A 55,051-nucleotide genomic window follows, 5' to 3' on the forward strand; every position below is an offset into this window, starting at 1 on the left:
ACGCCCCAGAGCACACAACAACACCCCCCCCCCCCCCCCCCCCCCCCCCCCTCTCCCCCCCCCCCCCCCCCCTCCCCCCCCCCCCCCCCCCCCCCCCCACCAGGCTAGGGGGTGCTCAGGTCCTCCGAGGCCTCACGCCACCGAGGGCAGCGGCGGCTCGACCGCCAGCGGCTCGGTGGAGCGGGCCCGGTGCTGGGCCGCCCAGGCGACCAGGGCCACCGTGCAGGCGTGGTCCAGATGGCGCAGCCCGGACCAGTCGAGTTCCACCGGCCGGTCCCCCGGCAGCCGTTCAAGGGTGTCCAGCAGCCGGGGAAGCCGCAGGAAGGTGGCGTTGCCGCTCAGCCGGACCCGGTGCAGCGGCTGCCCGGTCGGCCGCACCTGCTCCTCCACCGTGATCTGGAGCTGCGAGGTCTGCCAGGCCGACTTGGCCACCGCCAGGCCGACGCCGATCAGCACCCCGTCGAACAGGTCGGTGGCGATGACCGCGCCCGCCGTCACCACCAGCACCACCGCCTCGCCCAGGTGCCCGCGGCAGAGCGCGACGACCCGGCGCAGCGGCACCAGCTTGGCCCCGGCGTGCACCAGCACCGCGGCCAGCGCGGTGAGCGGGACGAGCCCGAGCGCGCCGGGCAGCAGCGCGGTGAACAGCAGCAGCCAGCCGCCGTGCAGGACGCGTGAGGCCCTGGTGCGCGCCCCGGCCTGGACGTTGGTGGCGCTGCGCACGATCACGGCGGTCATCGGCAGCGCGCCGAGCAGTCCGCAGACGGCGTTGCCGATGCCCTGGGCGGTGAGCTCGCGGTCGTAGTCGGTGCGCGGGCCGTGGTGCATCCGGTCGACGGCGGCGGCGCTGAACAGCGTCTCGGCGGAGGCGATCAGGGTGAAGGCGACGAGCGTGCCGAGGCCGGCGGTGCCGACCAGCTCGGCCAGAGCGTCCCGCTCGGGCAGCCGCACCACGTCGAGCAGTCCGGCCACGTGGATCCGGGCCACCGGCAGGTCGGCGGCGGCGGTGACGGCGGCGGCCACGCCGACGGCGGCCAGCGGGGCGGGCAGGGCGCGGGCGACGCGGTCCGGCAGGTGTTTCCAGGCGATCAGGATCAGCAGGGTGCCGAGGCCGAGGGCGACGGCGCTCGGGTTCGCCGCGGCGGTCAGCACGTCCCGCAGCAGGGCGGGCAGGCCGGCGATCTTCTCCGGTCCGGTGGCGGGGGCGCGGCGGTCGGCGAGGGTGTAGAGCTGGCCGAACACCAGGGTCAGTCCGATGCCGGCCAGCATGCCGTGCACCACCGAGGCGGACATGGCCCGGAACCAGCGACCGAGCCGCAGGGCGCCCATCGCCAGCTGGAGCAGGCCGGTGCCGAGCACCAGCAGGCCGAGCGCGCCGACGCCGAAGCGCTGGACGGCGTCGGCGACCAGGACGGTCAGCCCGGCGGCGGGCCCGCTGACCTGGAGGCTGCTGCCGGGCAGCAGTCCGGTCACCAGGCCGCCGACGATGCCGGTGACCAGACCGAGTTCGGCCGGGACGCCGGAGGCGACGGCCACTCCGACGCACAGGGGGAGGGCGACCAGGAACACCACCAGCGAGGCCGGCAGGTCGTGGCGCCAGGGGACGGCGCGCAGCGCGGCGGCCGGGGTGCGCGGCCGGCCCGGCGGGCCGGGTTCGCGCAGGCGGCCCGGCGGGCTGTCGCTCCGGTGCGGTGGCGGGTTCACCCGGTCACCGCCAGGGACCGGGTAGAGCGGGAGCAGCGCATGGGGACGTTCCTTCCGCGCGCCGGCCGCAGCGGGCGCGCCGTTGCACGGGTGGGGAGCGGAGAAGGGGGGCGGGACCGCCGGAGCGCGGCGGCCTCGGTACGGCCGCGGGTCCGGTCGGACCTGAGCGCGGCGGCGGGTGTCGGGTCGGTGCGGCCGGGGGGTGCGTCCCTCGCTCGGAAACGGCGGACCGGGCGCGCCGGCCCTGGGCGGGCCGGCTCCGGTGCTCCCCCGGGCCCCGGACGGCCCCGAACCCCCTGCCGCGGCCTCAGTCGGACGTCACGGGCCCGGCGTGCCACCGACGGTACCCAGGGCCGCGGGGCAGCCCCACCCGGGGCACCGTCCCTTCACCGGCACTGCACACCGGCTGCGCTTTCCGGCCCGGAGCGTCCGCTTCCCCTGGCACACCAGCGCGAGCATCGTCCTGGCGTGCGACTCGGAGCCCTCCGGCACCCCGCCGGAGCTTCCACATCCTGTTGAAGTCCCCTTGACGCCCCACCGAACCCCGCCCTACTTTGTTTCCGCATACAGAAACCGCTCTTCCGTATGGTGGAATTCGGGAGATGAGCCCTCCGAGCCACTGCGGGCCGACGCAGGAGAGATCCGATGCCCCGTATGACAGCCGCCCGCGCGGCCGTGGAGATCCTCAAGCTCGAAGGCGTCGACGTCGCGTTCGGCGTGCCGGGCGCGGCCATCAACCCCTTCTACGCCGCGCTCAAGGCCTCCGGGGGGATCAGCCACACCCTGGCCCGGCACGTCGAGGGCGCCTCCCACATGGCCGAGGGCTACACCCGCGCCGCGGCCGGCAACATCGGGGTCTGCATCGGCACCTCCGGCCCGGCCGGCACCGACATGATCACCGGCCTGTACTCGGCGATCGCCGACTCCGTCCCGATCCTCTGCATCACCGGGCAGGCCCCCGTCGCCCGGCTGCACAAGGAGGACTTCCAGGCCGTCGACATCGCCTCGATCGCCCGGCCCGTCACCAAGGCCGCCACCACCGTGCTGGAGGCCGCGCAGGTGCCCGGGGTGTTCCAGCAGGCCTTCCACCTGATGCGCTCCGGCCGCCCCGGCCCCGTCCTGATCGACCTGCCGATCGACGTCCAGCTGACCGAGATCGACTTCGACCCGGAGGCCTACCAGCCGCTCCCGGTCTACAAGCCGGCCGCCAACCGCACCCAGATCGAGAAGGCCCTCGCCCTGCTCCAGGCCTCCGAGCGCCCGCTGATCGTCGCGGGCGGCGGCGTGATCAACGCCGACGCCTCCGACCTGCTGCTGGAGTTCGCCGAGCTCACCGGCGTCCCGGTGGTCCCGACCCTGATGGGCTGGGGCACCGTCCCGGACGACCACCCGCTGAACACCGGCCTGGTCGGCCTCCAGACCTCCCACCGCTACGGCAACGAGACCTTCCTCGCCTCCGACTTCGTCCTCGGCATCGGCAACCGCTGGGCCAACCGCCACACCGGCGGCCTGGACGTCTACACCGCGGGCCGCACCTTCGTCCACGTCGACGTCGAACCCACCCAGCTCGGCCGGATCTTCGCCCCGGACCTCGGCATCGCCTCCGACGCCCGGGCCGCGCTGGAGCTGTTCGTCGAGGTGGCGCGCGAGCTGCGGGAGGCCGGCACGCTCAAGGACCGCACCGCCTGGGCCGCCACCGCCCAGGAGCGCAGGGCCCGGCTCCAGCGCCGCACCCACTTCGACGACGTGCCGCTCAAACCGCAGCGGGTGTACGAGGAGATGAACCGGGCCTTCGGTCCGGAGACCCGCTACGTCACCACCATCGGCCTGTCCCAGATCGCCGGCGCCCAGCTGCTGCACGTCTACCGGCCCCGGCACTGGATCAACTGCGGCCAGGCCGGCCCGCTCGGCTGGACCGTCCCGGCCGCGCTGGGCGTCGCCACCGCCGACCCCGGGGGCCAGGTCGTCGCCCTGTCCGGCGACTACGACTTCCAGTTCATGATCGAGGAGCTGGCCGTCGGCGCCCAGCACCGCATCCCGTACGTCCACGTGCTGGTGAACAACTCCTACCTAGGGCTGATCCGCCAGGCGCAGCGCAACTTCGACATCGACTTCCAGGTCAAGCTGGAGTTCGAGAACATCAACGCGCCGGAGCTGGGCGTCTACGGCGTGGACCACGTCAAGGTCGTCGAGGGCCTGGGCTGCAAGGCGATCCGGGTCACCGAGCCGGAGGGCCTGCTGCCCGCCTTCGAGGAGGCCAAGAAGCTGGCCGCCGAGTTCCGCGTCCCGGTGGTGGTCGAGGCGATCCTGGAGCGGGTCACCAACATCTCGATGAGCGGCAGCGACATCGACAAGGTCAACGAGTTCGAGGAGTTGGCCACCCTGCCCGAGCACGCCCCGACGGCGATCAGGCCGCTGACCGCCTGACCGGTCGCACGCTCCGGGCGTGCGGGGGCGGACGAGCCGCTCCGCGCGCCCCCGCACGCCCGGGACACCGGCACGCCGAGCCGGGGCGGCCGGCTCGCGGACGCTACCGTGGCCCCGGAAGAGGCCCGGCCCGACGACACTCCGAGAGGACCACCACCGTGAGCCTGTACGACATCCCGCTGCGCACCCTGGCCGGCGAGCCCGCCTCGCTGGCCGACCACAAGGGGAAGGCGCTGCTGATCGTCAACGTCGCCTCCCAGTGCGGCCTGACCCCGCAGTACGAGGGCCTGGAGCGGCTCCAGCAGCGGTACGCCGGGCGCGGGTTCACCGTGCTGGGCTTCCCCTGCAACCAGTTCGCCGGGCAGGAGCCGGGCACCGCGGAGGAGATCCGCGCCTTCTGCTCCACCACCTACGGCGTGACCTTCCCCCTGTTCGAGAAGATCGACGTCAACGGGGAGGACCGGCACCCGCTGTACGCCCGGCTGACCGAGGTCGCCGACGCGCAGGGCCAGGCCGGGGACGTCTCCTGGAACTTCGAGAAGTTCCTGATCTCCCCGGACGGCACCGTCGCCGCCCGTCTGCGCCCGCCGGTCGACCCGGAGTCGGCCGAGCTCGTGGCGGCGATCGAGGCCGTGCTGCCCGCCTGAGCACGGTCGTGGCGACGGCCCGGGGCCCCGGCTCCGGGCCGTCGCCGTGCACCGCCCCGGGCCCGCTCCGGCCCTCCCCGGGCTGTTGCGGACATGCCGAGCGCGCCCCTACCGTGTGTGCCCCGTCGATCCACTCCCCACGGAAGGCCCACCTCGATGTTCCGTCAAGTCCGAACAGCGGCACGAGCGCTGCTGGCGGCCGGCCTGCTCGTCACCGGCACGCTCGCCGGTGCCCCGCCGGCGGCGGCCGCGGCGGCGCCGACGGCGCTGCCCGCGTCCGACTACACCCTCACCGCGGACTACCACAAGTTCGACGCACTCGACTCGGCGCTCGTCGGCACGCTCGGGACCTCGGCCGTGCACACGGTGATGGAGAACGCGAACCACGACCGGCAGGCGCTCCCCTCGTCCTTCTCCGTCGCCGGGCTGTCCACCGGCTTCCGGTTCGACGACGGCGACAACTCCGACTGCCGCAACGTCCCCCAGGGCATCACGACGACCCGTGACGCCGTGGGCACGGCGAACAGCGGCAACTACGACGGCCACCAGCTCGTGCTGGTGAGCTGGTACACCACGGACGCCTGCGGCGGCGCCCACCAGCGCAGCCGGATCACCCTGGTCGACTGGGACGCCACGTACCCCAACACCTACCGCAAGGTCCTCCTGGTGGAGCCGACCGGCACCCCGGACGCGCCGGACTTCAAGGACATCCCGATCCACGCCGGCGGCGTCTCCTGGTACGGCGACTACCTCTACGTGGCCGACACGGGGCGCGGCATGCGGGTCTTCGACATGCGCAAGATCCTCAACACCGACACCGGCGGCACCGCCGACCAGATCGGCCGCCAGTCCGGGTCCGTCTACTACGCCCACAACTACGCCTACGTGCTGCCCCAGGTGGGCACCATCACGGCGCAGACGACCTCCGCCGACAAACTGGTGTGGTCGTCGATCTCCCTCGACCGGGTCAGCAAGTCGATCGTGATGACGGAGTACACCTGCCAGTCGGGCTGCGCCGACTACCCCAACCGCCCGCCGAGGGCCGTCCGCTTCCCGTTCGCCTCCGGAGCGACGACGTTCGACGCGACGACGACCGCCAGCCAGGCCCTCCAACTGCCCTGGTACAACCTCAACGGCGTGGCCTCGCACAACGGCCGGTGGTGGTTCAACTCCTCGGCGCAGAAGAAGCTCTCCTACTGGACCCCGACCGCCGGCCCCGCCACCTTCGCCTGGGTGGGCGGCGGCGAGAGCCTCTCCTACTGGGAGGACGCCACCGGGCCCGACCTGCTGTGGTCGCTCCAGGAGACCACGGGCGCGCGCAACGTCTTCGCGGTCACCCAGGCCACCTACGGCGGCGGCTGAGCACCACCGCGGACGCCGGGCCCACAGCCCGGTGCCGCCGCGGTGAGCACGGTCACGGCGCCCCGGTCCCCGGCCGGGGCGCCGTCCTCGCCGAGTGCGCCGGTCACGACAGCAACAGCCGTGTCCCCGGCGGCAGTTCACCCGCCCGGGCGGCGTCGCGCAGATGCGCCAGCAGGGTGGTGCGCAGCGCCTCCGCCGCGCGGGTGAGCGGCACCTCGTGGCCGTGCGCGACGGCGATGGTGCGGCCCAGCCCCGGCCCGGCGAAGGCGGTCACCGCGAGGCCGGAGCGGGCGGCCACCATGCCGGGGACGATCGCGGGCCCGATCCCGGCCCGGACGAAGCCCAGCACCGCGTCCATCTCCCCGCCCTCCACCGCGAACTCCGGCTCGAACCCGGCCGCCCGGCAGGCCGCGAGCGCCGCCTCGCGCACGTCGTAGCCCTCGCGGAACATCACCAGCGGCCGGCCCTTCAGCTCCGCCACCCGGACCCTGCGCCGCGTCTGCCGCTCGGCCTCGACCAGCACCAGCTCCTCGTGCAGCAGCTCGGTGACCGCGAGCGCCGGCGACTGCTCGCCGCCCGGCCGGGTGATGATCAGCGCGAGGTCCAGCTCCCCCGCCGCCAGCCAGCCCACCAGGTCGCGCGAGCCGCCCTCGCGGACCGCCAGCGCCACCCCCGGGTAGCGGTCCCGGAACACCCGCAGCACGTCCGGCACCAGGCTGGTGCACAGGCTCGGCGGCGCGCCCAGCCGCACCCGGCCGCGGCGCAGCTGCACCGTCTCCTGCACCGCCAGCCGGGCGCTCTCGGTGTCCGCGAGGATGCGCCGGGCCAGCGGCAGCAGGGCGTCCCCGGCGTCGGTGAGCGCGATGTTCCCCCGGGTGCGGTGGAACAGCTCGGCCCCCAACTCCCGCTCCAGCGAACGGATCTGCTGCGAGAGTGACGGCTGGGCGACGTGTGCCGCCTCGGCCGCCCGGGTGAAGTGCCGGGTCTCGGCCACGGCCAGGAAGTAGCGGAGTTGCTGGAGCTGCACAGGGCCAGGATAGGCCCCGTCGATAGCCGACACCTATCGTGATGAGCCGCATCATGTCTTGGACGTACCCAAGGCGCCTTCCCTACCGTTGCAGCCATGACAACCGCGACACGGACGGGCCGGCATCCGTCCACCCTGGCGACCCTGTGGCGGTCGACCGTCGGCAAGAAGGCGGTCATGGCCGTCACCGGGCTGGCCATGCTGCTCTACCTGGTCGCGCACATGCTCGGGAACCTGAAGGTGTTCTTCGGCCCGGACGACATCAACGGCTACGCGGCCTGGCTGCGCACCATCGGCCGGCCCTTCCTGGGCCACGAGTGGTTCCTCTGGATCGCCCGGGTCGGCCTGCTGGCCGCCGTCGTGCTGCACGGCGTCTGCGCGTACCAGCTCAGCCGCCGCGACCTCGCGGCCCGCCCCAGCAAGTACGCGCACCGGCGCCGCCGGGCGAGCTACGCGACCAGGACCATGCGCTGGGGCGGGGTGATCCTGGCGCTGTTCGTCGTCTGGCACATCCTCGACCTCACCACGCTGACCGTGAACCCGGGCACCGATCACAGCCAGACGTACCAGAACATCGTGGCCTCCTTCGGCCGCTGGTACGTCGACGTGTTCTACGTCCTCGCGATGCTGGCCCTCGGCCTGCACATCCGGCACGGGTTCTGGAGCGCCGCGCAGACCCTCGGTGCCAACAACGCCCGCCGGGACCGGGCCCTCAAGCTGACCGCCAACGGCCTGGCGCTGGTGCTGACGGCCGGCTTCCTGTCCGTCCCCGTGGCCGTGATGACCGGAGTGGTGAAGTGAGCAGCACGTACCTCGACTACACCGTCGGCGCGCCCGTCGCCGACACCAAGGCCCCGGCCGGGCCGATCGAACAGCGCTGGGACCAGCGGCGGTTCGACGCCAAGCTGGTCAACCCGGCCAACCGGCGCAAGCACACCGTGATCGTGGTCGGCACCGGGCTGGCCGGCGGCGCGGCCGGCGCCACCCTGGCCGAACAGGGCTACCACGTCGTCCAGTTCTGCTTCCAGGACTCCCCCCGGCGGGCCCACTCGATCGCCGCCCAGGGCGGCATCAACGCGGCCAAGAACTACCGCAACGACGGCGACTCGATCCGCCGGCTGTTCTACGACACCGTCAAGGGCGGCGACTTCCGCGCCCGCGAGTCCAACGTGCACCGGCTGGCCCAGGTGTCGGTGGAGATCATCGACCAGTGCGTGGCCCAGGGCGTCCCGTTCGCCCGCGAGTACGGCGGCCTGCTGGACACCCGGTCCTTCGGCGGGGTGCAGGTCTCCCGGACGTTCTACGCCCGCGGCCAGACCGGCCAGCAGCTGCTGCTCGGCGCCTACCAGGCGCTGTCCCGGCAGATCGCGGCCGGGAACGTGGAGCTGCACCCGCGCACCGAGATGCTGGACCTGCTGGTGGTCGACGGCCGGGCCCGCGGCATCGTCGCCCGCGACCTGGTCACCGGCGAGATCCGCTCCTACACCGCGGACGCCGTGGTGCTCGCCAGCGGCGGCTACGGCAACGTGTTCTACCTCTCCACCAACGCCAAGAACTCCAACGCCACCGCGATCTGGCGGGCGCACCGGCGCGGCGCCTACTTCGCCAACCCGTGCTTCACCCAGATCCACCCGACCTGCATCCCGCGCTCGGGCGACCACCAGTCCAAGCTCACCCTGATGAGCGAGTCGCTGCGCAACGACGGCCGGATCTGGGTGCCCAAGGCGAAGGGCGACGACCGGCCGCCGGAGCGGATCCCGGAGGACGAGCGGGACTACTACCTGGAGCGGATCTACCCCTCCTTCGGCAACCTGGTGCCGCGCGACATCGCCTCCCGGGCCGCCAAGAACGTCTGCGACGAGGGCCGCGGCGTCGGCCCCGGCGGCCAGGGCGTCTACCTGGACTTCGCCGACGCCATCCGCCGGATGGGCCGCGAGGCCGTCGAGGCCAAGTACGGCAACCTCTTCGAGATGTACGAGCGGATCACCGCCGAGGACCCGTACCGGGTGCCGATGCGGATCTACCCGGCGATCCACTACACGATGGGCGGGCTGTGGGTCGACTACGACCTCCAGACCACCGTCCCGGGCCTGTTCGCGATCGGCGAGGCCAACTTCTCCGACCACGGCGCCAACCGGCTGGGCGCCAGCGCGCTGATGCAGGGCCTGGCCGACGGCTACTTCGTCCTGCCGCCCACCATCAACGACTACCTGGCCCGCCACCCGCTGCCCGCGGTGCCCGCCGACCACCCGGTGATCGCCGAGGTGGAGGCCGAGGTCGAGGACCGGCTCAACCTGATCCTCGCGGTGGACGGCGACCGCACCCCGGACTCCTTCCACCGCGAGCTCGGCGAACTGCTCTGGGACGAGTGCGGCATGGCCCGCGACGCGGCCGGTCTCAAGCGGGCGCTGGAGCGCATCCCGGCGCTGCGCGAGGAGTTCTGGCGCCGGATCAAGGTGCCCGGCACCGGCCAGGAGCTCAACCAGTCGCTGGAGAAGGCCAACCGGCTGGTCGACTACTTCGAGCTGGCCGAGCTGATGTGCCTGGACGCGCTGCACCGCGCCGAGTCCTGCGGCGGCCACTTCCGCACCGAGAGCCAGACCCCCGACGGCGAGGCCGCCCGCCGCGACGAGGAGTTCTCCTACGCCGCCGCCTGGGAGTTCACCGGCACCGGCGCGGCACCCGTCCTCCACCGCGAGGACCTCGCCTTCGAGTACGTCCACCCCACCCAGCGGAGCTACGCATGAACCTCACCCTGCGCATCTGGCGCCAGGCGGGCCCGGACGCACCCGGCTCGATGACCACCTACCAGGTCAGCGGCATCAGCCCGGACATGTCCTTCCTGGAGATGCTGGACACCCTCAACGAGGAGCTGATCACCCGCGGCGACCAGCCCGTCGCCTTCGACCACGACTGCCGCGAGGGTATCTGCGGCGCCTGCGGCATGGTCATCAACGGCCAGGCCCACGGCCCCGAGCGGACCACCACCTGCCAGCTCCACATGCGGCACTTCCAGGACGGCGACACCATCGACGTCGAGCCCTGGCGGGCGGCGGCGTTCCCGGTGGTCAAGGACCTGGTGGTGGACCGCTCGGCCTTCGACCGGATCATCGGCTCCGGCGGCTACATCACCGCCCCCACCGGCAGCGCCCCCGAGGCCCACGCCACGCCCGTCCCCAAGGAGGTGGCCGACACCGCGTTCGAGCACGCCGAGTGCATCGGCTGCGGCGCCTGCGTGGCGGCCTGCCCGAACGGCTCGGCGATGCTCTTCACCTCGGCCAAGGTGGTGCACCTCAACGTGCTGCCGCAGGGCGCGCCCGAACGCGCCGCCCGGGTGCGGAACATGGTCTCGGCGATGGACGCCGAGGGCTTCGGCGGCTGCACCAACACCGGCGAGTGCGCCACCGCCTGCCCCAAGGGCATCCCGCTGCCCAGCATCGCGGCGATGAACCGGGAGTTCCTGCGGGCCGCCCGCGGCTGACGGCTCCCGACGGACGGTCGGCCCCCTCGCTCCGGTGCTCGGGCGAGGGGGCCGACGCCGTCGGCTCCGCGCGGGGCGCACGGCGGCGCTTCGCACTACCCGTACGGGTGGTGGATCGCCGGCGGCGGTGCTCCCCGACGGGGATTCGCGCTACGGTGGTGCTCCGCTACGGAAGGACGGCATATGCCCCAGGTTCAGTCCTGTTCCGGGTGCGGCGGCTCCGGGGGGACGGAGAAGACCGAGGCCACGGTCGAACTCGACGAGGAAGGAAGCATGGTGCCCAGGGTCCACACCTACTGGTCGCCCTGCGGTCGGTGCCACGGATCGGGGACGGTGATCATCGGATGAGGTTCATCTTCGAGTGCGTCGAGTGCGGTGGGCACTACCTGCCGCCCGAGGAGATGACGTACCCGGACGGGCCGGCCTCCCCGGTCTGGTGCACGGCCTGCCAGCGCGCCATGCGCGCCGCCGGTGTGCAGGAGGACCCGCTGCTCGCCCGTGTCGCGCTGGCCGCGGCCCGGGCGGCGCTGGCCGGGCGCGCCGCCGAGGCGGCCGAGGCCTCCGAGCGGACGGCGCGCTCCGACGTCCGCCCGTCGCGGCCACCGCGCTCCCGCCGGGCCCGGTCCGGCCCCGGCGGGGTGCGCAGCAAGCTGGGCTGACCGCCGGAGTCCGGGCGTCCCGGCCTGCTGCCGGACGGACGGGAGCAGCGGGCCGAGCGTGCTCCTGGCCTTCGCGCCGCCGGGGCGATCGGTCGGCGCCCGGGTCAGCTCGTGCCGGATGCCCTGCTCGGCTTCACAACAGCCGCCTGGGGCCGGGCAGTTCGGCGGTGTGGAGGTGGCCACCCGGCGAACGGCCCGGGCCGAACCGGCCCGTACGCCGCGCGCGTGCGGGCCGGGGCCCGTCCGTGCGGCCGGAGGGCGGGCCGCCGTCAGAACAGCGCCTCCTGGGTGTCCGGCTCCGGCGGGCGCACGCGCTCCTGCAGGGTCAGGCCCTCACAGCCGCGGCCGGTGACCGGGCTGAGCGTCCAGCCGGTGAGCAGCCGGGTGTCCAGCAGCAGCGGGCCGGAGCCGTCCGCCTGGTCGAGGAAGAGGTGCCGGCCCACCGGCGGCCTCAGCCGCCCGGCGACCACCGCGCCGTCGGCCAGCCCGGTGATCTCCCGGTAGGCCTCCGGGGCGCCGCCGGCCAGGCCGTAGCGCTCGACGTGGTCGACCACCGGACGGTCGGAGAGCAGCTCCAGGGCGTGGCCGTCCAGCAGCCGGTGCGCCTGGGCGCGGGCCTCGGTGAGCACCGTACGGCGGTACGGGGCGTCTCCGTGCGACCACCACTGCTCCGTCTTGAGCCGGGACTTGTACCGTTCGCGGGCCAATCCCGAGGCGGCGACGGTGAGTTCGGCGCGGCGGACGGCCGGCAGGCCGCCGCGGGCGGTGAACGCGTAGGCCAGCGCTCCCTGTTCGAGCAGTCGGCTGTCACCGCGCTGCTCGGCTGTCAGGCCGACCTTGAGCAGGCCCTCGCCGAACCAGGCGAGGTAGAGCAGGTAGGTGCGGCCGTCGTCGAGGATCTGGTCCCGGGCGAGGGCCAGGCCCCGGTCCACGCTCTGGCACGCCGGGCACTGCGTCGCCCCGGCGGCCGGATCGATCACCGCCTGGTGCGGGCAGGGCGTGCGCTCCGTCGCCCCGGCCAGCCACGCCCCGACGCAGCGGCGCGGGCCGCCCAGCAGCCAGCCCACCTCCGTGCCCGGCGTGACGGCGCGCTCGTGCACCTGGGCGCCACGTGCGGCGCCGAGCACGGCTCTGCCGTCCTGCCAGCTCAGGCCGGTGGAGATCCAGCCGCCGGGCTGGGGGTGCTGCGGGGGGATCGTCACGTCGCTCCTTGCCGTCGGTGACCGTCGAGACTACCCGGCCCCGCCGACGGCGCGGGCCGCCCCGGCGAGATCTCCTGGGACCTGCGCTGTCGTGGTCCACCCGTCCGACCACCGTCGAGGGTCACCGCCGCCGCGGCCACCCCCGCCGGGCCCGCCGGGCCCGCCGCGAACGGTCCGGCCTCCAAGCCGCCCCCAGGGGGCGGGGTCATACCTGAGGAGGAGAAGGCCCCCCGCCACACCGCCGGGTCGGCGGGGGACGGCCGTCCGCGTGGCATACACGTCGCATTCGAACGTTTTGGAATGATGGATCGGAGTCAGACATTCCGTCCACCCGTTCGAGGAGTCCACGTGACGTTCCCCGCAACCGCCGTCCACACCGGTCGTGCGGCCGCCCGAGCCACCAGCCTGAACAAGGTCTACGGGGAGGGGGAGACCCGCGTCGTCGCCCTCGACAACGTCACCGTCACCTTCCCGCAGGGAGAGTTCACCGCGATCATGGGCCCCTCCGGCTCCGGCAAGTCGACCCTGATGCACTGCATGGCCGGCCTCGACACCGTCACCTCCGGCTCCTCCACCATCGGCGACACCGAACTCGTCGGCCTCAAGGACAAGCAGCTCACCCAGCTGCGCCGCGACCACATCGGCTTCATCTTCCAGGCCTTCAACCTGCTCCCCACGCTGACCGCCCTGGAGAACATCACCCTCCCGATGGACATAGCCGGCCGCAAGCCCGACAAGGCCTGGCTGGACCGCGTCGTCGACACCGTCGGCCTGTCCGGCCGCCTCAGCCACCGCCCCTCCCAGCTCTCCGGCGGCCAGCAGCAGCGCGTCGCCTGCGCCCGCGCCCTCGCGGCCAAGCCCGACATCATCTTCGCCGACGAGCCCACCGGGAACCTCGACTCCCGCTCCGGCGCCGAGATCCTCTCCTTCCTGCGCAACTCGGTGCGCGAGCTCGGCCAGACCGTCGTCATGGTCACCCACGACCCGGTCGCCGCCTCCTACGCCGACCGCGTCGTCTTCCTCGCCGACGGCCGCATCGTCGACGAGCTCCTCCAGCCCACCGCCGACACCGTCCTGGACCGCATGCGCCGCTTCGACGCCAAGGGCCGCACCAGCTGACCGCCCTGACGCCGAACCGCCACCCGTCCCCCGAGTACCCCCAGGACTGACACCCCCTCATGTTCCGCACCGCACTGCGCAATGTGCTCGCCCACAAGGGCCGGCTGCTGATGACGGTACTGGCCGTCATGCTCGGCACCGCCTTCGTGGCCGGCACCCTGGTCTTCTCCGACACCCTCGGCAACGCGCTCAGGACCCAGAACTCCAAGAGCTACACCGACATCGCCGTCACGGTCAGCGACAGCGAGGCCGCCAACCGCAGCTACGACCAGGGCGACCGGGCCGTCGACAGCCCGACGCTCACCGAGGAGACCCGCACGAAGGTCGCCGCGCTGCCCGGCGCCGCCGAGGTCCGCGGCGTGGTCAGCGGCTTCGCCGGCATCGCCGACAAGAAGGGCGCGCTGATCGGCAACGGCTTCTCCACCACCGGCACCAACTACGTGCCGGGCGCCGACGGCACCGACCCGCGCTACCCGCTGGTCGAGGGCCGCGGCCCGAAGGACGCCACCGAGGTCGTGCTGGACGCCAAGACCGCCGACAAGGGCGGCTTCAAGGTCGGCGACACCGTCCGGGTCGCCGTCAACGGCCCGGTGATGAACCTCAAGCTCACCGGCACCGTGCACACCAACGACCCCCGCGTGGTCGCCGGCGGCTCGCTGGCCGCCTTCGACACCGCCACCGCCCAGCGCCTCTACCTCACCCCGGGCCGCTTCGCCGAGCTGGACGTCAAGGCCAAGCCGGGCACCGACGACGCCGCGCTGCTCGCCGCCGTCAAGCAGGCCGCCCCGCAGGGCGACAACATCGAGGCCAAGACCGGCCGCGAGCTCGCCGACGAGCAGGACCGGATGATCAAGCAGGGCACCCGGGTGCTGAGCACCTTCCTGCTGGGCTTCGCGGGGATCGCGCTGTTCGTCGGCATCTTCATCATCGCCAACACCTTCACCATGCTGGTCGCCCAGCGCACCAAGGAGCTGGCCCTGCTGCGCGCCATCGGCGCCACCCGCCGCCAGATCACCCGCTCGGTGCAGATCGAGGCGCTGCTGGTCGGCCTGACCGCCTCGGTGACCGGCCTGCTGGCCGGCATCGGCATCGCCGCCGGGCTCAAGTCGCTGCTCAACGGCCCGATGGACGCCAACCTGCCGGACGGTCCGCTGATCGTCGGCCCGAGCACGGTGATCACCGCCCTGGCCGTCGGCGTGCTGGTGACGGTGCTCGCCGCCTGGCTGCCCGCCCGCCGGGCCTCCCGGATCGCCCCGGTGGCGGCGATGAGCGCGGTCGAGCAGCCCGCCACCCAGAAGAGCCTGCGGGTCCGCAACACCATCGGCCTGCTGTTCTCCGCCGCCGGTGCCGCCTCGCTGCTGGCCGGCGTGTCCGGCAAGGAGGTCAAGCTGGTCGGCCTCGGCTCCGGCGCGCTGCTGATCGGCGTGTTCGTCCTGACCCCGCTGCTCTCCCGCCCGCTGATCGCGCTGATCGCCCCGCTGCTGCGCACCGTGTACGGCGCCGCCGGCAAGCTGGCCCAGGAGAACGCGGTCCGCAACCCGCGCCGCACCGCCGCCACCGCCTCGGCGCTGACCATCGGCGTCACCCTGATCACCTCGCTGACCGTGATCGGCGCCTCGGTGAACCAGGCCGTGGACAAGCTCACCGCGACCGACCTCAAGGCCGACTACACGGTCACGATGCAGAACTTCTCGTCGCTCTCCCCCGAGGTCGCCACCCAGATCGCCAAGGCGCCCGGCGTCAGCGCGATCAGCGCCGAGCTCGGCGTCCCGGTGAAGGTCGGGGCGAACGGCGAGGACAGCGAGTGGCTGACCGCGATGGACGCCGCCACCATCGACCGGGTGGCCACCGTCAAGGTCACCGAGGGCTCGGCCGACGCCCTCAAGCAGGGCAAGCTGCTGGTGGGCTCGGGCCGCGCCGAGCACGGCGGCTACAAGCTCGGCGACACCCTCGCCGTGACCTACCCGGACGGTGCCAAGGGCACGCTGACCGTCGGCGGCATCCTGGACTCCAGCAGCCTGCTGCCCGCGATGGTCGCCCCCGAGTCCGTGGTCGGCCCGCACGCGCTGCCCGGCTCCGGCCCGGAGAAGGTCCTGGTCAAGGGCGTCGACGGCGCGACCCCGGAGCTGAAGCAGGCGCTGCGCGACGCGACCGGCGGCAACCCGCTGATCGCGGTCAAGGGCGCCAAGGAGATCAAGGCGGAGAACCGCTCGATGATCACCGGGATCCTGAACATGATGTACGGCCTGCTCGGCATGTCCGTGGTGATCGCCGTGCTCGGTGTGGTCAACACCATGGCGATGTCGGTGTTCGAGCGCCGCCGGGAGATCGGCATGCTGCGGGCGGTCGGCCTCGACCGGCTCGGCATCCGCCGGATGGTCCGGCTGGAGTCGCTGCTGATCGCCCTGTTCGGCGGGCTGGTGGGTGTCGGCCTCGGCATCCTGGCCGCCTGGGCGGCCGTGCGCACGATGGCGGACAACCTGAAGGGCATCACCACGGTGGTGCCGCCGGTGCAGACCGCCTGCTACCTGCTCGCGGCCGCCGTGATCGGCCTGCTGGCCGCGCTCTGGCCGGCCTACCGGGCGTCCAAGCTGGACATCCTCGGCGCGATCAAGAGCCAGTAGTCCGGCAGCGGGACACCAGGAGCCCCCGGGCGGTTCGAAGGAACCGGCCGGGGGCTCCGGCATGCCATCGGTGGACGTCGGCCGGCCGGCGCCCGACGGACGCACAGCGGGGCTCCGTGCCGGAGCCGCCCGTCGCCGGCCGACGCGGCGCGTCACTGCTTGGGGAACAACACGCCCTGGCTGATGGGCTGGAGGGTGCCCGTGGTCAGCCCCGCCGCGGAGACCGGCAGAGGAATGGTGAGGGGCTTGCCGTCCAGGCCGAGCACCGTGGTGTTCAGCGGCTTGGTCCCGTCCGGCGGGGTGAGCTGGAGCCCGAAGAGCACGTGGCAGGTCGGGTTGCCCTTGTCGCAGGAGGCCCACTTGAGGCCGGAGAAGGCGGTCGTGCCCTTCTTGAGGGTGACCAGGACGGGCGGTCCGGGGTGCGCCACGCGCTTGACGGCCACCTTCTCGGGGCTGCCGTCGGAGAGGAGGCCCACGAAGCCCGGGTAGCCCTCGACGGTGCAGGTGCGGCTGCCCTTGTTCGTCAGCATCACCATCGCGGAACCGGCGTCCTGGATCTGGACGGTGGCGGCGAGTTCGTCGGCCCGGCACCGCTCGTCGGCCTTCGGCGTGGCCGCGGGCGCGCTGCGCGCCGCTCCGGGGGCGGCGGCCGTCACGGACGTGGTCGGTTGTGCCCAGGCTCCCGTGCCGTTGCACACGGTGAGCAGAACGGCGGCGATCGTCGCGGGACCGGCGGTGAGCAGCCGGGTGGATCTGCGGCCCTTCATGTTCTCTCCATGGGTATGCGGAGGTAGCGAGACTGTGCAGCTCCCAGCATGGTGGCGGCCCGGACGGGCTGCCACCCGAACGGCCGCCGTCGACGGAGCGTGAGGAGCGCCCCCACACACGACGGCGCCCCGCCCGGTGCAGTGCCGGGCGGGGCGCCGTGGTGGAACGGCCGGTCAGGCGGCGGGCTTGGCGGCCACCGGCTTGGCGGGCTTGGTCCGGCCGCCGCCGAGGACGTTGAAGAACACCGCCAGCGTCGGGATCAGGTAGAGCAGCCAGACCACCAGCTGAAGCACCGTCGGGTCCGGCTGGAAGTTGAACACGCCCTTCAGCAGGGTGCCGTACCAGCTGTCCTTGGGGATGGTGCTGGAGATGTCGAAGGCCGTGCTGTGCAGGCCGGGCAGCCAGCCTGCCTCCTGGAGGTCGTGCACGCCGTAGGCGAGGACGCCGGCCGCGACCACGACCAGCATCGCGCCGGTCCAGGTGAAGAACTTGGCCAGGTTGATCTTCAGCGCGCCCCGGTAGAACAACCAGCCGAGCACCACGGAGGTGAGCAGGCCGAGCGCGGCGCCGATCAGCGGGTTCCAGCCGTCGTCGGTGGCCTGCACGGCCGACCAGATGAACAGCGCGGTCTCCAGGCCCTCGCGGCCGACGGCCAGGAAGGAGGTGACCACCAGCGCGGTGGTGCCCATCGCGATCGCCGCGTCCAGCTTGCCGTGCAGCTCGGTCTTCAGGTGCCGGGCGGTGCGCCGCATCCAGAAGACCATCCAGGTCACCAGGCCGACCGAGATGATCGACAGCGAGCCGCCGAGCGCCTCCTGGGCCTCGAAGGTGAGCTGCGAGGAGCCGAACTGGAGCACCGCGCCGAAGGCCATGGAGAGCGCCACGGCCGAGCCGACGCCGATCCACACCGGCGGCAGCTTGTCCGTGCGGCCGGTCTTGACCAGATAGGCGATCAGGATGCAGACGACCAGGCTGGCTTCGAGGCCTTCGCGCAGGCCGATCAGGTAGTTGCCGAACACGCGGGCTCCTGGGGGGTGTAGAGGTGGTACGAGGAGGCGGGCGGGAGGTCAGCCGAACAGGGCCTGGCCCCACCACTCCCCCGGCTTGCGCACGCCCGCCGGGCAGGCGAAGTGGGCGGAGCCGACGTGCTGGATGTACTCGTTGAGCTTGTCGCTCGCCGCGAGCTTCTGCTGGAGCGGGACGAAGGCCTTGCGGGTGTCGCGCTGGTAGGCGAGGAAGAACAGCCCCGCGTCCAGGCGGCCGAGGCCGTCGGTGCCGTCGGTGAAGGAGAAGCCGCGGCGCAGGATCATCAGGCCGTTGTTGGCGTCCGGGTGGGCGAGCGCGACGTGCGCGGTCGCGGGCATCGCCGCGAGGTCCGGCGCGTCGTGCTCCTTGGCCTTGCCGTACGGGGCGCCCTCGCCCTTGGTGCGGCCGAAGGTGTCCTCCTGGTCCTTGAGCGAGGCACGGTCCCAGGTCTCGATGTGCATCCGGATGCGCCGGGCGACGAGGTAGGAGCCACCGGTCATCCACTCCGGGCCGTCGCCGGGGGCGACCCAGACGTGGTCGGCCAGCTTGTCGGTGTCGGTGCCCGCGATGTTGTGGGTGCCGTCCTTGAAGCCCATCAGGTTGCGCGGGGTCTGCTCGTCCGGGGTGGTCGAGGAGGTCTTGCCGAAACCGAGCTGCGACCAGCGGATGTTGACGGTGCCCATGCCGATGCGGGCCAGGTTGCGGATCGCGTGCACGGCGACCTGCGGGTCGTCGGCGCAGGCCTGGACGCAGATGTCGCCGCCGCTGCGGGCCGGGTCGAGCTTGTCGCCCTTGAAGTTCGGCAGGTCGATCAGGGCCTCGGGGCGCTTGGCCAGGAGGCCGAAGCGGTCCACGCCATCCTTCTCGAACAGGCTCGGGCCGAAGCCGATGGTCAGGGTGAGCCGGGAGGCGGGCAGGCCCAGGGCCTCGCCGGTGTCGTCCGGCGGCGCCTCCGCCGAGCCGGGCACCGCGCCCGTGCCGACCTCACGGCCGCCGGTCATCGCGGCGGCCGCCTTGGTCCACTCCTTGAGCAGCTTGACCAGGGACTCCCTGGTGGCCTTCTCGGAGACGTCGAAGGCGGCGAAGTGCAGGCGGTCCTGGACCGGGGTGGAGATGCCCGCCTGGTGGTCGCCGTAGAACGGCACCTCGGCGCCGGCTCGGGTGGCGGTCACCGGTGCGGTGTCGTCCTGCCGGCTCGCCGCGGCGACCGAACCGACGGCGGCGGCGCCGAGCGCCACCCCCGCGCCGGCCCAGCCCATGACGGCGCGGCGGCTGACCGCGCCCTTGGTCGCGGTGGCGCCGGCGGTCGGCGTCCCGTTCTGCTGCTCGTTCTCCGCGTCCATCGGTGGGCGGGCCCTTCTCCTGTGCCGGACTTCTCTGCTGTGCCGGACGTCTGTGCGCTGACCCACGGAGGCCGTGGCGCCCGGATCACGGGCGGCCACGGCGTCGGTGGGGTACTTCGGGTGGCGGTGGGGCCGGTTACTTGACGACCACGGCGGCGGCCAGCTTCGACAGCGGCTCGCCCAGCGAGTTGACCGCGTCGGAGAAGGTCTTGCGCTCGGCCTCGGTGACCTTGTCGTAGGAGGTGAAGGTGCCGTCGGCCTGCTTGTACTTCGCCAGCAGGGCGTTGATCTCGGCGAACTCGGAGTCCAGCGTCCTGGCCAGCTCCGGGTCCTTCTCGGAGGCGACCGGCTTCAGCAGCTCGTAGGCCTTCTGCGCGCCCTCGACGTTGGCGTGGAAGTCGGCCAGGTCGGTGTGGCTGTAGCGGTCCTCCTCACCGGTGATCTTGTTGGTGGCGACCTCGTCCAGCAGTTCCTTGGCGCCGTTGGCCATGCCGGTCGCGGTGATCTCGGCCTCGGGGATCCTCTTCTGCCAGTCCTTGAGGTCGGCGACGAGCCGGTCGGCGAGCTTCTTCTCGTCGTCACCGATCTTGGCGTCGGCCCAGAGCGACTTCTCCAGCTTGTGCCAGCCGGTCCACTCCTGGCCGGGCTCCAGCTTGTCCTCGCGGGTGTCGGTCTTCGGGTCGACGTCGCCGAAGCTCTCGGCGACCGGCTCGGTGCGCTCCCAGCCGGTGCGCGAGGGCGCGAACAGCGACTTGGCCTTCTCCAGGTCGTCGGCCTTGATCGCGGCGGCGAAGGCCTCGACGGCCGGGACGGTCGCGTCGGCCTGCTCCTGGGCGTACGCGCGGTAGGCGTCGACGGCCGCGGCCAGGCGCGGGTCGGCGGCCGCGGCGCTGCCGCCCTCGCCGGTGACGGTGATCTTCTGGCGGATGCCGTTGCCGACCATGCCGGGCTTGCAGGCGATCTCGTACGAGCCGGCCTTGATCTCGGCGTTGATGCTGGCCTTGGTGCCGGGGCCGATGTTCTCGCGCTCGGTGACGATCTTGTCGCCGTCGCCGTAGACGTAGACCTCGGTGGTCTTGGAGCCCTTGTTGCTGATGTCCAGCACCACGTGCCCGGCCGGGAAGCTGGTCTTGGAGACCTCGCAGGCGGTGTCGGTCGCGTTGACCTTCACCGCGTCGGAGGCGGCCGCCTTGTCGTCCTTCTTGGACGCGCAGCCGGCCAGGGCTGCGGTCGCCACGGCGAGGGTGAGCAGCGCGGCTGTGGTGGAACGGCGACGGGCGGACATGCGGGCTCCAACGGAAAAGGGCATGGGTGTGCCAAGGCGGTGCGGCCGGCCGGGGACCAGCAGACCATCATTAGCTAAGGCATACCTTACGTAAAGACGGTTTTCCGTCTACACCCGCCCCCTCAACCGTTACCTCTCCGGCGTCCGGCGGGCCGCGGCCCGCGCCGTCCAGCGGCCCTCGTGGCGGCTGATCCGGATCGGGTGGCCGAAGGTCTCGCTGATCAGCGCGGTGGTCATCACCTCGTCCACCGGCCCGGCCGCGACGCACTCGCCGCCGCGCAGCAGCAGGGCGTGGGTGGTGCTCTCGGGCAGCTCCTCCAGGTGGTGGGTGACGAGCACGCTGGCCAGCTCCGGGTGCTGGTGGCGCAGCAGGTCGAGGCTGTCCAGCAGCAGCTCCCGGGCGGTCAGGTCCAGCCCGGTGGCGGGTTCGTCGAGCAGCAGCAGACGGGGGCTGGGCATCAGCGCGCGGGCGATCAGGGCCCGGCCGCGCTCGCCCTGGGAGAGGGTGGTCCAGGCGGCCTCGGCCATCGCGCGCATGCCGAGCGTGTCGATCAGCCGCTCGGCCCGCTCCAGCGCCTCCGGCGCGGGCTTGCGGTGGAACTCCGGCTCGATGGTGTTGGTGTGCCCGGTGAGCACCACCTCGCGCACGGTCAGCGGGGAGCGCAGCGGGTGGCGCGGGTTGACGTGTCCGAGGTGGGCGCGCAGCTCGCGGATGTCAACCCGGCCGAGCCGGCGGCCGAGCACGTCGACCTCGCCCCGGGTGGGGTGGGAGACCGCGCCGAGCAGCGACAGCAGGGTGGACTTGCCCGCGCCGTTGGGGCCGAGCAGCGCCCAGTGCTCGCCGGGCCGGATCTCCAGGGTGATTCCGCGCAGCAGGTGGCGGCCGTCGCGCACGACGTCCACGTCCCGGGTGCGCAGCAGCGGCCCGTCGAAGTCGGGGGCGGACGTGTTCATGGGACTCCGATCGCGGCTCCGGGCAGGGTGCGGGCGGGGCGCCGCACCGGACGGGCCGGCGCCGTCCGTCCGCGTGCAGAGTACAACCGTCGGCCGGGTCCGGGTCGGGCCGTCCGAGGGGTGGACTCAAGCAGCGGCCGGGCGCCCCAACGGAGTTGGCGGTCTCAGAGCGCCAGGAGGCCCGCGTCGGTGGGGCGCAGGCCGCAGGCGTCGAGGTAGAAGGGGCGCAGGTGGGGTTCGAAGTCCACGTGCAGCCAGGCGCAGCCGGCCGCGCGGGCGCCGTCGGCGGCCTCGGCGACCAGCCGGGTGGCGACGCCTCGGCGGCGGGAGTCCGGGGAGACCACGGTGTCGAGCAGGAACGCGTGGACGCCACCGTCCCAGGCCAGGTTGACGAAGCCGACCAGGGCGCCGTCGGCGGCTCGGCGGGCGGTGACCCAGCCGAGGCTGTGCCGCTCCAGGCGGGCGCGCCGGCCGCCGGGCCCGCCGGGGTGGCCGAAGCCCTCGGCGTGCAGGGCGTCGAGTTCGGGGTCGTCGAGCGGGCCGCGCCACAGGTAGTCGATCGTCACGACGGCACTGTAGAGGGCTTGTTAACTTCCGATCATTTTTTTATTGACCAAGGACACGACTTGGCAAAGTTATGACCTTTCCTCTGGCTCTGTCTGACTGAACTCCGTCAATCTCGGTCGCAGCTCCTTTCCCTGCACCGCTACCCCCACTGGAGTCAGCGTGACCCCCACCCCCTCCTCCCGCCGTGCCCGCACGGCCGGAGCCGTCGCCCTCGTCGCCGCCCTCGCCGGCGCCACCGTCCCGGCCGCCACGGCCTCCGCCGCCTCCGGCGCCCCGGGTGCTCGCGAGGGCGCGATAGCCCAGGCCCGCGCCAACGTCACCCGCAACGCGGGGGTGTTCGGCTTCGGCGCCGGCCAGGACCTCGTGCTCAAGGACGTCGTGCTGGACGCCGACGGTGCCTCGCACGTCCGCTTCGACCGCACCTTCCAGGGCCTGCCGGTGGTCGGCGGCGACCTGGTCGTCCACCAGGACGCCAGGGGCAGGCTCAAGGACTCCTCCCGCGCGGCCGCCCACGACGCCGCCGTGAAGTCCACCGTCCCGAAGGTGCCCGCGCAGTCCGGCGCGGCCGGCGCGCTGTCCGCCGCCCCGGGCGTCCAGGACGCCGTGAGCACCCCGGAGCTGGTCGTCTGGGCCGCCGACGGCACGCCCCGGCTGGCCTGGCGCACCACCGTCGAGGGCACCGGCCCACACGGCGAGCCGGCCGGCAGGGTGGTCGTCACCGACGCCACCACCGGCGCGCCGATCGAGTCCTACGACGCCGAGCACCAGGCGGCCGGCACCGGCAACTCCGAGTACACCGGCACGGTCACCCTCGACACCACCGCCAGGTCCGGCGGCGGCTACACCCTGACCGACCCGGTCCGCGGCCACGTCACCAAGGACGCCAACAACGCCTCCGCGAGCTCGCTCAAGGCCACCTCCGGCACCGCGTTCACCAGCACCACCAACGTCTGGGGCGACGGGAGGAAGTTCTCCTCCGACCGCTCCACCGCCGCCGTCGACGCCCACGCCAACACCGCCTGGACGTACGACTACTACAAGAACGTCCACGGCCGCAACGGCATCAAGAACGACGGCAAGGGCGCCACCGTCTTCGTGCACGTCGGCACCAGGTGGGACAACGCCCAGTGGTCCGACAGCTGCTTCTGCATGATGACCGGCGACGGTGACGGCACCACCGACCCGGAGCAGGTGGACCTCGACACCATGGGCCACGAGATGACCCACGGCGTCACCAGCGCCACCGCCAACCTGCGCTACAGCGGCGAGTCCGGCGGCCTCAACGAGTCCACCAGCGACATCTTCGGCACCATGGTCGAGTTCTACGCCGGCAACGGCATCGACCAGGGCGACTACCTGTTCAGCGACCAGTCCACCCCGCCGTGGCTGCGCCGCTTCGACAAGCCCTCGCTGGACGGACGCTCCGCCGACTGCTGGAGCAGTTCGGTCGGCGGCCTGGACGTGCACTACTCCTCGGGCGTCGGCAACCACTGGTTCTACCTGGCCAGTGAGGGCAGCGGCAGCAAGACGATCAACGGCGTCACCTACAACAGCCCGACCTGCAACGGCTCCGCGGTCGCCGGCATCGGCAACGACAAGGTCGCCAGGATCTGGTACCGCGCGCTGACCGTCTACATGACCTCCACCACCAACTACAAGGGCGCCCGCGCCGCCTCGCTCAACGCGGCCCGCGACCTGTACGGCGCCGGCAGCACCGAGTACAACGCGGTCGCGGCGGCCTGGAGCGCGGTCGGCGTCGGCTGACGCCCGCCGTCAGTGGTCGAACCCGACGTGGCAGTGGTCGTGGTGGGTGTCGTCGGTGAAGAACCGGTTGCCGACGCCCGGGATCGCCACCGGGCCGCCCACGTTGTAGGAACCGGCGGCGGCCGCGTCCCGCATGAAGGACTCGATCAGCTGCCGGGGCGTGGCCGGGTCGACCACCGGCAGGCCGTCGATCCGCCAGACGTCGAAGGCCCGGCCCAGCGGATGGTCGCTGGGCCGGGTCGTCCCGAAGACGTCCAGCGGGTGGCCGCTGCGCACCACGCTCACCGACAGCGCGTACGGGCCGGCCAGGCGCAGCATCGCCTCCACCGCGCTGTCGTGGACCGTACCGCTGCGCAGGTCGGCGGCGGCCTCCGGCGGCAGCTCGATCCTCGGCTCGGCCAGCGCCCGGGCGACGGCGGCCGACGGGGAGGCGGTGGCCGGGCCCGCGACACCCGGGTGCAGGTCGGTCACCGTCCAGCGCGGTTCGGCCCGGCTGAGCCGGACGTCCACCGTGGTGCCGCCCTCGGCCACCGAACCGTCCGCGCCCCGGGTCCACTGCCGGCAGACCACCAGCACGCTCGCGGAGTCGTCGAGGATGCCGCCGTACTGGGCGACGACCACCTCCAGACTCGCCTCGGCCGCCTCCGGGGACAGCGGACCGGCCGCGTCGGCCAGCGCGGGCGGCAGGCCCAGCGCCGCCACCCGGGCCCGGGCCGCCTCCACGCCCTCCCCACCGGGTGGCCAGGCGCCGAGCGCGGCGACCAGTTCGACGGCGCGGCGCTTGACGTCGGGCTGGATCTCTCCGGGGCCGGGCTGCCACAGGGGCGGGCGGGGCAGCGGGGTGGGCGTGGGGGTGGCGGCCGGGGTGCCGGTCGGGGTCGCTGGGCCGGTGGGGCCGGCCGCCGGGCCCGTTGCCGTCACGCGCGGCGCTCCCCCGCCGCCGCACCCCGCCGCGCCCAGCAGCAGCGCCGCCGTGCCCGCCCGGAGCAGCCCGCGCCGGTCCGGGCCGTGGCCACCGCGTCCGCCGTCCGCACTCGTCATGGCGTCAGTATGCGGCCGGTCGCCCGCGCCTACCGCCCGACCGGGCGAACGTCTTCCGGGCACACACCAGAACGGCGCGGGTGGGTCCCCGGCGCGGGTGGGTCCCCGGCGCGGGTGGGTCCCCGGCGCGGGTGGCGACGGGCGGCTACGCCGGCTCCGGGGGCCGCAGGGTGTAGCCCTCCTCGGACCGCTCGATCCACCACGGTTCACCGAGCTTGACGTTCAGGACGGTCATCGGGAACCGCAACTCCCCTGGGTGGAGGACGACCTGGTAGACCTTCCAGAGGATGTCCTCCGGATCGTGCACGCCCTCGCCCAGCTCGATCAGGCCGCGTAGCAGCCGGGTGTCGGCGTGGGTGAGCCGCACCTGCGGGCCGTCCACCGTGACGATCCGGGTGTCCGGGTCGAGGACGAGCCGGCCGTCGAAGACCGTCAGGACGCCGTTCTCCTTCTCCACACCGGGCAGCCTAACCGGCGGCGGCCGAAGCCGACCGGGGTCGGCGGCAACCGCTCCTCCGCCGGGAGCCCTGCGGCCTCCGGCGGCCCGGCGCCCCCGGCGTCCCCGGCGTCCGGCTCAGCCCTCTTCCAGCGGCGCCAGCAGGGCCTCCGCCGAGGCCGTCCGCGCGTACAGGACCGACCGTCCGGCCCGGTGGGCGCTGACCAGGCGCGCGTCCCGCATGGCCGTCAGGTACTGGGAGACCGCGGCGGCCGACAGCCCGGTGCGCCGGGCGAGTTCGGTGGTGGACGCCGGGGCCGCCAGTTCGGTCAGGAGCCGCGTGCGGGAACGGCCGAGGACCGCGGCCAGGGCCTCCGTACCGGCCGCGGGCGCGGACGCGGGCACCCACAGGGTGCCGGTGCCGCGCGCGGGATAGGCCAGTTGCGGCGGGTCCGGCGGGGAGAGGCGGGTGTAGAGCGCCGGACCGGTGAAGGCGGACGGGACCAGCAGCAGGCCCGCCCCGGCCGCCCGGCCCGGCAGCGGCCGGGTGCGGTGGCTCAGCCGCAGGGTGTCCTCCGACCAACGGAGCCCGGCGTGCAGGTCGTTCAGCACCCGCGCCGAGCCGTGCTCGGCGGCCTGCCGGGCCCGGTGCAGCACGTCGGCGTCCAGCACGGCGCGGATCCGCGCCCAGTACGGCGCCAGCGCCAGCTCCCAGTACGCCTCGATCGCCCCGGTCAGCCGGACCAGACCGGCCGCCGGGTCGGCGTACAGGGCGCGCAGCCGGGGGCCGAGCCCGCCCGCCTCGTGGCCGAGCCGGTCGAGGTCGCGGCGGACCCGCTCGGCGGGGGTGGCCCGGATCGCCGCCAGCTCCCGCGCCAGCGTGGGTGCCGGCCCGGCCGGCACCGGGTTGAGGAAGTCCGGCACGTACCCGGCGGGCGGGACGACCTCCGCGAGCAGCGCGTACCCCGGGCCGAGCGCCGCCAGCCGGGGCCGAACCTGCTCCGCCCAGGGCTGGTGGACGGCGTGTCGCAGGCCCGAGCGCAGCAGCCGCAGGCTCGGACCGACCTCCCACATCGGCGAGACCGCGAACCGCATCCGGGCCAGATCACCCGCGGTGAAGAGCAGTTCGGCGGCCAAGCAGCCTCCCCCGTGGATTCAGGCATGTTCGAATCATTGGCGGTCAGATTAGTGCAGTGGCGATCATGATCGGCATGACTTCCGACAGCACCGCCACCGACTCCGCCACCAGCTCCGACACCGACTCCGGCACCGGCTCTGGCGCCGTCACGGCCGCCGACTCCGGCACCTGGAGGCTCGGCGACCGCACCGTCCACCGGATCGGCTTCGGCACGATGCGCCTGCCGCAGACCGGCCCGGCACTCGTCCCCCACGCCGTCCCCCGCGACCGCGAACAGGCGCTGCGGGTGCTGCGCCGCGCCGTCGAGCTGGGCGTCAACCACATCGACACCGCCGCCTTCTACTTCTCCCCGCTGCGCTCCGCCAACGAGCTGATCAACCGGGCGCTCGCGCCGTACTCCGACGACCTGGTGATCGCCACCAAGGTCGGACCCGGGCGGGGTGTCGACGGCGCGTGGGTCGAGCACGCCCGCACCCCCGAGCGGCTGCGCGCCCAGGTCGAACAGAACCTGCGCCAGCTCGGCCGCGACCACCTCGACCTGGTGAACCTGCGCGTCCTCGGCGAGGACTCGATCGCCGAACGCTTCGGCGCACTGGCCGAGTTGCGCCAGTCCGGGCTGATCCGCCACCTGGGACTGTCCAACGTCCACCCGCACCAGCTCGCCGAGGCGCGGGCCATCGCCCCCGTGGTCTGCGTCCAGAACCCGTACGGCATCGGCGCCTCGCCGGCTCAGGACGAACTCCTGCGGCTCTGCGGTGAGTTGGGCATCGCCTTCGTCCCCTTCTATGCCATCGCCGGATCCGGGCGCCAGAACGGCACCGGCGCCGCCGAACCCGCCCGGGTACGCGCGGTGGCCGAGGCCCGCGGGGTGAGCACCGCCCGGGTCCGGCTGGCCTGGACCCTGCACCGCGGCCCGCACGTCCTGGCCATCCCGGGCACCGGCGACGTGGCGCACCTCCTGGACAACATCGCCGCCGGCGCGCTGCGGCTCTCGGCGGAGGAACTGGCCCTGCTCGACCAGGCCCACCAGGCCTGAGGACGCCGCGGGCGCTCGCGCAGCGGCGCCTCACCGGCGGGCCGGGGCCCGGTAGACGAGGTCCCCGCCGTGCCGCGCGGCGAGCTCCGTGATCAGGCCGTGGTCCGGTGACAGGGCGCAGGCCGGGTCGGTGCGCGCCGGATCTCCGGTGAGGGCGAAGGCCTGGCACCGGCAGCCGCCGAAGTCGGCTTCGCGCTGGGGGCAGGAGGCGCAGGGCTCGGGCATCCAGTCGGTGCCGCGGTAGGCCCGGAAGGCCGACGACTCGGACCAGATCCAGGCGAGGTCGTGGTCGCGGACGTTCGGCGGGTCCAGCGGGAGGTCGTAGGCGGCGGGGCAGGGCAGGACCCGGCCGTCGGGGGCGACGGTCAGGGAGACCGCGCCCCAGCCGCCCATGCAGGGCTTCGCGACGCCGTCGAAGTAGTCGGGGACGACCCAGACGAGTTCGGCGTCGGTCCACCGCCGCCGGCGCTCGACCGCCTCCCGGGCGCGGGCCAGCTGGTCGCGGGTGGGCATGAGGGCGGCCCGGTTGGCCAGCCCCCAGCCGTAGAACTGGGTGTTGGCGAGTTCGATGCGCACCGCGCCCCAGGCGAGGCCGAGGTCCACGATCGCGTCGATGTCGTCGAGGTTCAGGCGGTGCAGGACGACGTTGAGGCCGAGCGGCAGTCCGGCCTCCCGGATCAGGGCGGCGGCCCGTTCCTTCGCCGCGAACGACCGCCGCCCGGCGATCAGCTCGGAGGAGACGGCGTCGGCGCCCTGGACGGAGAGCTGCACGCTGGGCAGCCCGGCGGCCGTCAGGCCGGCCAGCCGCTCGCGGGTCAGACCGAGTCCGCTGGTGACGAGCTGGGCGTAGATCCCGGCGCGGGCGGCCCCCGCGACGATCTCGGTCAGGTCGCGCCGCAGCAACGGTTCACCTCCCGAGAGGTGGACGTGCGCGACTCCGAGCTCCCCGGCCTGCGCCAGCACGTCCAGCCACTGATCAGTCGTCAGTTCTTCCGTGCGGGAGGTGAGTTCCAGCGGGTTGGAGCAGTACGGGCAGCGCAGCGGGCAGCCGTGGGTGAGTTCGGCCAGCATCGCCCAGGGCGGGCTCACCTCAGCCATCCCCGCTCCTTCAGGTCGTCGAGGAAGACCACCACGTCGTCGGCCCCCTCGGCCGGGAACTCGGTGACGATCTGCGGGACGGTCCGGGTGCCGTCGCACAGGCCGACGATCGCGGCGGCCTCGGCGCTGAGGACCACGATGCGTTCCGGGACGACCAGCAGCAGGCTGTGGCGCACCGGGCAGTCGCGCAGGCGGGCGTACCGGCTCAGCGCCGGCCGCCAGGTCACGCCGGCGCCCGTTCGACGGCGTCCAGGAGGGTCCACAGCACCTCGCACTTGTAGGAGAGCGCGGCGATGGCGGACTCCTGCTCGGCACGGGTGCGCGCCCAGGAGAGCACGAGGGAGAGCGCCTCGTCGCTGTCCCGGCGGCCCTGGTGGACGCGGGTGTCGAAGTAGGCGAGGCCCTCGGGCTCGATCCACGTGTAGTGGCGCTGGAAGGCGGCGATCCGGGTGGCCATCAGGTCCGGCGCGAACAGTTCGGTCAGCGAGGCGGCCACGGCTTCGAGGGGCGTCCCGTTGCGGCAGAGGTTCACGTAGCCGTCGACGGCGAGCCGCACCCCGGGCAGCACGTCGCGGCCCGAGAGCAGGTCGGCGCGGTCGATTCCGGCCGCCTCGCCGAGACGCAGCCACCGTTCGATGCCGCCTTCGTCGCCGTCGCTGCCGTCGTGGTCGGTGATGCGGCGGATCCACAGCCGGCGCAGGGCCGGATCCGCCAGCTTGGCGAGGATCAGCGCGTCCTTGACCGGGATGTGCCGCTGGTAGTGGAAGCGGTTGACGATCCAGGTCCGCAGCTCCCGCGGCTTCAGCAGCCCCTGGTGCATCCTCAGGTTGAAGGGGTGCCGGTGGTGGTAGTGGCGCTCGGGCACGGCCCTGAGCTCGCTCTCGAAGGTCGTCACCATGTGAGGACCGCTCCTTCCGCGGCCACCCCGAGGCCCCGGTCCGCCAGCTCCGCGTGGAGGGGGGAGTCCGGGTCGACGAGCGGGTTGGTGTTGTTCAGGTGGGTGTAGAGGCACCGGGCCGGCAGGGCGGCGAGCCGGTCGCGGGTGGCGAGCACGGGCAGGTGGCCCATCCCGGTGGCGGACTTCGTGGAGAACCCGGCGGTGCGGGGTTCCTCGTCGTCCCAGAAGGTGCCGTCGACCAGGAGCAGGTCGGCGTCCTCGCCGAACCCCTCGGGCCAGACGCCGGTCGACGGCGCGTACAGCAGGCCGCCCACCCGCAGGGCGCTCACCCAGTCCCCGTCACCCGCGTCCCGGGCGTACCGGGGGCGCTTGCCGGAGAGCGGTTCGAGGTCGACGCCGTCGAAGTCCCGCCAGGTCAGCCGGATGTAGGGCGCGAGCACCTCGCCGAGGCCGAGCCCCTTGTGCACGGCCTCGCGCACCGCTTCGGTCGCCATGACCTCCAGCTCGTCGGCCTCGCGCAGCCGCGCCAGGCCGAGGGTGTGGTCGAGTTCGGCATCCGTGAGGATGACGCCGGACAGCCTGGTCCGCCGGCCGTCGGGGCGCAGCCAGGGGCAGCGCTCGATCTGTTCGGCGATGTCCGGCGTGGCGTTCACGAGGTACACCCGGCCGGGCTCGGTCTCCACGGCGATGGACGCGTGCAGCCGTCGGCGCGACGGAACCGCGCGTGCCCCGGCACAGCCGGGGCACGCACAGTTCCACTGCGGGACGCCGCCGCCGGCTGCCGTACCGAGTACGTGCAGTCGCACAGCGCTTCCTCCCTCTTCGAGTGGTGGTCCTACCGGTGCGGTCCGGTCCCGCGACCGCTACCGCTTGGCGAGGTAGTAGGCCGAGACCTCCAGGGACGCCTCCACCACCTGGTAGCTGGGCTTGCGCCAACCGGCGCCGCCCGTCGGGGTGTTCGGCCGTTCGGTGGTGCGCTCCCGGGGCTGCCGGGCACTCCGGGGCTGTTCGTCGTGACGGGTCATGACTGCCTCACCTCCGTGCTGGGACTTCACTGCTTCTTGTTCTGGTCGTAGGGGACGGCCAGGATCGAACCCGGATTGGTCAGGTGGGTGGTCGGGGTGCCGCCCTCACCGCGGACCATGTGCTGGCCTTCGCTGTCGGTGGCGATGTACAGCGTCTTGCCGTCCGGGCTGAGGGTGACGTCGCGGTAGCGGTTGATCGTCCGGTACAGCTCCTCATAGTGCTTGCCGTCCTTGGAGAGCCGGAAGACGGTGCCGTTCTTCAGCGACGTGACGAGGACGTCGTCGCCGAACACCTTGAGGCTGCCGGGGGCCATGGTCGGCCAGCACATGTAGGCGGACGCCGCGTCGGGACAGACCGGTGTCGTGCCGAAGTTGTGCCCGCTGTCGACGGTCGTCCCGTACGTGCTGAGCGGGGAGACCATCTCCTTGGTGAAGTCCGACTCCTTCGTCGTCGGCACCTCGGCCGGTGGCGAGCCCGGGTCGGGGTTGTAGGTGAGCTTCTCGCAACCGCCCTTGGCCTGCGACCAGTCGGAGTAGACGTACGCCTTGTCGTCCTTGAATCCCGCCACGTTGGGCCAGCCGTAGTTGCCGCCCTTCTGGATGTGGTTGAACTCGTCGTCGGTGAGCGGGCCGTTCTCGGCGGTGTAGAGCTCCTTGCCGCCGAAGTCCATCCCGTCCGGGTTGCGCATGCCGTAGGCGTAGATGTGGCTGCGGGCCCCGTTCAGCTCGGGGTTGTCGTCGGGGACGGAGCCGTCCAGGTTGATGCGGAGCACCTTGCCCTGGTAGAGCGACCAGTCCGACGCGGAGACCTGGGCGGCGGTCGGCAGGTCCTGGGCGTGGTTCGGCTGGCAGTAGTCGGCCAGGTAGTTGTGGCCCTGGTCGCCGATCGTGTAGTACAGCTTGCCGTCCGGCCCGTACCGGAGCCGGGCCGACTGGTGCTGGTTGTGCCCCGGCAGCCCCGTCAGGATCGGCTGCTCGTCGGAGAGTTGACCGTCCTTCGCGGTGTAGCGGACGATCTTCGTGGCCGAGTTGTCGCCGTTCTTGTAGGTGTAGGCGAGGTAGACGTAGTCGCTGCCCTTGTCCTTGCCGAAGTCGGGGTGCAGCGCGAAGCCCAGTACGCCGTCCTGCCCGTCCTGGCTGTGGTAGGCCTTCCCCGTGAGGTCGAGGGCGGTGCTCTTGGCGCCGCTCTGCGGATCGACCCGGGTGACCTTGAGCCCGGACTTCTCACTGACCCAGAGCTGGCCGTCGGGGCCGTAGGTGATCTCGAACGGGTCTGACAGCCCGTCCGCCACCACCTTCGCCTGCGTCTGTGCCTGTGGTGTCTGCGGGGCCTTGGACTGGGCGGGCTCGGCGGTGACGACACCGGCCTGCCCTCCGGCGGTGTTGCCGCCGGACGCCGTTCCCCCGCTGTCGGAGCACGACGCGATCAGCGCGGCGGCGGGGATCAGGGCCAGTGCGACCGGGAGCTTTCTCATGGGTGCCTCCCACTCGTCGCGGCGACGAGTGTCATGGTTGCCGAATGACCGGATTCGGCGATGCCCCACCGGGCCGGCCGCGCACGGGGCGGGTGCCGGTCGGGCGGGTCATCACCTTCGACGGAAGGAGAGCCATCGACGGCGGACGGCCGCCCGGCGCCCCGCCCTCACCGTAGGTCGGCTCCTCCGGGCCCGCACCCCTCGTTGGCCCGGTCGCGTGACGCGGGAAGCGGGGACCCAGGCGGGGAGCGGCCGGTAAGCGGCCGGGGGCGGCGCGAAAACCCGTTTGCCACCCGATGGAGAATCGAGGCGTGGCCGTCACCAGGGAGCAAGCCGTCCGGATCGTCGAATCACTGCTGGCCGAACGGCCCTCGGAGCCGCACCGCTTGGCGGTCCACTCGGTCCTGGACCACCCCCTCGGATGGGTCGTCCACTATGCCGCCGCCGAGTTCGTCCGCACCCGCGATCCGAGGTACATGCTCGGTGGCGGCGGGCCCTACCTGGTGGACCGGCACGACGAGAGCGTCCACCACATTCCCATCACCACCTGGGTGACCAAGGACTGGGAGGCGCTCTACCTCCGCCAGGTCAAGGGCATCCGCCCGCCGGATCCCTTGGCCGAGGAGGTCCGCGCGCTGGCACGGGCGGAAGGGGCCGTCGCGGCGATGGCCCGGCTGCGGCTTCGGGCGCCCCGACTCGGCCTCGCGCAGGCCGAGGCCTACCTGCTCGCCGTTCTGGACGGCGCCGAGCCGCCCGAGGAGTTGGCGGACCTCACCGAGGAGCCCGTGCGCTGCCCGCCGCTGCCGATCACGACCGTCCGTCCGGGCCGCGGCTGAGCGGCTACGCCTCCCGCTCGAAGAGCAGCGCCGTCCAGTGCACCCCGCCCCGGCCGTGCAGGTCCTGACGGGCCGCGCGGTGGCGCAGGCGCAGGCCGTGGGCGGCGGCGAGGTCGATGGTGGGCTCGGGCGGGAGGTCGAACATCCGGCGGCCGGGAGGGACGGGGCCGTGGCGGATGGTGAGGGCGAGGCGTCCGCCCGGGGCGAGGAGGCCGGCGAGGGCGGCCATCGCGGGTGGGCGCTCGTCGGGGGCCAGGTGCATCCAGACGGCGGTGAGCAGCACGAGGTCGTAGCGCTCGCCCTCGGAGACGAGCAGCGGCAGTCCGGGCAGTGCGTCGGCGACCCAGCGGATGCCCGATCCCGCGTGCAACCGCTCACCGGCGGCGCGGAGTTCGGGGGTCGGCTCGACCGCGACGACCCGGTGGCCGAGGGCCGCGAGCGCGGCGGCGTCGCGGCCGGTGCCCGCGCCGATGTCGAGGACGGCGGCAGGCGGCGCCGGGTACCGGTGGTGCAGGTCGCGGTGGACCTCGGTGAAGCTCACGCTCTCGTACTGGACGGCGAGTTGCTCGGCCGCCTCGCCGTAGCCCGCGGTCCCGGCCGGTCCGGCGGTGCCGCTCATCGCGCCTCCCGGACGGCCACCGCGTCCCCCGCCACCCCGCCGACGGCCACCGCGCCACCGGCCGCAGCGTGGCGCCCGCCGCCGTGGACGGGCAGCAGGGCGGCCGGCCCGTCGTACCGGACGCCGAGGTCGCGGGGCACCGGTTCGCCGCGTTCAACCGGCGGGCAGGTGTCCACGGACGGGCCGGGCGGCCGGTGCCGGAAATGATCCACACTCACCCGCTCAGCCTAACGAACCCGGCTCCCCCGCACCGGGCCACGCCCCCGTACGCGGCGGATTCAGGCCGCGCGGGGCTGGTTCAGGCCTCGCCGGGGTGCCAGGCGGGCCACTCCCAGGGGTGGTCGGCCCAGTGGACCCGCTGCGGGTCGTGCGGGTCGAGGTCGGGGAAGAGCTGGTGGACGCGCGGCTCGAACTCCTCGGGCGCGAGCGGCTCCCAGCCATGGCCCTCGAAGTGGACGAGCCGGTAGCGGCTGTCGGTCCCGAACTCGGCCACCTCGACGAGGGCTTTGGACGTCTTGTTGGTCTCCATGCCCCCAAGCATGTGGCGCGGCGGCAATCAACGCCCGTTCAAACCCCTCTTCCGGGTCATGTCCCGGCGTCGGCGCAGTCGTTGAGCACAAAAAGGTTCGAGGGGGGCCGCTGGAAGGACGAGCACATGACTGACCAGCCCACCGGAGGGCAGTGGCCGCGGAACGCTTGGCAGCCGCCGCCCGTCCCGGCGACCCCGCCCCTCGCGCCTTCTCCGCCGCCGAGGCGCCTGTCGCGCAAGGCCTGGACGGCGGCGATGGTGGGCACGGGCGCCGTGCTGGCCTCGGTCCTGGCGATGTGCGGTCCGGGCGAGGGGGACGAGACGCAGCTGACGGCGCTGCCGGACGCCTCGCCCTCCGCCTCGGACGCGGGGGCGCACCAGCTGTCGGCCTCCCCCTCGCCGCTCACGCCCGCGCCCTCCCCGCTGCCGCCGCCCGCCCCGGGGGCGACGACGAGCGGGCCCGGCACGGTGGGCGGGCCGGGCACGGCGGCGAGCTCCGGGGCCGCGCCGACCGGCGACGCCCAGCACGCCTCGGCGAGCGCCCACCCCAAGCCGGTCCACGGCCAGCACAGCGCCGCGCCCGCCCACGGCTCGTCGGGCGCCCCCGCCCCGACGGGTGCCGGGGCGGGGGCGGGCGGCGGCCGGAGCACCCTCTGCGACCAGGCCGAACGGGCCGGTCACTGGCCTGTCGGGTCGGACCAGGCCCGGCTCTGCCACAGCATCTACGGCTGAGCCGGCGGCGCCCCGGGGGCCCCGGACGCGACCGGAGCCCCGGAGATCGCCGGCACCCCGGACACCGCCGGAGGCACGGCCGCGCCGGGCGACGCGACCCCACCGGGAACGGCCGGAGGAACCGCCGGAGGAACCGCCGGAGGCACGGCCACGCCCGGACCGCCCGCGGCCCCCAGCAGCCCCTTGTCCAGCCGGGGCGCCAGCACCCTCGCCAGGGTGTCGGTGATGTGCCCGGTGTCCCGGTACAGCACCACGCCCTCCAGCACCGCCGGGCAGGAGGGCCCGGTGCCGGGGCAGAGCAGCGGACCGAGGTCCAGGGTCCGTACGCCGTACCGGGCCGCGAGCCCGCCGTCCAGCAGCGGGTCCGGCTCGAAGGCGGTGTCGCGCGGGAAGAGGCAGGCGTCCGAGCGCCCGTCGGAGGCGGCCAGGCAGGTCGGGATGTCCTTGCCGGGCATCGGGGTGTCGCCGAGGTAGGCGAGCGGGGCGCCGAGGACGGTGAGGCGGTCGAGGGTGCGTATCCAGCCCTCGGTGCGCTCCTGCGGGCTGCCGTAGCGGTTCAGGCCGGCCAGGAGCACGAGGCGCGGCGTGGGGCCGGAGGCCAGCCGGGTGAGGGTGTTCTCGCGCCAGCGGTCGCACTCCTCGAAGGTGCGGCCGAGCACGTCGTTGCGCACGGTGAGGGTGGCCAGCGGGCAGCCGGGTTTGACGAGGACCTCCAGGCCCCAGTGGCGCTGCTCGGCGAGGGCCAGGGCCGCGGAGATCCACTGCCCGGCGTGCGAGTCGCCGAGCAGCACGATCCGGTCGGGGCTGTCCTCGGCTCCGAACAGGCAGCGCGGGCTGCGGTCGGCGTTGAGCGGGATCTCGCAGCCCCGCCCGGGCGGGAAGTCCTCCCGGGCCCGGGCCAGCGGGGGCGTCAAGGTGAGCACCCGGCTCCCGGGAGCGAGCAGGCCCGGGCCGTCGACGGCTCCGGCGGGGACCGCGACCGGCGCGGCGGAGGGGTCGCCGAGGGCGCGCACGGTGCCGCCGCCGAGGGTGAGCGCGGCGATCAGCGGGATGACCAGGGCACTGGCGCCGACGGCGAGCCCGCGCCGGGGCGCGGGGCTGCTGCCGTACCGCAGCGGCTGCTCGACCAGCCGCAGGGTGAGCCAGGCGGGCAGGGCGCTGGCGGCGGTGAGCGCGACCAGGGCGGTCCAGGGCAGCGCGCCGTAGCGGGCCTGGGCGATGGTCAGCACCGGCCAGTGCCACAGGTACCAGGCGTACGAGAGCCGGCCGGCGGCGCGCAGCGGGCGGATGGCGAGCAGGCGGCCGGCGGAGAGGGAGCCTCGCCCGGCGGCGGCGTGCGGACCGGCGGCGGCGCCCGGACCGGCGTCAGCCTCCGGGCCGGCGGCGCCGAGCGGGCCGTGCCCGGCGAGCAGGACGGCGGCGGCGCCGAGGACGGGCAGCAGAGCGGCGGTGCCGGGGAACGGCGTGGTGCGGTCGTAGAGGACCACCGGCGCCAGCACGGCCGCGAGGCCGCCCCAGCCGAGCACCCGCAGCGCCCCGCGCACCGGGCGCAGCCCGGCCCGGGCGGCCAGGGCCGGGCCCGCGAGGGCCGCGCAGGCGCCGGCCGCGAACTCCCAGAGCCGGCTGCCGGTGGAGAAGTAGGCGAGCGGCGCCGAGGTGGCCGTCCAGCGCAGGCAGAGCGCCAGGGACAGGCCGCCGACGGCCACCGTGGCGAGGGTGATCGCCACGGTGCGGCGGCGTCCGCGCAGCCGGTGGGCGAGGCCGATCAGCAGGACGCCCCAGAGCAGGTAGAACTGGTTCTCCACGGCCAGCGACCAGAAGTGCTGCAAGGGGCTGGGGTCGCGCTCGGCGCCCAGGTAGTCGGTCCGCTCGCCGACGAAGCGCCAGTTGGTGAACTGTCCGGCGGCGGCGATCAGGTCGCGGGCGAGGTCGGTGCCGCGCAGCGGGTCGAGCAGCGCGCCGCCGGCGGCGGCGGTGGCGACCAGCACGGTGGCGGCGGCGGGCAGGATGCGCCGGGCCCGCCGGGCGGCGAAGTCCCCCAGGCCGAGCGGGCGGCCGATGAGCAGGCCGGTGATCAGGAAGCCGGAGATGACGAAGAAGACGTCGACGCCGACGTAGCCGCCGGTGAGGCCGGGCACGGCGGAGTGGAAGGCGAGTACGGAGAGCACGGCGAGGCCGCGCAGCCCCTCGATGTCGGGGCGGAAGGCGCTGCGCCGCCGGGGCTGCCCGCTCTCGGCGGCAGTGGCGCGCCGCCGCTCGGCGGGGCTCCGGTCCAGCCGGACGGCATCGGGCAGCAGGTCGGTGTGCGTCTCCGACCAGGACGAGGCGGAGGAGGACGAGGCGGAGGAGGAGGCGGAGGACGACGTCGGTGGTACGGCCGTTGGCACGGCGGTGCTCCTTGCTGGGCTGGCAGCGGTTGTCGGGTCCGCCGGGCCGATGGGGCGGCCGGGCGGCGTCCGCGCCGGTGGGGCGACGCGCAAGGAAACTCGGTTGCGGCGAACGATTTTGACGAGTCGTCAGAACACCAGCGGGTCGGCCCAGCCGGACGCCAGCAGCCCGCACAGCAGCAGTACGGCGGTGACGGCGACGGCCTCGGAGCGCCCGAAGCCGAGGTCGGAGCGGCCCGGCGCGGGCGCGGCGACCTCGCCGACGGCGGCGCCCTTGCCGCCGTTCGCCCCCTTCGCCAGCGGCCACAGCTCCCGGACCAGCGGGACCATGGTGTACGCGGTGAGCGCGAGCAGCCCGGCGAGCGCCCAGTACGGCCGCCAGCCGTACAGCAGCGCGGCCCGGACGAGCCCGGCGGCGCCCGCGAGGACGACGAACCCGAGCCAGCCGACCCCGATCCGGGCGACGGCGCGGGCGAGCGAACCGCCACCGGACACGGCGCCGGTGGGCACCCAGTCCGCGGAGCGGCGGCGCAGCGCGTGGGCGATGGCGACCACGTGGCAGAGTCCGCCGAGGAGTTGGACCCGGGTGACCTCGAAGCGCCAGCGGGTGCGGGACATCGCGGGCAGCAGCACCAGGGCGACCCAGATCGGCGGCAGGAACGGCAGCACCTGCCAGGGCCGGATCTCCTCGGGCCTGAAGTACAGCATGATCAGGGCCGGCAGCGGAACGGCGAAGACGTTCACCGCACTGGTGACGTAGCCGAGGATGCCGTTCCAGAAGCAGAGGCGGGCGGACTTCGGCAGCGGGCCGCGGCGGAAGTCCGGATCGCGGACCAGCGCCAGGGAGCCGAGGCACCAGCGGTACTGCTGGCTGATGAAGGCGGGCAGGCCGGTGGGCGACATGCCCTTGGCGACCAGCGCGGGGACGTAGCGGGTGGCCCATCCGGCGCGGGCGAGGGCGAGGCCGGTGTAGAGGTCCTCGCTGTGGTCGATCTCGGAGAAGCCGCCGATCCGCTCCAGCGCGGCGCGGCGGTAGAGCGCGTTGGTGCCGCAGCAGACGGTGCCGTCCTGGGCGTCCCGGGAGGGCTGGATCCAGCGGTAGAAGATCTCCTGGGTGGCTCCCGCGGCGCGTTCGAGCCAGGACATGTCGGCGTCCGTGTCGAAGCACTGCGGGCTCTGCACGATGCCGACCCCGGGGCTGTCGAGGTAGGGCACCAGGTGGTGCAGGAAGTCGGGGCGGGGGCAGAAGTCGGCGTCCAGGACGGCGACGATCTCACCGCCGCCCTCGGCCAGGCCGTGGTTGAGGTTGCCGGCCTTCTTGAACCGGCCCCGGTCGGGGCGGGCGCGGTACTGGAAGCCGTAGGACTCGGCGAGTTCGCGCACCTCGGGGCGTCCCGCGTCGTCGAGCACCAGGACGGTCAGCTCCCCGGGCCACCGGACGGCGGCGGTGTGCCGGTAGGCGTTGTCCAGGACGGCGAGCGGCTCGCCGGCGGTGGGCAGCAGCAGGTCCACGCTCGGGTGGCGGGCGGGGCTCCAGGCGCGCAGCAGCAGGTCGTGCGAGTCCCGGGTGAAGCGGCGGGCGCGCTGGCCGTCGGCGAGCGAGAGCAGCCAGGTGGCCGCGTTGAGCACGGTGAGCACCAGGAACGGCCAGAGCAGCGGCTTGCTGAGGGCGAACAGGCCGAGCGTGGCGGTGGCCCCCGCGTAGGAGAGGGTGGCGCAGAGCAGCACCCAGCGGCGCTGCGGGCCGAAGTACCAGTAGAGCTCCTGGTCGTCCGGCGGGCTGGGCAGCCGGTGGCCGCCGGGGTCCGCGGGTGTCCGGCGCGGACCGGTCTCGGGTGCGGGCATGGCGGTGCCATGGAGTACGGGCATGCGGAAATGGCCCCCCTGGGCGATGGACGGAACGTGGCCGTTCACGCCCAGCCTCTCACATTGGCCTAGACCAATAATGAACGAGGTATGACATCTCCGCATCGCCCCTGCTCATCGAGTTGACCCCTCGTCACCTGCGAAGATCCGGTCGAGCGAAGCTGAACCGGACCCCGAGGGCGAGCCGTTTCAGAGGGCCGTCAAGTCCTTGACGAGGTGCACGAACCGGAGGTCCGGCCGCCGCGGGACACCGAAGTTCTCGTCGCCGTACGGAAACGGGCTGAACTCGCCGCTGCGCCGGAAGCCGCGCCGCTCGTACCAGGCGATCAGCTCGGGGCGCTGCTCGATCACCGTCATCTCCATCGTGCCGACGCCCCACTCCTCGGCGGCCAGCCGCTCCGCCTCCGCCAGCACGGCCCGGCCGATGCCGCCGCCCTGGAGCCCGGGGCGCACCGAGAACATGCCGAAGTAGGCCAGCTCGCCGCGCCGCTCCAGCTGGCAGCAGGCGAGCAGGTCGCCGTCGCGCTCGGCCAGCAGCACCAGGCCCTCGGGGTGGCTGACGGCCGCGGTGACGGCCTCCGGGTTGGTGCGCCGGCCTCCCAGCAGGTCCGCCTCGGTGGTCCAACCGGCCCGGCTGGAGTCGCCGCGGTAGGCGGACTCGACCAGGTCGACCAGGGCCGGGACGTCGGCGGTCGTGGCGGGCCGGAACACGGGCTTCCCGCCGGGCCCGGCGGTGTCGGCGGCGGGGCCGGTGGCGGCGTCGGTCATGGTGTGCGCTCTCCTCACGTGCGGGGGGCCGCCCGTGGTGGCCGGCCCACGGGCATCGTGCCACAGCGTGCCGGAAGCGCCCGGCGCCCGTGCGAGCGCCCCACGCGCCGGAGGCCGCCCCCTGTCCTCACCCCCCGCGCCGCCCGCCGCTCCCCCGGGCCCGGTTCGCGCCCGACCCGCCCGGCGCACCCGACCCGCCCGACGGACCCGACGTGACCGCCGCGCCGGGCGCGACCGGCAAGACCGGCAACGCCGGTTGCCGGTCGTGGCGCTCCGGACCACCTGACGTGCGATCACTATGTGAAAAAAGATGCCTGGTAACGGTGGCGGGTACATGGCTACTCTGCGGTACGTCCGGTCAGACCCCGGACGTACCGCATCATTTCGACCCTCCCCACGCTCGGTTCCAGAGGAGTGCCCCATGCACCGCTCTTCCCGTTCCGCCCGTACCGTCCCCGCCGGCAGACGGGCCCGCCGCCTGCCCGCCGTGGCCGCCCTCGCCGCCGCGACCGCCCTGGCCGGCGGCGTGGCCGCCCCGGCGTACGCGGCCGAGCCCGCCCCTGTCGCCCCGGCCTCCCACTCCCGACCCGGCTTCCACCCCGACCAGGACTTCGCCGGCTCCACCGTCGCCGCCCACGAGGGCCGCGGCGGCGGCGCCGCCCCGTTCGCCTCCCTCGCCGCCACCCAGACCCCGGGACTGGACGTCTCCAGCTACCAGGGCAACGTCAACTGGTCCTCGGTGGCTGCCAACGGCGCCAAGTTCGCCTACGTCAAGGCGACCGAGGGCACCGGCTACACCAACCCGAGCTTCGCCCAGCAGTACAACGGCTCGTACAACTCCGGCCTGATCCGCGGCGCCTACCACTTCGCGCTGCCGGACGTCTCCTCCGGCGCCACCCAGGCCGCCTACTTCGTCAGCCACGGCGGCGGCTGGTCCGCCGACGGCAAGACCCTCCCGCCCGCGCTGGACATCGAGTACAACCCCTACGGCGCCACCTGCTACGGCCTCAGCCAGAGCGCCATGGTCAGCTGGATCCGCTCCTTCAGCGACACCGTCCACACCCGCACCGGCCGCTACCCCACCATCTACACCACCACCAACTGGTGGAGTCAGTGCACCGGCAACTACGGCGGCTTCGGCTCCACCAACCCGCTCTGGATAGCCCGCTACGCCTCCACCGTGGGCACGCTGCCCAACGGCTGGGCCTACCAGACCTTCTGGCAGTTCGCCGACTCCGGCACCTTCCCCGGTGACCAGAACTACTTCAACGGCGCGGCCGACCGCCTGCGCGCCCTCGCCCTGGGCTGATCCCGCCCTCGCCCCGGGGTTGGTCCCGCCCTCACCCTGGGCTGACCCCACCCTGCTCCCGGGCTGACCCCGCCCTGGTCCCCGCACCGGCCCCACCCGGTGCGGGGCACCGGCCAGCTCCTCAGCGCAGCACCGGGAGCACCGCCTCCGCCGTGCGGCCGGTCGCCGCCTCGATGAACGCCACCGGATCGGCGACCTCCGCCAGCAGCCGACGGGTGAAGCGCAGCGCCCCCTCGGCGGGCGGCGGGCCGCCGACGGCCGCGATCAGGTCCAGCAGGTGGACGGTCGCCTCCATCAGCGCCACCTCACCGAGCGCGCCGACCGTCACGCTGCCGAGCAGCGGGTGCGCCACGGTCGCGCCAGGCGACACGTCCGCGAGGCCGGCCAGCGCGGCCGGGCCCTCCGCCCCGAACCGGACGATCAGTACGGCGGGTTCCGCCACCTCGGCCGCCTGCTTCGCCGCCTCCGCGACCTGCCCGGCGGCGGTGTGCGCGATGCCCCCGGGCCGGTTGTAGGCGCGCAGGATGCCGGCGCCGTCGGTCACCTCGGCCGGGCCGTCGAGGAGGGCTTCGCGCAGGCCGGTGAACATCTCCGGCACCGGCGCCACGTGCGCGTACAGCTCCCGCACCGTCCAGGCGGGCAGCCGGGTGGGCCGGTCCCAGTCCTTGGCGTCCAGGGCCGCACCGCGCTCCGCCCAGGAGGCCCAGGCCTCCGCCAGCAGGGCACGCACCGGATCGTTCTGACCACTCATCGGCTCTCCTCGGGACGGCGGGACACCGGTCGCCCCCACGCTACCCGGCGCCCCGGCAACAACCGGTTGCCACCCCACGCCAGGGAGCCCCACCATCGCCGCATGACCGGCATCGCCGCCCGCCCGCTGCCCGTGACCTCCGCCGCCCGCCCGGCCGGGGTCCGGCAGCAGACCGGCCGGCCCCGGAGGCCCGAGCCCGCCCGCGCGTGAGCGCCGCGCTGGTCGCGGGGCTGCTCGCCGGATTCGGCGTGGCCGTCCCGGTGGGGGGCCGTCGGCGCGCCCACCGGGTCCCGCTCACCGCGCGGACCCCGCTGCGCACCGGAGCCTGCGCCGCCCTCGGCGTGGCCACCGCGGACGCGCTGTACGCACGGGCGGCGGCGATCGGCGGCACCGGCCTCGCGCCCCTGCTCGAACCGGCCGCCCGGCCCCTGCGGATCGCCTCCGCCGTGGTGCTGCTGTCCCCGGCCGCCCGGACGGCGGTCAGCGCTCCGCCCACCCCCGCCGGGGCCTTCCTACCCTGCTCGGCATCACCCTGCGGACCCGCTGACCGTCCTCCACTTCGCGGCCCTGGCTCTCGGAGGCGGCACTCAGGACGGCGTCCCGGCCCGGGCGGCGCACCCTCGGCGCGTTCGCCGCCTCGGCCACCTGGCAACTGCTCCTGGCCTCCGGCGGCGCCCCGCTCGGCCGCGCCCTCACCGGCCCCTGCGGCCGGCTGCCCACCGCCCTCGGCTCCGCCGCCCTGGTCGCCGCCCTCGCCGTCCGGCTGTTGCTGCTGCCCGGCTGAGCCCGCCCCCGGGAGGAACCGTCACCTCACACCCGGGCCCCCAGCATCCGCAGCACCAACTCCCCGTAGCGGCGGCCGAGTTCCTCCGGCGTCTCGGTGGAGTTGCCGGTGTACCAGCGGGAGACGTCGATGCCCAGCGAGGTGACCGCCCGGGCGGCCGTCCGCACCTCGGCCACCTGGAACTCGCCGGCCGCCGCGCCCTCCTCGATCAGCGCGCTGACCGCGCGCTCGATGTCCAGGCGCAGCGCCGCGACCACCGCGTAGGCGTCCTCGGGCAGCGCGTGCAGCTCGTAGTTGACCACCCGGCCGACGGTCCGCGCCCGGGCGTGCCAGGCGGTGAACTGCTCGACCAGCCGGCGCATCCGCTCGGCCGGGCCGCCCGGACCGGCCGCCGCCGCCCGCACCAGGGCCAGCGTGGCGGTGTGCCCGGCCTGGCTGATCTCCGCGAGCAGCGCGGCCTTCGACTGGTAGTGGATGTACAGGGCGGCCGGGCTCATCCCCGCCGCGGTGGCGATGTCCCGGGTCGTGGTGGCGTGGAAGCCGCGCTCCGCGAACGACTCGACGGCCGCCTGGAGCAGCCGGTACGCCGCTTCGGGGCGGGCGTCGGTGCCGGGCAGGGTCGGCCACAGGTCGGCGAGCGGGGTGCTGGTCATGGCGTCATCCTCCCAGAGAACTCGTACAGGCATTCCCGCCCGCCCGCCTCGCGGACCGGGCGGGCGCTCGACGGGGCCGGCGGGCCGCCGGGGCCGTTGGACTGTTGACAGGCTCCCCCACCGACAGCATGCTGAGCAAGCGCTTAGTCAGAAGCTGGCAGCGATCCTCGCACGAAGGGCAGGACGATCCGTGGTGCACTCCTTCAAGGGCCGGGTGGCCGTCGTCACCGGATCGAGCCGGGGCATCGGCCTCGGCATCGCGCGCGAGCTGGTCGACCGCGGGGCCCAGGTCTGCCTCACGGCCCGCAACCCGGAGCCGCTCGCCGAGGCCGTCCGCGACCTGGGCGGCCCGGAGCACGCGATCGCCGTCGCGGGCAAGGCCGACGACCCGGCGCACCAGGAGGAGGCGGTCGCCCGCACCCTGGAGGCCTTCGGCCGGCTCGACCACCTGGTCAACAACACCGGCATCAACCCGGTGTACGGGCCGGTCCTGGAGACCGACGAGGCCGCCGCCGCCAAGATCCTCGCCGTGAACGTGCTGGCCCCGCTGGCCTGGACCCGCCGCGCGCACGCCGCGTGGATGGGCGAGCACGGCGGCTCGGTCGTCAACGTCGCCTCCATCGCGGGCATCCGCTCCTCGCTCGGCATCGGCATGTACGGCGTGAGCAAGGCCGCGCTGATCCGGCTGACCACCGAACTCGCCGCCGAGCTGGGCCCCCAGGGCATCCGGGTCAACGCCGTCGCCCCCGCCGTGGTGAAGACCAGGTTCGCCGAGGCCCTGTACGAGGGCCGCGAGGAGAAGGTCGCCAAGGCCTACCCGCTCGGCCGCCTCGGCGTCCCCGAGGACGTCGCCGGCGCCGTCGCCTTCCTGCTCTCCCCGGACGCCGGCTGGGTCACCGGCCAGACCCTGGTGCTGGACGGCGGGGTCACCCTCGGCGGCGGCATGTGACCACCGGGGCCGGGACCGCTGCCTCCGACAACGGCGCCACGGCGACCGGCCCGGGCCTGCGCCACCACGTCCGGCGCACCGCCCCATCCAGCGCACCGCCGCGGACCGTGGCACCGGTGGCCCCGAACGCCCAAGGACGACGAACCGGCGGTCTCTCCCGAGGGGCCGGGAATCCGGCTGCGCGGGCAGCCGGTCCCTGCCAGGATGCCGGGATGACAACCTCTTCCGCCGCTCGCGACTCGCTGGAGGGCCTGGCCCTCGGGGACGGATTCGGGGAGCGCTGGTTCCCGCTCTTCCGCTCGCCCCGGGAGGCGTTCGAACAGATCCGGGCCCGGCGCACTCCGCAGGAGGGCCCCTGGCACTGGACCGACGACACGGCGATGGCGCTGTCGGTGTACGGCGTCCTGACCGCCTTCGACGCGGTGCACCAGGAGCGCCTCGCCCAGGCCTTCGCCACCTCCTACCGGGCCGACACGGGCCGCGGCTACGGACACGGCATGCATCTGCTGCTGCCCCGGCTGGCCGAGGACCCCGGGAGCTGGCGCACCGCCGCGCGGGAGCTGTTCGACGGCCAGGGCAGCCTGGGCAACGGCGCGGCCATGCGGGTGGCCCCGCTGGGCGCCTGGTTCGCCGCGGACCTGGACGAGACGGCGGAGCAGGCGGCGCTGTCCGCCGAGGTCACCCACGCGCACCCGGAGGGCGTGGCCGGGGCGGTTGCTGTCGCCCTGGCGGCGGCCTTCGCCGCGCGCGGCCGGGCCACGGCGGGAGGCGAGGTCGGGCACGGCGGCGCCGGCCGGGTCGTGCCGCCCGCCGGCGCCGAACTGCTGGCCGAGGTCGCGGACCGCACCCCACCGGGAGCGGTGCGCGACGGGCTTCGCCGGGCGGCCGGGCTGCCCGCGGAGACCGAGCCCTGGCGGGCCGCCGACGTGCTCGGCAATGGACAGCGGGTCACGGCGGGCGACACGGTGCCCTTCGCCCTCTGGTCCGCCGCCCACCACCTCGACAGTCTCACCGACGCCCTGTGGACCACCGCCGAGGGCCTCGGCGACGTGGACACCACCTGCGCCATCACCGGCGGCGTGGTCGCCGCCCGCACCGGCCTCGCCGACGTGGCACCGGAGTGGCTCGCCTGCCGCGAGGGCCTTCCCAGCTGGGTAGCCAAGGCCGAGTTCGAGTAGCGCACTTGACGGATCGTCATAGGCGAGCGCTACCGGCGCTCAGTGCCCTTGAGCGATGACCTCCAGGGCCGGGCGGGGGGCGCGGCCGAGCAGGGCGGCGAGGTCGCCCGGCCCGCCCGGGCCCGCCAGGAAGCCGTGGGCGATGGCCGAGTAGGTGCCCACCAGCATCGGCACCTGGACGTCCAGCGCGTCCGAGGCCGCCGCCGCCGTGCGGGCGTCGGCCAGACGGCCCGGCCGGTACTCGGCGCCGAGCGCCTTCGCCACCTCCGCCCCGCCCAACGCCCGCTCGCCCACCAGCTCGTAGGTCCGGCCCGCGTGGGCGCCCGGGTCCAGGGCGACGTTCACCGCCACCTCGGCGAGGTCCGCCCGGGCCACCGCGGCGAGCTTCCCGTCGCCGAGCGGGGCGCTGATCACCCCGTCCGGCCCGGGTGCGGCGATCGCCCCGAGGAACTCGGCGTACAGGCCGTTGCGCAGCACCGTCCAGCGCAGGCCGGCGGACTCGCGCAGCCGGCGCTCGGTCCAGCGGTGGGCGAGGGCGTAGGGCAGGTGGTCTCCGTCACCGGAGAGGCTGGTGTAGATCACGTGCTCGACGCCCGCCCGCTCCGCCGCGTCGATCGCGGCGCCGTGGCGGGCGGTCACCACGTCGTCCTCGGCGGCGCCGGCCGAGATCAGCAGCAGGGTGCGTACGCCGGCGAAGGCCTCCGCCAGTGTCCCCGGCCGGTCGAAGTCCACCGTGCGGGCGGGGGTTCCGGCCGGTGCCCCTGCCGGAAGCCGGTCCGGGGTGCGCGAGCCGGCCACGACGTCCGCCCGCCCGGCGAGCCGTTCCAGCACGAGGGCGCCCAGTCCTCCGTTGACACCGGTGACGAGCAGCATGGGTCCTCCAGGGATGATCGGTGGGTGATCGGCCGACGATCGGCCGTCGGCGACGCGACCATCCTCGGTAGCCTGGGCGTCCGGCGTAAGGAGGCACTTCCATGTCAGCAGGGCACACCGCGGTAACCACCCCCCGCCCGGTGGTCTGGTGCGAGGACGGCGTGGACTGCGGGATCCGCGACCTGCTGGACCGCCTCGGCGACAAGTGGTCCGTCCTCACCGTCGTCGAACTCGCCCAGGGCGTACGGCGGTTCCGCGAGTTGCAGCGCGCGCTGCCGGGCATCTCCCAGCGGATGCTGACGCTGACCGTGCGCCGCCTGGAGCGGGACGGCGTGGTCTCGCGGACCGTCCACCCGGCCGTCCCGCCGCAGGTGGAGTACGAACTGACCGCGCTCGGCCACAGCCTGACCCACCTGGTGCGGGCGATGACGGACTGGTCGTACGACCACCACGACGCCATCGTCGACTCCCGGCGGCGGTGGGACGCGGCCAACCCGGGCTCCGGGATCCGTTAGGGCCCGGCCGCTACCACTCGGTATCCCTACCGCGCGCCCTCCCTACCGCGCGCCCTCCCGCAGCTCGTGCGCCGTCCGCACGCGCTGCCACAGCCGCTCCCGGTCGGCGGCGTCGACGTCGGCCAGGTCCAGCCGGAAGACGCCGGTCAGCACGTCGAACCACTCCTCCGCCGAGTCGATGGTCCGCTCGTCCGTGCCGCCCACCTCGATCCGGCGCAGCACGCAGCCGCGCAGCGCGTACGCGCCCTTGGCGTCACGGATCTGGGCCATCAGGACGCGGGTGAAGCCGGACTCCGGCGAGGTGGACAGCCGGACGTGCTCGGCGGTGAAGGAGGAGAGCTCCACCGGGCCCGTCGCGAAGTCCAACGCGGTGAACCCGCCGCCGGGCTCCTTGGTGAACCGCCAGCCGCCGGGCAGCGCCTCCGACGGGGCCAGCGTGTAGCTGTACGGCCCCTGGGTGTAGGTGCCTTCGCGCAGCGGCAGCGGCTCGTACAGGATGTTGGCGAGCCCGGTGTCGACCAGCCACCGCTCGCCGTCGAGCCGCACGCTGAGCGTGAGGTGGTTGCCGACCACCCCCGCCGGGTCCTCGGGGCTGTCCTGCACCGAGCCCCAGTGCCGGGTGACGTCGTAGCCGAGGGCGGCCAGCAACTCGCTGAAGGCCCCGTTGAGGTGGAAGCAGTAGCCGCCGCGCCCGCGCAGGATGCGGGCCACGGACTCCTCGGCGCTGATGCCCGTCGGCCGCTCCAGGTGGATGTCGATGGTCTCGTAGGCGACCCGCTCCGCCTGCGCCCGGTGCAGCGCCCACAGCGCCTCGGCGGTCGGGGCCGCCGGCCGCTCCACCCCCAGCACGGCCAGGTACCCGTCGACGTCGATCATGCTCTCCCCTCACTGCCGGCGACTCCCGGCACGCGACTCGCGGCCCGCGACCGAGCCGCCCTCGAAGCCGCCCGGCCCGCGACCAAGCCGCCCGCGATCCGCCGCCCGCGACGCACTGCCCGGAAGGCGATCAGGATAGTCGCCGGCCCCAACCCCCGGACGGAATCCGTGGTTTCCCTGTCACGTACGGCGACCGCCGACGCGCCGCCACCGCACTCCTACCGCTCGTACGCCATCTCCGGGAAGCGCGCCGAGGGACCGTCCAGCAGGTGGTCGTCCTGGCCGCGCAACCAGCGGTCGAAGAAGGACGCGACGTACGAGCGGGTGGCGAGTTCGGCGCGGCCCGGCCGGATGTCGCCGACGTCGCTGCGCAGTCGGTCCGCGCCGAGCACGCCCTGCCGGGCCAGCTGCGGCAGCAGCGACTGGGCGTCGGTGTACGAGCCGTGGCGGGAGCCGGTGAGGGTGACGTCGGCGTGCCAGCCGGTGCTGTGCTGCCAGAGGGCCTTCCAGCCGGGCTGGTTGCGGTAGTTTCCGGAGTCCTCGCTGCCGGTGCCCATCAGCAGGAAGGGCCGGTTCAGACCGTCCTCGGCGACGCTGGGGAGGAAGACGCCGTCACGGCCGTCCGGACCGGGGAAGTGCAGCTGCCCGTCCATGTTGACGCCGGCCGCGATCCGGGGGTCGTCGTGCATGGTCTGGAGGGCGGTGAAGCCGCCCGCCGACTGGCCGACCATGCCGATCCGCCCGAGGTCCAGCGATCCGGCCAACCCGGCCGGCAGGCCCGGCCGTTCGCCGAGCCGGGCGAGCCGGTCCAGCACGAACCGGGTGTCGGCCACCCGGGTGTCCATCGCCTTGCGCAGCACCGCGCCGATGTCCAGGCCCGGCCGGCCGATCATCCCGGGGAGCACCGAGGTGGCCAAGTCGCCGTCCGGGAAGGCGACTTCGGAGGCTTCGTAGGTGTGGTCGACGGTGACGACCAGGTAGCCGCGCGAGGCGAGGTCCTCGACCAGGGCCGTCCCCCAGGTGCGCGGGTCGCCGAGACCCGGCGAGTACAGCACGACCGGGCGCGGGCCGCCGGACAGCGCCGGGGCGTCCTTGCGGGCGTGGGTGCGGATGGCCGACCAGTCGGTGCGGCCGGGCTCGGTGCCGTAGTTGAGCAGGCCGACGCCGTCCGGGCCGTCGAAGTGCGCCCCGGCGGCGGGCTCCATGTACCGGGCGCGGTCGTCACCGGCGGCCGGGTGGGAGGTCGGGTACCAGAGGCTGATCATCAGCTCGCGCCGCTGCCCGGGCCGCCACGGGTCCTCCCGTCCGGCGTCGGTGAGGTGCAGCGCGGTGGTGCCGATCGGGTACGGCCCGCTGGGCTCCGGCAGCCAGGCCCGCGCCGGCCGCCCGGGGCCCGCGTCCCCCGTCCCTGCCGCGACCGCCCCGGTCGTGCCGACCGTGCCCAGCGCGCCCAGTGCCGTCGCCGCCGCCAGCAGGACCGCCGCCGCGGCCCGTCCCGGATTGCCCATGGTTCCGCCCCTCCGTGTTCCGATCGATCGGACACGCAGGACACTACGGGCGGGAACGGGCCGCGGCCGTCATACCGGGGAGCCAACGTGCCCCTGAATACCCGGGTATGACACCCTTACGGGTCGTTCCGGTCACGGGCGGGGGCGGGCGACCCCGGCCCTCTACCGGAACTTCCTCAGCTCACGCCGGGCCAGCGAGCGCTTGTGCACCTCGTCCGGGCCGTCGGCCAGCCGCAGGGTGCGGTTGCCGGCCCAGAGCTGGGCGAGCGGGGTGTCCTGGCTGACGCCGGCCGCGCCGTACGTCTGGACGGCCTTGTCCAGGATCCACTCGACGGTGCGCGGGGTGGCGATCTTGATCGCCTGGATCTCGGTGTGCGCGCCCCGGTTGCCGACGGTGTCCATCAGCCACGCGGTCTTCAGCACCAGCAGCCGCAGCTGCTCGATCCGCACCCGGGACTCGGCGATCCAGTCCTGCACCACGCCCTGCTCGGCCAGCGGCTTGCCGAACGCGACCCGCTCGCCGGCCCGGCGGCACATCAGTTCGAGCGCCCGCTCGGCGAGGCCGATGGCGCGCATGCAGTGGTGGATCCGGCCGGGCCCGAGCCGGGCCTGGGCGATGGCGAAGCCCGTGCCCTCCTCGCCGATCAGGTTCTCCACCGGGACACGGACGTCCTCGAACAGCACCTCGGCGTGGCCGCCGTGGTCGGCGTCGTCGTAGCCGAAGACCGTCATGCCGCGCCGGACGGTCACCCCCGGGGTGTCGCGCGGGACGAGCACCATGCTCTGCTGCCGGTGCGGTTCGGCGGACGGGTCGGTCTTGCCCATCACGATCAGGATCTTGCAGTCCGGGTTCATCGCGCCGGTGATGTACCACTTGCGGCCGTTGATCACGTACTCGTCGCCGTCCCGCTCGATCCGGGTGGCGATGTTGGTGGCATCCGAGGAGGCCACCTCGGGCTCGGTCATCGCGAAGGCGGAGCGGATCTCGGCGTCCAGCAGGGGGCGCAGCCAGCGCTCGCGCTGCTCGGCGCTGCCGAACTGGGCGAGCAGCTCCATGTTGCCGGTGTCGGGGGCCGCGCAGTTGAGCGCGGGCGGGGCCAGCTGGATGCTGCGGCCGGTGATTTCGGCGAGCGGCGCATACTGGAGGTTGGTCAGCCCGGCGCCGTGCTCGCCCGGGATGAACAGATTCCACAAGCCCTGCTTGCGCGCCTGGGCCTGGAGTTCGGCGACGATCGGCGGGATCGCCCAGCGGTCGCGGGCCGGGTCGGCGAGCTGGGCGGCGAGGACGGGCTCGGCAGGGTGGACGTGCTCGTCCATGAACGCGAGCAGTTGCTCGCGCAGTTCGTTCGTCCGGGCGTCGTAGGCGAAGTCCATCAGTTCTCCTTGAGGGTGCTCAGGCCGTGCCGGGCGAGGATCGGGGCCATCTCGCCCGCGCGGTCGAAGCCGGCGCCGAGGGTGCGGCCCTGCTGGAAGCGGAAGTGGATGCCCTCGGCGACGGCGGCGAGCTTGAAGGAGGCGAAGGCGACGTACCAGTCGAGGTCGGCGGCCTGGCGGCCGGTCAGCTCGGCGTAGCGCGCGACGATCTCGTCGGGCCTGGGGAAGCCGGGGGCGGTCATGGCGTCGGGGATGATGCCGCCGCCGACACCGGCCAGTTCGGTGTACATCACCAGGAGGCCGATGTCGGTGAGAGGGTCGCCGAGGGTGGACATCTCCCAGTCCAGGACGGCGGTGACGCGGTCGTCCTCGCTGATCAGGACGTTGTCGAGACGGTAGTCGCCGTGGACGAGGGCGGGTGCGGGCGAGTCCGGCAGCCGCTCGGCGAGCAGGGCGTGCAGCCGGTCGAGGTCCGGGAGGTCGCGGCTGCGGGAGGCGGCGAGCTGTTTGGACCAGCGACGCAGCTGGCGCTCCAGGTAGCCGTCGGGGTGACCGAAGTCCGCCAGGCCGACGTCGTCCGGGGCGATCCGGTGCAGGGTGGCGAGGGTCTCGACCAGCCGGTCGCCGAGGGCGTGCACCCGGGGTTCGCCGAGGGCGGCGAGCGGGGCGGCGTCGCGGTGGGCGGTGCCGGGGACGTACTCCATGAGGTACCAGGGGGCCCCGAGGGTGTCCTCGGTGCGGTCGAGCAGGAGGGTGCGGGGGACGGGGACGCCGGTGTCGCGCAGCGCGGTCATCACCCGGTACTCGCGGCCCATGTCGTGGGCGGTGGCGAGGACGTGCCCGAGCGGCGGTCGGCGCAGGACCCAGCGGGAGACGCCGTCGGTGAGGACGTAGGTGAGGTTGGAGCGACCGCCCTCGATGAGGTCGGCCCGCAGCGGGCCGTGGAGGGTGCCGGGTAGCTCGCGGTCGAGGTGGGATCGGAGACGGGCCAGGTCCAGGCCGGGCGGGTCGACGGGGGTCTCGGCCATCGGGCGGCTCCTCGGTCTCATGGATGACTAAGCGCTTGCTTAGCATTCAGCCGCAGGGCGCCCGTGTCAATGCCGAGAACCCCCGAGCCGAACGCGGCTCGGGGGTTCTCGGGGAAGGTCGTGGATCAGACGGAGCCGAACTCGCCGGCGGCAGCGGCGGCGACGAAGGCTCGCCACGCGGCGGCGGAGAAGAGGAGAGCGGGCCCCTCCGGGTCCTTCGAGTCGCGAACGGGGATCGCACCGGGGTAGTCCGCCGAGACCTCGACGCAAGTACCACCGTTGTCGGAGTACGACGACTTGAACCAGGAAGCACGGGACAGGTCGGGGCGACTCATCGGTCAAAGTTCCTTTCTCACCCTGTGGATCAGGTCGAGCGACGCGGTTCGGGCCAGCGCTTCCGCCTGAAATCGATCGTAGTCCCTCTCCCACGCCCGGACAGTCCTGTCCTCCCGCACTACCCTGCCCTGATCCGCACCTTCCGTGTAGCCGACCACTGAACGGTCGACAAAGGTCAACAACGTGACCACGGACCGGAACGGGGCATGCTCGGCCAAGCTGAACGGGGCGATCTGGAAGATCACATGAGGCCTCATCGCGATCTCAGCGAGGTGCTCAAGCTGCGCGCGCATAGTCGCGGCCCCACCCACCGGCCGACGAATGCCGCTCTCATCTATCACCGCATGGATGAGTGGCGGCTCGGCACGCTTGAGGAGCCGCTGCCGCGCCATGAGGAACCGAACTCGCTCCTCAGCCTGATCCGGCGTACTCCGACCCCGCTGCACTGCCGCCGCTTCTCGCGCCGAGGCGTACGCCTTGGTCTGGAAGAGCCCGGGGATGAGGTTCGGCTCGAAGATCCTGATCTCGGCCGCACGGGCCTCCTGCGCAGCATGCTCCGGGAAACCCTCCAGGAAGCCCCTACGCCTCATCCCGACCCACATCAACTCCAGCGTCTGCCCCGTCCCGAGCGCCTTGTCCATGGCCCTGACGAACACGAGGCTGGTGGATTTGCGGCCTGTTTCCACCGCCGAGATGTAGCTGTCCGAGTACCCGCTGACCGCAGCCAACTCCTGCTGTGTCCAGCCCAACGCCTGGCGCGAGCTGCGAAGCAACGCGCCGAAGGCCTCGCGAGGGGATGCCGTCGGGTCAAGCTCCCTGCGATTCATGGCTCACATCCAATTCCACTTGGGATGCAGACAAGTTGAACGACTCCCAAGCGTAGAGCACAGTGAGCACCCCTGGTAGCCGTTTCACTACGGAGAGGAGCAGGCATTGAACGCCCACCGGATCGAGGCCGCCGACCGCCTCCAGGTCGTGATGTACCTGGCCAAGACCCACTCCCACTTCCCCGAGCGGGAGTTGCGCACCTGCGAGGCCTACGCCAAGGCCTTCAACTGGGGCATCGACCTCATCGTCGTCGACGACGAGACCACCCGCACCGGGCCCGAGCAGCGCCCGATGCTCCGCGCCGCTCTCCAGCGACTCCAGGACCGGCAGGCCGGCGCCATCCTCGTCCCGAGCAAGGCCACCATCTCCCCCATCGAGGGCGAGTTCAACGACTTCGCCAAGCGCGTGGAGAAGGCAGCCGCCTTCATCCAGGTGGCGACGGCCTGGCGGTGCGCGTGACGCCCGCCGCCGTCGACAGGTTCGAGGTCCGCCTGATCGACTCCAAGAGCCCGCACTTCCGCCTGCTGGAGTGCTGGGGCATCTGGGACCGCGAACGCCACGACTACCTGCGCGTCCCCCACTCCCCGGAGCGCATCGAGCGCTGGTACACCATCGACGCCGCCCGCTCCTTCCACCGAGGCCTCCACCTCTCCCCGCCAGACGCCTTGTGACATAAGGGAATTAGCCACCCATTTGCCCCGCCGCAGCCGCACCGACCTCACCTCGACAGAGATCGATCAAAAGTGTTCTGATGATCGAGTCCATCGATCACAATTCCGAACATGTCCTGATGAAACATCAGAGAAATGGGGTCCGGTGCGGACTGCTCGCGGCTCGGCCATCCTGCTGGCAATGGGGGTCCTCGGAGCCTCCGCCCTGGCGACTGGATGCTCCGGCACATCGAGCAGACCCACGACCGCGGCCGACACCAGCTCCGCCGCCCCCTCCACCGCCGTCGGCGGCCAGGCCGAGGCGCCCGCCCCGCCGCCGCCCACACCCACTCCCACCTGGGACGGTCAGGTCAAGATCCTCGGCGACGGCTCCACCTCCGACACCGGGCCGCAGCCCAAGCAGCCGCCCAAGCCCGAGAAGCTCAAACCCGGCGAGAAGCCGCCGCAGTTCGTCGTCTTCTCCTGGGACGGCGCCCTGGAGGGCGACGAGCGCCAGTTCTCCCGCTTCCGAAAGCTCGGAGTGGAGAACAACGCCCAGATGACGTTCTTCCTGACCGGCCTCTACGTCGTCCCCAAGTCCAAGAGCACCCTCTACCACCCGCCCCAGCACCAACCCGGCGACGCCTCCATCGACTTCGCCACCGATCCGCACATCAAGGACACACTGGAGCAGTTGCGCCTCGCCTGGCTCGACGGCAACGAGATCGGCACCCACTTCAACGGGCACTTCTGCGGCGCCAAGGGGGGTGGCGACTGGAGCACCGAGGAGTGGACGAGCGAACTCGACCAGTCGATATCCTTCGTCACCAACTGGAAGACCAACACCGGCTTCAAGGACCTCCCGCCGCTCCCCTTCGACTACACCAAGGAGTTGGTCGGCGGTCGCGCGCCATGCTTGGAGGGGCAGAAGAACCTGCTGGCGGCCGAGAAGGCCAAGGGCTTCCGCTACGACGCCAGTTCGCCGGGCGAGTTCCAGGTCTGGCCCACCAAGAAGGACGGCATCTGGAACTTCCCCCTCCAGATGCTGCCCTACCCCGGCAAGTCCACCCAGGGCCTCTCGATGGACTTCAACTTCCTGGCCGGCCAGTCCGGTGACAACACCAAGGGCGACCCCAGGAAGTACGACGCCTGGGAGAAGGAGACCCGCGACAGCTACCTCGCCGGCTTCGAACGCGTCTACAACGGCAGCCGCGCCCCGCTCTTCATCGGCAACCACTTCGAGAACTGGAACGGCGGCATCTACATGCAGGCCATCGAGGACGTGGTGAAGACCGTCTGCAAGCGCGACGGCGTCCGCTGCGTCTCCTTCCGCCAGGTCGCCGACTGGCTCGACGCCCAGGACCCGAAGGTGCTCGACAAGCTCCGCCAGCTCGACCCCGCCCAACCCGCCGACTGGTCCCGCCTCACCAAGTAACGGGGCCTGACACCCCGGTGGCCGGGGCGGGCGTCCGAACGCCTGCCCCGGCCATCACCCGCACCGCCATGTGGGACGATGCATGGGCCCTTTGACATCTCAACAAGTCACAACCGCCGCCTCCCCACTCGGACGGCGACGCCCTGGCAACGAAACAGCAA

General features: G+C 73.5%; 53 protein-coding genes and 1 pseudogene. 21 read left to right on the forward strand and 33 right to left on the reverse strand.

What is annotated here, in order from left to right; all coding sequences use genetic code 11:
- Window positions 1-132: 132 nt before the first annotated feature.
- Window positions 133-1,614, reverse strand: coding sequence for a SulP family inorganic anion transporter (locus ACZ55U_RS29115; protein ID WP_465530783.1), 1,482 nt, complete (start codon window positions 1,612-1,614; stop codon window positions 133-135).
- 735 nt (window positions 1,615-2,349) lie between these two features.
- Here ACZ55U_RS29115 and gcl point away from each other — a divergent pair.
- The 3 genes from gcl to ACZ55U_RS29130 all read left to right on the forward strand — a co-directional run bounded on the left by gcl (window position 2,350) and on the right by ACZ55U_RS29130 (window position 6,140).
- Entirely contained in the window at window positions 2,350-4,131 is a 1,782-nt protein-coding gene (gene gcl / locus ACZ55U_RS29120; RefSeq protein WP_465530669.1) for a glyoxylate carboligase, read from the forward strand.
- A gap of 158 nt (window positions 4,132-4,289) precedes the next feature.
- Window positions 4,290-4,778, forward strand: coding sequence for a glutathione peroxidase (locus tag ACZ55U_RS29125; RefSeq protein WP_465530671.1), 489 nt, complete (start codon window positions 4,290-4,292; stop codon window positions 4,776-4,778).
- A 156-nt stretch (window positions 4,779-4,934) separates the two neighbouring features.
- The gene (locus ACZ55U_RS29130) at window positions 4,935-6,140 is read left to right on the forward strand and encodes a hypothetical protein (RefSeq protein WP_465530673.1); all 1,206 of its coding nucleotides are present in this window, start codon (window positions 4,935-4,937) and stop codon (window positions 6,138-6,140) included.
- 103 nt (window positions 6,141-6,243) lie between these two features.
- Here ACZ55U_RS29130 and ACZ55U_RS29135 read toward each other — a convergent pair whose 3' ends face one another.
- Complete coding sequence (locus tag ACZ55U_RS29135; RefSeq protein WP_465530675.1) at window positions 6,244-7,167, reverse strand: LysR family transcriptional regulator; 924 nt, start codon at window positions 7,165-7,167, stop codon at window positions 6,244-6,246.
- 96 nt (window positions 7,168-7,263) lie between these two features.
- On the opposite strand from ACZ55U_RS29135, the gene ACZ55U_RS29140 reads away from it, so the two are divergent.
- The 4 genes from ACZ55U_RS29140 (at window position 7,264) to ACZ55U_RS29155 (ending at window position 11,307) form a co-directional block, all read left to right on the forward strand.
- Window positions 7,264-7,968, forward strand: a complete 705-nt coding sequence (locus ACZ55U_RS29140) for a succinate dehydrogenase cytochrome b subunit (RefSeq protein WP_465530677.1) — start codon at window positions 7,264-7,266, stop codon at window positions 7,966-7,968.
- Window positions 7,965-9,914: a fumarate reductase/succinate dehydrogenase flavoprotein subunit gene (locus ACZ55U_RS29145; protein WP_465530679.1), complete on the forward strand. Its 1,950-nt coding sequence runs from the start codon at window positions 7,965-7,967 to the stop codon at window positions 9,912-9,914. Before ACZ55U_RS29140 ends, ACZ55U_RS29145 begins: the two co-directional genes overlap by 4 nt.
- The gene (locus ACZ55U_RS29150; RefSeq protein ID WP_392871609.1) at window positions 9,911-10,648 is read left to right on the forward strand and encodes a succinate dehydrogenase/fumarate reductase iron-sulfur subunit; all 738 of its coding nucleotides are present in this window, start codon (window positions 9,911-9,913) and stop codon (window positions 10,646-10,648) included. Before ACZ55U_RS29145 ends, ACZ55U_RS29150 begins: the two co-directional genes overlap by 4 nt.
- Window positions 10,649-10,992: 344 nt before the next feature.
- Entirely contained in the window at window positions 10,993-11,307 is a 315-nt protein-coding gene (locus tag ACZ55U_RS29155) for a hypothetical protein (RefSeq protein WP_465530681.1), read from the forward strand.
- 269 nt (window positions 11,308-11,576) lie between these two features.
- On the opposite strand, the gene ACZ55U_RS29160 is transcribed toward ACZ55U_RS29155, so the two are convergent.
- Window positions 11,577-12,509, reverse strand: a complete 933-nt coding sequence (locus ACZ55U_RS29160; protein ID WP_465530683.1) for a DUF2797 domain-containing protein — start codon at window positions 12,507-12,509, stop codon at window positions 11,577-11,579.
- A gap of 303 nt (window positions 12,510-12,812) precedes the next feature.
- Here ACZ55U_RS29160 and ACZ55U_RS29165 point away from each other — a divergent pair, with 303 nt between their 5' ends.
- Together ACZ55U_RS29165 and ACZ55U_RS29170 are read left to right on the forward strand one after the other, a co-directional pair.
- Window positions 12,813-13,628: an ABC transporter ATP-binding protein gene (locus ACZ55U_RS29165; RefSeq protein ID WP_465530785.1), complete on the forward strand. Its 816-nt coding sequence runs from the start codon at window positions 12,813-12,815 to the stop codon at window positions 13,626-13,628.
- A gap of 59 nt (window positions 13,629-13,687) precedes the next feature.
- Window positions 13,688-16,252, forward strand: a complete 2,565-nt coding sequence (locus ACZ55U_RS29170; protein ID WP_465530685.1) for an ABC transporter permease — start codon at window positions 13,688-13,690, stop codon at window positions 16,250-16,252.
- A gap of 152 nt (window positions 16,253-16,404) precedes the next feature.
- On the opposite strand, the gene ACZ55U_RS29175 is transcribed toward ACZ55U_RS29170, so the two are convergent.
- The 6 genes from ACZ55U_RS29175 to ACZ55U_RS29200 form a co-directional block, all read right to left on the reverse strand.
- Window positions 16,405-17,019: a DUF4232 domain-containing protein gene (locus ACZ55U_RS29175; protein WP_465530687.1), complete on the reverse strand. Its 615-nt coding sequence runs from the start codon at window positions 17,017-17,019 to the stop codon at window positions 16,405-16,407.
- Between the two features lie 174 nt (window positions 17,020-17,193).
- Window positions 17,194-18,039: an iron uptake transporter permease EfeU gene (efeU, locus tag ACZ55U_RS29180; protein ID WP_465530689.1), complete on the reverse strand. Its 846-nt coding sequence runs from the start codon at window positions 18,037-18,039 to the stop codon at window positions 17,194-17,196.
- A 48-nt stretch (window positions 18,040-18,087) separates the two neighbouring features.
- Window positions 18,088-19,389 carry an iron uptake transporter deferrochelatase/peroxidase subunit gene (efeB, locus tag ACZ55U_RS29185; RefSeq protein ID WP_465530691.1) on the reverse strand — a complete coding sequence of 434 codons (1,302 nt, stop codon included), beginning with the start codon at window positions 19,387-19,389 and terminating at the stop codon, window positions 18,088-18,090.
- 136 nt (window positions 19,390-19,525) lie between these two features.
- A complete protein-coding gene (gene efeO, locus ACZ55U_RS29190) occupies window positions 19,526-20,674 on the reverse strand; it encodes an iron uptake system protein EfeO (protein WP_465530693.1) in 1,149 nt (382 codons plus the stop codon).
- Between the two features lie 129 nt (window positions 20,675-20,803).
- Window positions 20,804-21,628 (reverse strand): ABC transporter ATP-binding protein, encoded by an 825-nt coding sequence (locus ACZ55U_RS29195; RefSeq protein ID WP_465530695.1) that lies wholly within the window; start codon window positions 21,626-21,628, stop codon window positions 20,804-20,806.
- Between the two features lie 164 nt (window positions 21,629-21,792).
- Window positions 21,793-22,194: a GNAT family N-acetyltransferase gene (locus tag ACZ55U_RS29200; protein ID WP_465530697.1), complete on the reverse strand. Its 402-nt coding sequence runs from the start codon at window positions 22,192-22,194 to the stop codon at window positions 21,793-21,795.
- A gap of 160 nt (window positions 22,195-22,354) precedes the next feature.
- Between ACZ55U_RS29200 and ACZ55U_RS29205 the strand changes: the two genes are divergently transcribed.
- On the forward strand, window positions 22,355-23,959 hold the full coding sequence (locus tag ACZ55U_RS29205; protein ID WP_465530699.1) for a M4 family metallopeptidase: 1,605 nt from the start codon (window positions 22,355-22,357) through the stop codon (window positions 23,957-23,959).
- Window positions 23,960-23,968: 9 nt separating this feature from the next.
- On the opposite strand, the gene ACZ55U_RS29210 is transcribed toward ACZ55U_RS29205, so the two are convergent.
- The 3 genes from ACZ55U_RS29210 to ACZ55U_RS29220 all read right to left on the reverse strand — a co-directional run bounded on the left by ACZ55U_RS29210 (window position 23,969) and on the right by ACZ55U_RS29220 (window position 26,573).
- Window positions 23,969-25,000 carry a hypothetical protein gene (locus ACZ55U_RS29210; protein ID WP_465530701.1) on the reverse strand — a complete coding sequence of 344 codons (1,032 nt, stop codon included), beginning with the start codon at window positions 24,998-25,000 and terminating at the stop codon, window positions 23,969-23,971.
- Window positions 25,001-25,145: 145 nt separating this feature from the next.
- Window positions 25,146-25,457, reverse strand: a complete 312-nt coding sequence (locus tag ACZ55U_RS29215) for a hypothetical protein (RefSeq protein ID WP_465530703.1) — start codon at window positions 25,455-25,457, stop codon at window positions 25,146-25,148.
- A gap of 117 nt (window positions 25,458-25,574) precedes the next feature.
- Window positions 25,575-26,573, reverse strand: coding sequence for an ArsR/SmtB family transcription factor (locus ACZ55U_RS29220; protein ID WP_465530705.1), 999 nt, complete (start codon window positions 26,571-26,573; stop codon window positions 25,575-25,577).
- 74 nt (window positions 26,574-26,647) lie between these two features.
- On the opposite strand from ACZ55U_RS29220, the gene ACZ55U_RS29225 reads away from it, so the two are divergent.
- Window positions 26,648-27,610: an oxidoreductase gene (locus ACZ55U_RS29225; RefSeq protein ID WP_465530707.1), complete on the forward strand. Its 963-nt coding sequence runs from the start codon at window positions 26,648-26,650 to the stop codon at window positions 27,608-27,610.
- 30 nt (window positions 27,611-27,640) lie between these two features.
- Here ACZ55U_RS29225 and pqqE read toward each other — a convergent pair whose 3' ends face one another.
- Genes pqqE through ACZ55U_RS29255 form a run of 6 tightly spaced genes read right to left on the reverse strand, consistent with a single transcriptional unit; the run spans window position 27,641 to window position 32,106 of the window.
- Window positions 27,641-28,708 carry a pyrroloquinoline quinone biosynthesis protein PqqE gene (gene pqqE, locus ACZ55U_RS29230; RefSeq protein WP_465530709.1) on the reverse strand — a complete coding sequence of 356 codons (1,068 nt, stop codon included), beginning with the start codon at window positions 28,706-28,708 and terminating at the stop codon, window positions 27,641-27,643.
- On the reverse strand, window positions 28,696-28,935 hold the full coding sequence (pqqD, locus tag ACZ55U_RS29235) for a pyrroloquinoline quinone biosynthesis peptide chaperone PqqD (protein ID WP_465530711.1): 240 nt from the start codon (window positions 28,933-28,935) through the stop codon (window positions 28,696-28,698). Before pqqD ends, pqqE begins: the two co-directional genes overlap by 13 nt.
- Entirely contained in the window at window positions 28,932-29,606 is a 675-nt protein-coding gene (gene pqqC / locus ACZ55U_RS29240) for a pyrroloquinoline-quinone synthase PqqC (RefSeq protein WP_465530713.1), read from the reverse strand. The genes pqqD and pqqC overlap by 4 nt, the downstream gene beginning before the upstream one ends.
- On the reverse strand, window positions 29,600-30,412 hold the full coding sequence (gene pqqB / locus ACZ55U_RS29245; RefSeq protein WP_465530715.1) for a pyrroloquinoline quinone biosynthesis protein PqqB: 813 nt from the start codon (window positions 30,410-30,412) through the stop codon (window positions 29,600-29,602). The genes pqqC and pqqB overlap by 7 nt, the downstream gene beginning before the upstream one ends.
- 57 nt (window positions 30,413-30,469) lie before the next feature.
- On the reverse strand, window positions 30,470-30,631 hold the full coding sequence (locus ACZ55U_RS29250) for a hypothetical protein (protein ID WP_465530717.1): 162 nt from the start codon (window positions 30,629-30,631) through the stop codon (window positions 30,470-30,472).
- Between the two features lie 26 nt (window positions 30,632-30,657).
- Window positions 30,658-32,106, reverse strand: coding sequence for a glucose/sorbosone family PQQ-dependent dehydrogenase (locus ACZ55U_RS29255; RefSeq protein ID WP_465530719.1), 1,449 nt, complete (start codon window positions 32,104-32,106; stop codon window positions 30,658-30,660).
- 311 nt (window positions 32,107-32,417) lie between these two features.
- Here ACZ55U_RS29255 and ACZ55U_RS29260 point away from each other — a divergent pair, with 311 nt between their 5' ends.
- Entirely contained in the window at window positions 32,418-32,942 is a 525-nt protein-coding gene (locus ACZ55U_RS29260; protein WP_465530722.1) for a YrhB domain-containing protein, read from the forward strand.
- A 4-nt stretch (window positions 32,943-32,946) separates the two neighbouring features.
- Here ACZ55U_RS29260 and ACZ55U_RS29265 read toward each other — a convergent pair whose 3' ends face one another.
- The 3 genes from ACZ55U_RS29265 to ACZ55U_RS29275 form a co-directional block, all read right to left on the reverse strand.
- A complete protein-coding gene (locus tag ACZ55U_RS29265) occupies window positions 32,947-33,561 on the reverse strand; it encodes a class I SAM-dependent methyltransferase (protein ID WP_465530724.1) in 615 nt (204 codons plus the stop codon).
- The gene (locus ACZ55U_RS29270) at window positions 33,558-33,779 is read right to left on the reverse strand and encodes a hypothetical protein (protein WP_465530726.1); all 222 of its coding nucleotides are present in this window, start codon (window positions 33,777-33,779) and stop codon (window positions 33,558-33,560) included. Before ACZ55U_RS29270 ends, ACZ55U_RS29265 begins: the two co-directional genes overlap by 4 nt.
- Before the next feature lie 80 nt (window positions 33,780-33,859).
- The gene (locus tag ACZ55U_RS29275) at window positions 33,860-34,090 is read right to left on the reverse strand and encodes a hypothetical protein (RefSeq protein WP_465530728.1); all 231 of its coding nucleotides are present in this window, start codon (window positions 34,088-34,090) and stop codon (window positions 33,860-33,862) included.
- A gap of 126 nt (window positions 34,091-34,216) precedes the next feature.
- Here ACZ55U_RS29275 and ACZ55U_RS29280 point away from each other — a divergent pair, with 126 nt between their 5' ends.
- Window positions 34,217-34,822, forward strand: a complete 606-nt coding sequence (locus ACZ55U_RS29280) for a hypothetical protein (RefSeq protein ID WP_465530730.1) — start codon at window positions 34,217-34,219, stop codon at window positions 34,820-34,822.
- On the opposite strand, the gene ACZ55U_RS29285 is transcribed toward ACZ55U_RS29280, so the two are convergent.
- The 3 genes from ACZ55U_RS29285 to ACZ55U_RS29295 form a co-directional block, all read right to left on the reverse strand.
- Window positions 34,813-37,209, reverse strand: a complete 2,397-nt coding sequence (locus ACZ55U_RS29285; RefSeq protein ID WP_465530732.1) for an acyltransferase family protein — start codon at window positions 37,207-37,209, stop codon at window positions 34,813-34,815. The genes ACZ55U_RS29280 and ACZ55U_RS29285 overlap by 10 nt on opposite strands.
- Window positions 37,210-37,338: 129 nt before the next feature.
- A complete protein-coding gene (locus tag ACZ55U_RS29290; RefSeq protein ID WP_465530734.1) occupies window positions 37,339-39,078 on the reverse strand; it encodes a glycosyltransferase family 2 protein in 1,740 nt (579 codons plus the stop codon).
- Between the two features lie 186 nt (window positions 39,079-39,264).
- Entirely contained in the window at window positions 39,265-39,843 is a 579-nt protein-coding gene (locus tag ACZ55U_RS29295; RefSeq protein ID WP_465530736.1) for a GNAT family N-acetyltransferase, read from the reverse strand.
- A gap of 421 nt (window positions 39,844-40,264) precedes the next feature.
- Here ACZ55U_RS29295 and ACZ55U_RS29300 point away from each other — a divergent pair, with 421 nt between their 5' ends.
- Entirely contained in the window at window positions 40,265-41,152 is an 888-nt protein-coding gene (locus tag ACZ55U_RS29300; protein WP_465530738.1) for a lysozyme, read from the forward strand.
- A gap of 121 nt (window positions 41,153-41,273) precedes the next feature.
- Here the strand turns inward: ACZ55U_RS29300 and ACZ55U_RS29305 are convergent, their stop codons facing one another.
- Complete coding sequence (locus tag ACZ55U_RS29305; RefSeq protein ID WP_465530740.1) at window positions 41,274-41,903, reverse strand: maleylpyruvate isomerase N-terminal domain-containing protein; 630 nt, start codon at window positions 41,901-41,903, stop codon at window positions 41,274-41,276.
- 206 nt (window positions 41,904-42,109) lie between these two features.
- Here ACZ55U_RS29305 and ACZ55U_RS29310 point away from each other — a divergent pair.
- Window positions 42,110-42,687: pseudogene (locus ACZ55U_RS29310) on the forward strand (lysine transporter LysE).
- A 26-nt stretch (window positions 42,688-42,713) separates the two neighbouring features.
- On the opposite strand, the gene ACZ55U_RS29315 reads toward ACZ55U_RS29310, so the two are convergent.
- The gene (locus ACZ55U_RS29315) at window positions 42,714-43,340 is read right to left on the reverse strand and encodes a TetR/AcrR family transcriptional regulator (protein WP_465530742.1); all 627 of its coding nucleotides are present in this window, start codon (window positions 43,338-43,340) and stop codon (window positions 42,714-42,716) included.
- 190 nt (window positions 43,341-43,530) lie between these two features.
- Here ACZ55U_RS29315 and ACZ55U_RS29320 point away from each other — a divergent pair, with 190 nt between their 5' ends.
- Both ACZ55U_RS29320 and ACZ55U_RS29325 read left to right on the forward strand, forming a co-directional pair.
- Window positions 43,531-44,289: an SDR family oxidoreductase gene (locus ACZ55U_RS29320; RefSeq protein WP_465530744.1), complete on the forward strand. Its 759-nt coding sequence runs from the start codon at window positions 43,531-43,533 to the stop codon at window positions 44,287-44,289.
- A 212-nt stretch (window positions 44,290-44,501) separates the two neighbouring features.
- Complete coding sequence (locus tag ACZ55U_RS29325; RefSeq protein ID WP_465530746.1) at window positions 44,502-45,467, forward strand: ADP-ribosylglycohydrolase family protein; 966 nt, start codon at window positions 44,502-44,504, stop codon at window positions 45,465-45,467.
- Window positions 45,468-45,506: 39 nt separating this feature from the next.
- Here ACZ55U_RS29325 and ACZ55U_RS29330 read toward each other — a convergent pair whose 3' ends face one another.
- On the reverse strand, window positions 45,507-46,340 hold the full coding sequence (locus ACZ55U_RS29330; RefSeq protein WP_465530748.1) for an NAD(P)H-binding protein: 834 nt from the start codon (window positions 46,338-46,340) through the stop codon (window positions 45,507-45,509).
- A gap of 101 nt (window positions 46,341-46,441) precedes the next feature.
- On the opposite strand from ACZ55U_RS29330, the gene ACZ55U_RS29335 reads away from it, so the two are divergent.
- Window positions 46,442-46,855 (forward strand): winged helix-turn-helix transcriptional regulator, encoded by a 414-nt coding sequence (locus tag ACZ55U_RS29335; RefSeq protein ID WP_465530750.1) that lies wholly within the window; start codon window positions 46,442-46,444, stop codon window positions 46,853-46,855.
- Between the two features lie 42 nt (window positions 46,856-46,897).
- On the opposite strand, the gene ACZ55U_RS29340 is transcribed toward ACZ55U_RS29335, so the two are convergent.
- The 6 genes from ACZ55U_RS29340 to ACZ55U_RS29365 form a co-directional block, all read right to left on the reverse strand.
- Window positions 46,898-47,731, reverse strand: coding sequence for an arylamine N-acetyltransferase family protein (locus ACZ55U_RS29340; RefSeq protein WP_465530752.1), 834 nt, complete (start codon window positions 47,729-47,731; stop codon window positions 46,898-46,900).
- Between the two features lie 218 nt (window positions 47,732-47,949).
- Window positions 47,950-49,239, reverse strand: a complete 1,290-nt coding sequence (locus ACZ55U_RS29345; RefSeq protein WP_465530754.1) for an alpha/beta hydrolase family protein — start codon at window positions 49,237-49,239, stop codon at window positions 47,950-47,952.
- A gap of 162 nt (window positions 49,240-49,401) precedes the next feature.
- Window positions 49,402-50,613 (reverse strand): acyl-CoA dehydrogenase family protein, encoded by a 1,212-nt coding sequence (locus ACZ55U_RS29350; protein ID WP_465530756.1) that lies wholly within the window; start codon window positions 50,611-50,613, stop codon window positions 49,402-49,404.
- Window positions 50,613-51,641: a phosphotransferase family protein gene (locus ACZ55U_RS29355; protein ID WP_465530758.1), complete on the reverse strand. Its 1,029-nt coding sequence runs from the start codon at window positions 51,639-51,641 to the stop codon at window positions 50,613-50,615. The genes ACZ55U_RS29350 and ACZ55U_RS29355 overlap by 1 nt, the downstream gene beginning before the upstream one ends.
- A 125-nt stretch (window positions 51,642-51,766) precedes the next feature.
- Complete coding sequence (locus tag ACZ55U_RS29360; protein WP_465530760.1) at window positions 51,767-51,976, reverse strand: DUF397 domain-containing protein; 210 nt, start codon at window positions 51,974-51,976, stop codon at window positions 51,767-51,769.
- 3 nt (window positions 51,977-51,979) lie between these two features.
- The gene (locus tag ACZ55U_RS29365; RefSeq protein ID WP_465530762.1) at window positions 51,980-52,804 is read right to left on the reverse strand and encodes a helix-turn-helix domain-containing protein; all 825 of its coding nucleotides are present in this window, start codon (window positions 52,802-52,804) and stop codon (window positions 51,980-51,982) included.
- A gap of 106 nt (window positions 52,805-52,910) precedes the next feature.
- Between ACZ55U_RS29365 and ACZ55U_RS29370 the strand changes: the two genes are divergently transcribed.
- From ACZ55U_RS29370 to ACZ55U_RS29380, 3 genes are all read left to right on the forward strand, one after another.
- The gene (locus ACZ55U_RS29370; RefSeq protein WP_465530764.1) at window positions 52,911-53,264 is read left to right on the forward strand and encodes a recombinase family protein; all 354 of its coding nucleotides are present in this window, start codon (window positions 52,911-52,913) and stop codon (window positions 53,262-53,264) included.
- Entirely contained in the window at window positions 53,255-53,476 is a 222-nt protein-coding gene (locus ACZ55U_RS29375; protein ID WP_465530766.1) for a hypothetical protein, read from the forward strand. The genes ACZ55U_RS29370 and ACZ55U_RS29375 overlap by 10 nt, the downstream gene beginning before the upstream one ends.
- 181 nt (window positions 53,477-53,657) lie before the next feature.
- Window positions 53,658-54,890 carry a polysaccharide deacetylase family protein gene (locus ACZ55U_RS29380; RefSeq protein ID WP_465530768.1) on the forward strand — a complete coding sequence of 411 codons (1,233 nt, stop codon included), beginning with the start codon at window positions 53,658-53,660 and terminating at the stop codon, window positions 54,888-54,890.
- Window positions 54,891-55,051: the final 161 nt, after the last annotated feature.

This window comes from Kitasatospora sp. NPDC034533, from assembly GCF_055575155.1.

What these genes read in the sequence shown, in the direction of transcription:
- gcl (WP_465530669.1), top strand. Translation starts at nt 2,350, where the DNA reads ATGCCCCGTATGACAGCCGCCCGCGCGGCCGTGGAGATCCTCAAGCTC.
- ACZ55U_RS29130 (WP_465530673.1), top strand. Translation starts at nt 4,935, where the DNA reads ATGTTCCGTCAAGTCCGAACAGCGGCACGAGCGCTGCTGGCGGCCGGC.
- ACZ55U_RS29140 (WP_465530677.1), top strand. Translation starts at nt 7,264, where the DNA reads ATGACAACCGCGACACGGACGGGCCGGCATCCGTCCACCCTGGCGACC.
- ACZ55U_RS29150 (WP_392871609.1), top strand. Translation starts at nt 9,911, where the DNA reads ATGAACCTCACCCTGCGCATCTGGCGCCAGGCGGGCCCGGACGCACCC.
- ACZ55U_RS29155 (WP_465530681.1), top strand. Translation starts at nt 10,993, where the DNA reads ATGAGGTTCATCTTCGAGTGCGTCGAGTGCGGTGGGCACTACCTGCCG.
- ACZ55U_RS29165 (WP_465530785.1), top strand. Translation starts at nt 12,813, where the DNA reads ATGGATCGGAGTCAGACATTCCGTCCACCCGTTCGAGGAGTCCACGTG.
- ACZ55U_RS29170 (WP_465530685.1), top strand. Translation starts at nt 13,688, where the DNA reads ATGTTCCGCACCGCACTGCGCAATGTGCTCGCCCACAAGGGCCGGCTG.
- ACZ55U_RS29175 (WP_465530687.1), bottom strand. Translation starts at nt 17,019, where the DNA reads ATGAAGGGCCGCAGATCCACCCGGCTGCTCACCGCCGGTCCCGCGACG.
- efeB (WP_465530691.1), bottom strand. Translation starts at nt 19,389, where the DNA reads ATGGACGCGGAGAACGAGCAGCAGAACGGGACGCCGACCGCCGGCGCC.
- efeO (WP_465530693.1), bottom strand. Translation starts at nt 20,674, where the DNA reads ATGTCCGCCCGTCGCCGTTCCACCACAGCCGCGCTGCTCACCCTCGCC.
- ACZ55U_RS29195 (WP_465530695.1), bottom strand. Translation starts at nt 21,628, where the DNA reads ATGAACACGTCCGCCCCCGACTTCGACGGGCCGCTGCTGCGCACCCGG.
- ACZ55U_RS29210 (WP_465530701.1), bottom strand. Translation starts at nt 25,000, where the DNA reads ATGACGAGTGCGGACGGCGGACGCGGTGGCCACGGCCCGGACCGGCGC.
- ACZ55U_RS29225 (WP_465530707.1), top strand. Translation starts at nt 26,648, where the DNA reads ATGACTTCCGACAGCACCGCCACCGACTCCGCCACCAGCTCCGACACC.
- pqqE (WP_465530709.1), bottom strand. Translation starts at nt 28,708, where the DNA reads ATGGCTGAGGTGAGCCCGCCCTGGGCGATGCTGGCCGAACTCACCCAC.
- pqqC (WP_465530713.1), bottom strand. Translation starts at nt 29,606, where the DNA reads ATGGTGACGACCTTCGAGAGCGAGCTCAGGGCCGTGCCCGAGCGCCAC.
- ACZ55U_RS29250 (WP_465530717.1), bottom strand. Translation starts at nt 30,631, where the DNA reads ATGACCCGTCACGACGAACAGCCCCGGAGTGCCCGGCAGCCCCGGGAG.
- ACZ55U_RS29255 (WP_465530719.1), bottom strand. Translation starts at nt 32,106, where the DNA reads ATGAGAAAGCTCCCGGTCGCACTGGCCCTGATCCCCGCCGCCGCGCTG.
- ACZ55U_RS29265 (WP_465530724.1), bottom strand. Translation starts at nt 33,561, where the DNA reads ATGAGCGGCACCGCCGGACCGGCCGGGACCGCGGGCTACGGCGAGGCG.
- ACZ55U_RS29275 (WP_465530728.1), bottom strand. Translation starts at nt 34,090, where the DNA reads ATGGAGACCAACAAGACGTCCAAAGCCCTCGTCGAGGTGGCCGAGTTC.
- ACZ55U_RS29280 (WP_465530730.1), top strand. Translation starts at nt 34,217, where the DNA reads ATGACTGACCAGCCCACCGGAGGGCAGTGGCCGCGGAACGCTTGGCAG.
- ACZ55U_RS29290 (WP_465530734.1), bottom strand. Translation starts at nt 39,078, where the DNA reads ATGCCCGTACTCCATGGCACCGCCATGCCCGCACCCGAGACCGGTCCG.
- ACZ55U_RS29295 (WP_465530736.1), bottom strand. Translation starts at nt 39,843, where the DNA reads ATGACCGACGCCGCCACCGGCCCCGCCGCCGACACCGCCGGGCCCGGC.
- ACZ55U_RS29300 (WP_465530738.1), top strand. Translation starts at nt 40,265, where the DNA reads ATGCACCGCTCTTCCCGTTCCGCCCGTACCGTCCCCGCCGGCAGACGG.
- ACZ55U_RS29305 (WP_465530740.1), bottom strand. Translation starts at nt 41,903, where the DNA reads ATGAGTGGTCAGAACGATCCGGTGCGTGCCCTGCTGGCGGAGGCCTGG.
- ACZ55U_RS29315 (WP_465530742.1), bottom strand. Translation starts at nt 43,340, where the DNA reads ATGACCAGCACCCCGCTCGCCGACCTGTGGCCGACCCTGCCCGGCACC.
- ACZ55U_RS29325 (WP_465530746.1), top strand. Translation starts at nt 44,502, where the DNA reads ATGACAACCTCTTCCGCCGCTCGCGACTCGCTGGAGGGCCTGGCCCTC.
- ACZ55U_RS29330 (WP_465530748.1), bottom strand. Translation starts at nt 46,340, where the DNA reads ATGCTGCTCGTCACCGGTGTCAACGGAGGACTGGGCGCCCTCGTGCTG.
- ACZ55U_RS29335 (WP_465530750.1), top strand. Translation starts at nt 46,442, where the DNA reads ATGTCAGCAGGGCACACCGCGGTAACCACCCCCCGCCCGGTGGTCTGG.
- ACZ55U_RS29340 (WP_465530752.1), bottom strand. Translation starts at nt 47,731, where the DNA reads ATGATCGACGTCGACGGGTACCTGGCCGTGCTGGGGGTGGAGCGGCCG.
- ACZ55U_RS29345 (WP_465530754.1), bottom strand. Translation starts at nt 49,239, where the DNA reads ATGGGCAATCCGGGACGGGCCGCGGCGGCGGTCCTGCTGGCGGCGGCG.
- ACZ55U_RS29350 (WP_465530756.1), bottom strand. Translation starts at nt 50,613, where the DNA reads ATGGACTTCGCCTACGACGCCCGGACGAACGAACTGCGCGAGCAACTG.
- ACZ55U_RS29355 (WP_465530758.1), bottom strand. Translation starts at nt 51,641, where the DNA reads ATGGCCGAGACCCCCGTCGACCCGCCCGGCCTGGACCTGGCCCGTCTC.
- ACZ55U_RS29360 (WP_465530760.1), bottom strand. Translation starts at nt 51,976, where the DNA reads ATGAGTCGCCCCGACCTGTCCCGTGCTTCCTGGTTCAAGTCGTCGTAC.
- ACZ55U_RS29365 (WP_465530762.1), bottom strand. Translation starts at nt 52,804, where the DNA reads ATGAATCGCAGGGAGCTTGACCCGACGGCATCCCCTCGCGAGGCCTTC.
- ACZ55U_RS29380 (WP_465530768.1), top strand. Translation starts at nt 53,658, where the DNA reads ATGGGGGTCCTCGGAGCCTCCGCCCTGGCGACTGGATGCTCCGGCACA.